Annotated in this window: 59 protein-coding genes, 2 tRNA genes, 1 other RNA gene and 1 pseudogene (2 of these 63 only partly in view); 34 read left to right on the top strand and 29 right to left on the bottom strand. The window is 60.1% G+C overall.

From position 1 onward, the window contains the following. A protein-coding gene (gene ggt, locus HNR55_RS09490) for a gamma-glutamyltransferase (protein ID WP_166114463.1) crosses the window boundary here: on the top strand, positions 1–645 show its end. Its footprint begins 1,155 nt before the window's first position; 645 of the gene's 1,800 nt are visible here — the last part of the coding sequence; the start codon falls outside the window, past its left edge; its stop codon occupies positions 643–645. Positions 646–665: 20 nt separating this feature from the next. Here the strand turns inward: ggt and HNR55_RS09485 are convergent, their stop codons facing one another. After that, positions 666–1,715, bottom strand: coding sequence for a lysine-2,3-aminomutase-like protein (locus tag HNR55_RS09485; RefSeq protein WP_166114466.1), 1,050 nt, complete (start codon positions 1,713–1,715; stop codon positions 666–668). 20 nt (positions 1,716–1,735) lie between these two features. Here HNR55_RS09485 and epmA point away from each other — a divergent pair, with 20 nt between their 5' ends. The 3 genes from epmA (at position 1,736) to HNR55_RS09470 (ending at position 4,120) form a co-directional block, all read left to right on the top strand. Further along, positions 1,736–2,761, top strand: coding sequence for an EF-P lysine aminoacylase EpmA (gene epmA, locus HNR55_RS09480; protein ID WP_166114469.1), 1,026 nt, complete (start codon positions 1,736–1,738; stop codon positions 2,759–2,761). A 94-nt stretch (positions 2,762–2,855) separates the two neighbouring features. Beyond that, the gene (locus tag HNR55_RS09475; RefSeq protein WP_166114472.1) at positions 2,856–3,269 is read left to right on the top strand and encodes a hypothetical protein; all 414 of its coding nucleotides are present in this window, start codon (positions 2,856–2,858) and stop codon (positions 3,267–3,269) included. After that, positions 3,242–4,120, top strand: coding sequence for a fasciclin domain-containing protein (locus HNR55_RS09470; protein WP_166114475.1), 879 nt, complete (start codon positions 3,242–3,244; stop codon positions 4,118–4,120). Before HNR55_RS09475 ends, HNR55_RS09470 begins: the two co-directional genes overlap by 28 nt. Positions 4,121–4,183: 63 nt before the next feature. Here the strand turns inward: HNR55_RS09470 and HNR55_RS09465 are convergent, their stop codons facing one another. From HNR55_RS09465 to HNR55_RS09455, 3 genes are read right to left on the bottom strand one after another with little or no spacing between them, the layout of a single operon-like run. Beyond that, entirely contained in the window at positions 4,184–4,768 is a 585-nt protein-coding gene (locus HNR55_RS09465; RefSeq protein ID WP_166114478.1) for a thiamine phosphate synthase, read from the bottom strand. Positions 4,769–4,806: 38 nt separating this feature from the next. Then, on the bottom strand, positions 4,807–5,721 hold the full coding sequence (locus HNR55_RS09460; protein WP_166114481.1) for a class I fructose-bisphosphate aldolase: 915 nt from the start codon (positions 5,719–5,721) through the stop codon (positions 4,807–4,809). Then, positions 5,718–6,233, bottom strand: coding sequence for a hypothetical protein (locus HNR55_RS09455; RefSeq protein ID WP_166114484.1), 516 nt, complete (start codon positions 6,231–6,233; stop codon positions 5,718–5,720). Before HNR55_RS09455 ends, HNR55_RS09460 begins: the two co-directional genes overlap by 4 nt. Before the next feature lie 55 nt (positions 6,234–6,288). Between HNR55_RS09455 and HNR55_RS09450 the strand changes: the two genes are divergently transcribed. The 5 genes and pseudogenes from HNR55_RS09450 to HNR55_RS09430 all read left to right on the top strand — a co-directional run bounded on the left by HNR55_RS09450 (position 6,289) and on the right by HNR55_RS09430 (position 8,513). Next, positions 6,289–6,585: a hypothetical protein gene (locus HNR55_RS09450; RefSeq protein WP_166114487.1), complete on the top strand. Its 297-nt coding sequence runs from the start codon at positions 6,289–6,291 to the stop codon at positions 6,583–6,585. Then, positions 6,569–6,736: pseudogene (locus HNR55_RS09445) on the top strand (cell division protein ZapA); the annotation flags it as partial. The gene HNR55_RS09450 and the pseudogene HNR55_RS09445, both read left to right, overlap by 17 nt. A 201-nt stretch (positions 6,737–6,937) precedes the next feature. Next, positions 6,938–7,093: non-coding RNA, 6S RNA (gene ssrS, locus HNR55_RS09440), on the top strand. After that, positions 7,080–7,664 (top strand): 5-formyltetrahydrofolate cyclo-ligase, encoded by a 585-nt coding sequence (locus HNR55_RS09435; RefSeq protein ID WP_166114490.1) that lies wholly within the window; start codon positions 7,080–7,082, stop codon positions 7,662–7,664. The genes ssrS and HNR55_RS09435 overlap by 14 nt, the downstream gene beginning before the upstream one ends. A gap of 33 nt (positions 7,665–7,697) precedes the next feature. Next, a complete protein-coding gene (locus HNR55_RS09430) occupies positions 7,698–8,513 on the top strand; it encodes a TIGR00282 family metallophosphoesterase (protein ID WP_166114493.1) in 816 nt (271 codons plus the stop codon). A gap of 62 nt (positions 8,514–8,575) precedes the next feature. Here the strand turns inward: HNR55_RS09430 and HNR55_RS09425 are convergent, their stop codons facing one another. The 3 genes from HNR55_RS09425 to HNR55_RS09415 are packed head-to-tail and all read right to left on the bottom strand — an operon-like array spanning position 8,576 to position 10,928. Continuing rightward, entirely contained in the window at positions 8,576–8,989 is a 414-nt protein-coding gene (locus HNR55_RS09425) for an NUDIX hydrolase (RefSeq protein ID WP_166114496.1), read from the bottom strand. Beyond that, positions 8,983–9,849, bottom strand: coding sequence for a TIGR01459 family HAD-type hydrolase (locus HNR55_RS09420; RefSeq protein ID WP_166114764.1), 867 nt, complete (start codon positions 9,847–9,849; stop codon positions 8,983–8,985). The genes HNR55_RS09425 and HNR55_RS09420 overlap by 7 nt, the downstream gene beginning before the upstream one ends. 5 nt (positions 9,850–9,854) lie before the next feature. Beyond that, on the bottom strand, positions 9,855–10,928 hold the full coding sequence (locus tag HNR55_RS09415; protein WP_166114499.1) for a quinone-dependent dihydroorotate dehydrogenase: 1,074 nt from the start codon (positions 10,926–10,928) through the stop codon (positions 9,855–9,857). A 164-nt stretch (positions 10,929–11,092) separates the two neighbouring features. Here HNR55_RS09415 and HNR55_RS09410 point away from each other — a divergent pair, with 164 nt between their 5' ends. The 3 genes from HNR55_RS09410 to HNR55_RS09400 all read left to right on the top strand — a co-directional run bounded on the left by HNR55_RS09410 (position 11,093) and on the right by HNR55_RS09400 (position 14,358). Next, complete coding sequence (locus tag HNR55_RS09410; protein ID WP_166114502.1) at positions 11,093–11,692, top strand: hypothetical protein; 600 nt, start codon at positions 11,093–11,095, stop codon at positions 11,690–11,692. Between the two features lie 105 nt (positions 11,693–11,797). After that, on the top strand, positions 11,798–12,877 hold the full coding sequence (dinB, locus tag HNR55_RS09405) for a DNA polymerase IV (protein ID WP_166114505.1): 1,080 nt from the start codon (positions 11,798–11,800) through the stop codon (positions 12,875–12,877). 521 nt (positions 12,878–13,398) lie between these two features. Continuing rightward, positions 13,399–14,358 (top strand): transporter, encoded by a 960-nt coding sequence (locus tag HNR55_RS09400; RefSeq protein WP_373318113.1) that lies wholly within the window; start codon positions 13,399–13,401, stop codon positions 14,356–14,358. 80 nt (positions 14,359–14,438) lie between these two features. Here HNR55_RS09400 and HNR55_RS09395 read toward each other — a convergent pair whose 3' ends face one another. The 4 genes from HNR55_RS09395 to HNR55_RS09380 all read right to left on the bottom strand — a co-directional run bounded on the left by HNR55_RS09395 (position 14,439) and on the right by HNR55_RS09380 (position 21,368). Then, on the bottom strand, positions 14,439–17,180 hold the full coding sequence (locus HNR55_RS09395) for a M16 family metallopeptidase (RefSeq protein WP_166114509.1): 2,742 nt from the start codon (positions 17,178–17,180) through the stop codon (positions 14,439–14,441). A 42-nt stretch (positions 17,181–17,222) separates the two neighbouring features. Next, positions 17,223–17,882: a 2OG-Fe(II) oxygenase family protein gene (locus tag HNR55_RS09390; protein WP_166114512.1), complete on the bottom strand. Its 660-nt coding sequence runs from the start codon at positions 17,880–17,882 to the stop codon at positions 17,223–17,225. 78 nt (positions 17,883–17,960) lie between these two features. Then, positions 17,961–20,219 (bottom strand): excinuclease ABC subunit UvrB, encoded by a 2,259-nt coding sequence (gene uvrB / locus HNR55_RS09385; protein ID WP_184382660.1) that lies wholly within the window; start codon positions 20,217–20,219, stop codon positions 17,961–17,963. A gap of 165 nt (positions 20,220–20,384) precedes the next feature. Continuing rightward, the gene (locus HNR55_RS09380; protein WP_166114515.1) at positions 20,385–21,368 is read right to left on the bottom strand and encodes an aldo/keto reductase; all 984 of its coding nucleotides are present in this window, start codon (positions 21,366–21,368) and stop codon (positions 20,385–20,387) included. 116 nt (positions 21,369–21,484) lie between these two features. On the opposite strand from HNR55_RS09380, the gene HNR55_RS09375 reads away from it, so the two are divergent. Further along, positions 21,485–21,973, top strand: a complete 489-nt coding sequence (locus HNR55_RS09375) for an NUDIX hydrolase (protein ID WP_373318112.1) — start codon at positions 21,485–21,487, stop codon at positions 21,971–21,973. Between the two features lie 114 nt (positions 21,974–22,087). Here HNR55_RS09375 and HNR55_RS09370 read toward each other — a convergent pair whose 3' ends face one another. The 7 genes from HNR55_RS09370 to HNR55_RS09340 all read right to left on the bottom strand — a co-directional run bounded on the left by HNR55_RS09370 (position 22,088) and on the right by HNR55_RS09340 (position 26,669). Beyond that, positions 22,088–22,594, bottom strand: coding sequence for a disulfide bond formation protein B (locus HNR55_RS09370; RefSeq protein ID WP_184382658.1), 507 nt, complete (start codon positions 22,592–22,594; stop codon positions 22,088–22,090). Then, a complete protein-coding gene (locus HNR55_RS09365; RefSeq protein WP_166114518.1) occupies positions 22,591–23,934 on the bottom strand; it encodes an alpha,alpha-trehalose-phosphate synthase (UDP-forming) in 1,344 nt (447 codons plus the stop codon). The genes HNR55_RS09370 and HNR55_RS09365 overlap by 4 nt, the downstream gene beginning before the upstream one ends. 3 nt (positions 23,935–23,937) lie before the next feature. After that, complete coding sequence (gene otsB / locus HNR55_RS09360) at positions 23,938–24,681, bottom strand: trehalose-phosphatase (RefSeq protein WP_166114521.1); 744 nt, start codon at positions 24,679–24,681, stop codon at positions 23,938–23,940. A 92-nt stretch (positions 24,682–24,773) separates the two neighbouring features. After that, complete coding sequence (locus tag HNR55_RS09355; protein WP_242005533.1) at positions 24,774–25,433, bottom strand: DUF2155 domain-containing protein; 660 nt, start codon at positions 25,431–25,433, stop codon at positions 24,774–24,776. Further along, entirely contained in the window at positions 25,430–25,663 is a 234-nt protein-coding gene (locus HNR55_RS09350; RefSeq protein WP_373318110.1) for a hypothetical protein, read from the bottom strand. Before HNR55_RS09350 ends, HNR55_RS09355 begins: the two co-directional genes overlap by 4 nt. A 32-nt stretch (positions 25,664–25,695) precedes the next feature. Further along, the gene (mlaD, locus tag HNR55_RS09345; RefSeq protein WP_166114524.1) at positions 25,696–26,232 is read right to left on the bottom strand and encodes an outer membrane lipid asymmetry maintenance protein MlaD; all 537 of its coding nucleotides are present in this window, start codon (positions 26,230–26,232) and stop codon (positions 25,696–25,698) included. 56 nt (positions 26,233–26,288) lie between these two features. Continuing rightward, positions 26,289–26,669 carry an NADH:ubiquinone oxidoreductase subunit NDUFA12 gene (locus tag HNR55_RS09340; protein ID WP_166114527.1) on the bottom strand — a complete coding sequence of 127 codons (381 nt, stop codon included), beginning with the start codon at positions 26,667–26,669 and terminating at the stop codon, positions 26,289–26,291. A 178-nt stretch (positions 26,670–26,847) separates the two neighbouring features. Between HNR55_RS09340 and HNR55_RS09335 the strand changes: the two genes are divergently transcribed. The 6 genes from HNR55_RS09335 to HNR55_RS09310 all read left to right on the top strand — a co-directional run bounded on the left by HNR55_RS09335 (position 26,848) and on the right by HNR55_RS09310 (position 34,084). Beyond that, positions 26,848–28,395, top strand: a complete 1,548-nt coding sequence (locus tag HNR55_RS09335; protein ID WP_166114781.1) for a TSCPD domain-containing protein — start codon at positions 26,848–26,850, stop codon at positions 28,393–28,395. Positions 28,396–28,431: 36 nt separating this feature from the next. Next, on the top strand, positions 28,432–28,893 hold the full coding sequence (locus tag HNR55_RS09330) for a RidA family protein (RefSeq protein ID WP_086646354.1): 462 nt from the start codon (positions 28,432–28,434) through the stop codon (positions 28,891–28,893). A gap of 18 nt (positions 28,894–28,911) precedes the next feature. Continuing rightward, positions 28,912–30,072: a GNAT family N-acetyltransferase gene (locus HNR55_RS09325; protein ID WP_166114530.1), complete on the top strand. Its 1,161-nt coding sequence runs from the start codon at positions 28,912–28,914 to the stop codon at positions 30,070–30,072. 133 nt (positions 30,073–30,205) lie between these two features. After that, positions 30,206–31,117: a bifunctional methylenetetrahydrofolate dehydrogenase/methenyltetrahydrofolate cyclohydrolase FolD gene (gene folD / locus HNR55_RS09320; RefSeq protein WP_166114534.1), complete on the top strand. Its 912-nt coding sequence runs from the start codon at positions 30,206–30,208 to the stop codon at positions 31,115–31,117. After that, positions 31,114–31,863: a methylenetetrahydrofolate reductase gene (locus tag HNR55_RS09315; RefSeq protein WP_166114537.1), complete on the top strand. Its 750-nt coding sequence runs from the start codon at positions 31,114–31,116 to the stop codon at positions 31,861–31,863. The genes folD and HNR55_RS09315 overlap by 4 nt, the downstream gene beginning before the upstream one ends. 73 nt (positions 31,864–31,936) lie before the next feature. Beyond that, positions 31,937–34,084 (top strand): hypothetical protein, encoded by a 2,148-nt coding sequence (locus tag HNR55_RS09310; protein WP_166114540.1) that lies wholly within the window; start codon positions 31,937–31,939, stop codon positions 34,082–34,084. Between the two features lie 41 nt (positions 34,085–34,125). Here the strand turns inward: HNR55_RS09310 and HNR55_RS09305 are convergent, their stop codons facing one another. Together HNR55_RS09305 and HNR55_RS09300 are read right to left on the bottom strand one after the other, a co-directional pair. Then, entirely contained in the window at positions 34,126–34,620 is a 495-nt protein-coding gene (locus HNR55_RS09305; RefSeq protein WP_166114543.1) for a kinase inhibitor, read from the bottom strand. Positions 34,621–34,634: 14 nt separating this feature from the next. After that, complete coding sequence (locus HNR55_RS09300) at positions 34,635–34,847, bottom strand: hypothetical protein (RefSeq protein WP_166114546.1); 213 nt, start codon at positions 34,845–34,847, stop codon at positions 34,635–34,637. 168 nt (positions 34,848–35,015) lie between these two features. Here HNR55_RS09300 and queA point away from each other — a divergent pair, with 168 nt between their 5' ends. From queA to HNR55_RS09280, 4 genes are read left to right on the top strand one after another with little or no spacing between them, the layout of a single operon-like run. Further along, positions 35,016–36,077, top strand: coding sequence for a tRNA preQ1(34) S-adenosylmethionine ribosyltransferase-isomerase QueA (gene queA, locus HNR55_RS09295; protein WP_166114549.1), 1,062 nt, complete (start codon positions 35,016–35,018; stop codon positions 36,075–36,077). Between the two features lie 36 nt (positions 36,078–36,113). Then, positions 36,114–37,274, top strand: coding sequence for a tRNA guanosine(34) transglycosylase Tgt (gene tgt / locus HNR55_RS09290; RefSeq protein WP_166114552.1), 1,161 nt, complete (start codon positions 36,114–36,116; stop codon positions 37,272–37,274). 45 nt (positions 37,275–37,319) lie between these two features. Continuing rightward, positions 37,320–38,432: a tRNA epoxyqueuosine(34) reductase QueG gene (gene queG / locus HNR55_RS09285; RefSeq protein WP_166114555.1), complete on the top strand. Its 1,113-nt coding sequence runs from the start codon at positions 37,320–37,322 to the stop codon at positions 38,430–38,432. Beyond that, positions 38,429–38,677 carry a ribbon-helix-helix domain-containing protein gene (locus HNR55_RS09280; RefSeq protein ID WP_166114558.1) on the top strand — a complete coding sequence of 83 codons (249 nt, stop codon included), beginning with the start codon at positions 38,429–38,431 and terminating at the stop codon, positions 38,675–38,677. Before queG ends, HNR55_RS09280 begins: the two co-directional genes overlap by 4 nt. 42 nt (positions 38,678–38,719) lie before the next feature. Here the strand turns inward: HNR55_RS09280 and HNR55_RS09275 are convergent, their stop codons facing one another. After that, positions 38,720–39,592, bottom strand: a complete 873-nt coding sequence (locus tag HNR55_RS09275; protein ID WP_166114561.1) for a PhzF family phenazine biosynthesis protein — start codon at positions 39,590–39,592, stop codon at positions 38,720–38,722. Between the two features lie 54 nt (positions 39,593–39,646). Beyond that, positions 39,647–40,576, bottom strand: coding sequence for a ketopantoate reductase family protein (locus HNR55_RS09270; RefSeq protein WP_166114564.1), 930 nt, complete (start codon positions 40,574–40,576; stop codon positions 39,647–39,649). 117 nt (positions 40,577–40,693) lie between these two features. Between HNR55_RS09270 and HNR55_RS09265 the strand changes: the two genes are divergently transcribed. From HNR55_RS09265 to HNR55_RS09255, 3 genes are all read left to right on the top strand, one after another. After that, positions 40,694–41,521, top strand: coding sequence for a TerB family tellurite resistance protein (locus HNR55_RS09265; RefSeq protein WP_166114568.1), 828 nt, complete (start codon positions 40,694–40,696; stop codon positions 41,519–41,521). Between the two features lie 241 nt (positions 41,522–41,762). Continuing rightward, positions 41,763–42,611 carry an MlaA family lipoprotein gene (locus HNR55_RS09260; protein ID WP_166114571.1) on the top strand — a complete coding sequence of 283 codons (849 nt, stop codon included), beginning with the start codon at positions 41,763–41,765 and terminating at the stop codon, positions 42,609–42,611. A 25-nt stretch (positions 42,612–42,636) separates the two neighbouring features. After that, positions 42,637–43,260: an MlaC/ttg2D family ABC transporter substrate-binding protein gene (locus HNR55_RS09255; protein ID WP_166114574.1), complete on the top strand. Its 624-nt coding sequence runs from the start codon at positions 42,637–42,639 to the stop codon at positions 43,258–43,260. A gap of 68 nt (positions 43,261–43,328) precedes the next feature. On the opposite strand, the gene HNR55_RS09250 is transcribed toward HNR55_RS09255, so the two are convergent. The 3 genes from HNR55_RS09250 to HNR55_RS09240 all read right to left on the bottom strand — a co-directional run bounded on the left by HNR55_RS09250 (position 43,329) and on the right by HNR55_RS09240 (position 45,714). Continuing rightward, a complete protein-coding gene (locus HNR55_RS09250) occupies positions 43,329–43,826 on the bottom strand; it encodes a GNAT family N-acetyltransferase (RefSeq protein WP_166114577.1) in 498 nt (165 codons plus the stop codon). 58 nt (positions 43,827–43,884) lie between these two features. Beyond that, on the bottom strand, positions 43,885–45,564 hold the full coding sequence (gene ettA / locus HNR55_RS09245) for an energy-dependent translational throttle protein EttA (RefSeq protein ID WP_166114580.1): 1,680 nt from the start codon (positions 45,562–45,564) through the stop codon (positions 43,885–43,887). Between the two features lie 76 nt (positions 45,565–45,640). Beyond that, positions 45,641–45,714, bottom strand: a tRNA-Ile gene (locus HNR55_RS09240). Between the two features lie 157 nt (positions 45,715–45,871). Here HNR55_RS09240 and ppa point away from each other — a divergent pair. From ppa to HNR55_RS09225, 3 genes are all read left to right on the top strand, one after another. Next, positions 45,872–46,399 carry an inorganic diphosphatase gene (gene ppa / locus HNR55_RS09235; protein ID WP_166114583.1) on the top strand — a complete coding sequence of 176 codons (528 nt, stop codon included), beginning with the start codon at positions 45,872–45,874 and terminating at the stop codon, positions 46,397–46,399. A 192-nt stretch (positions 46,400–46,591) separates the two neighbouring features. Then, the gene (locus tag HNR55_RS09230; protein ID WP_166114586.1) at positions 46,592–47,410 is read left to right on the top strand and encodes a DODA-type extradiol aromatic ring-opening family dioxygenase; all 819 of its coding nucleotides are present in this window, start codon (positions 46,592–46,594) and stop codon (positions 47,408–47,410) included. 158 nt (positions 47,411–47,568) lie between these two features. Continuing rightward, a tRNA-Asp gene (locus HNR55_RS09225) sits at positions 47,569–47,645 on the top strand. A 129-nt stretch (positions 47,646–47,774) separates the two neighbouring features. On the opposite strand, the gene HNR55_RS09220 is transcribed toward HNR55_RS09225, so the two are convergent. Both HNR55_RS09220 and HNR55_RS09215 read right to left on the bottom strand, forming a co-directional pair. Next, complete coding sequence (locus HNR55_RS09220; RefSeq protein ID WP_166114589.1) at positions 47,775–48,302, bottom strand: carboxymuconolactone decarboxylase family protein; 528 nt, start codon at positions 48,300–48,302, stop codon at positions 47,775–47,777. Positions 48,303–48,502: 200 nt separating this feature from the next. Then, positions 48,503–49,045, bottom strand: coding sequence for a peroxiredoxin (locus HNR55_RS09215; RefSeq protein ID WP_166114592.1), 543 nt, complete (start codon positions 49,043–49,045; stop codon positions 48,503–48,505). A 166-nt stretch (positions 49,046–49,211) separates the two neighbouring features. Here HNR55_RS09215 and HNR55_RS09210 point away from each other — a divergent pair, with 166 nt between their 5' ends. From HNR55_RS09210 to HNR55_RS09200, 3 genes are all read left to right on the top strand, one after another. Continuing rightward, complete coding sequence (locus HNR55_RS09210; RefSeq protein ID WP_166114595.1) at positions 49,212–50,141, top strand: hydrogen peroxide-inducible genes activator; 930 nt, start codon at positions 49,212–49,214, stop codon at positions 50,139–50,141. A gap of 154 nt (positions 50,142–50,295) precedes the next feature. Further along, positions 50,296–50,421 carry a type B 50S ribosomal protein L36 gene (gene ykgO / locus HNR55_RS09205; protein WP_003625637.1) on the top strand — a complete coding sequence of 42 codons (126 nt, stop codon included), beginning with the start codon at positions 50,296–50,298 and terminating at the stop codon, positions 50,419–50,421. Positions 50,422–50,424: 3 nt separating this feature from the next. Continuing rightward, positions 50,425–51,159 (top strand): tetratricopeptide repeat protein, encoded by a 735-nt coding sequence (locus HNR55_RS09200; protein ID WP_166114597.1) that lies wholly within the window; start codon positions 50,425–50,427, stop codon positions 51,157–51,159. A gap of 6 nt (positions 51,160–51,165) precedes the next feature. Here HNR55_RS09200 and HNR55_RS09195 read toward each other — a convergent pair whose 3' ends face one another. Next, complete coding sequence (locus tag HNR55_RS09195; RefSeq protein WP_166114600.1) at positions 51,166–52,065, bottom strand: prephenate dehydrogenase/arogenate dehydrogenase family protein; 900 nt, start codon at positions 52,063–52,065, stop codon at positions 51,166–51,168. Between the two features lie 3 nt (positions 52,066–52,068). Beyond that, a complete protein-coding gene (locus tag HNR55_RS09190) occupies positions 52,069–53,139 on the bottom strand; it encodes a lysylphosphatidylglycerol synthase domain-containing protein (protein WP_166114603.1) in 1,071 nt (356 codons plus the stop codon). Positions 53,140–53,356: 217 nt separating this feature from the next. Here HNR55_RS09190 and hpnA point away from each other — a divergent pair, with 217 nt between their 5' ends. Then, positions 53,357–54,352, top strand: a complete 996-nt coding sequence (gene hpnA, locus HNR55_RS09185; RefSeq protein WP_166114606.1) for a hopanoid-associated sugar epimerase — start codon at positions 53,357–53,359, stop codon at positions 54,350–54,352. 13 nt (positions 54,353–54,365) lie between these two features. Beyond that, positions 54,366–55,156, top strand: partial view of a glycosyltransferase gene (locus HNR55_RS09180; RefSeq protein ID WP_166114609.1) — the 5' portion only. Its footprint extends 427 nt past the window's final position; 791 of the gene's 1,218 nt are visible here — the first part of the coding sequence; its start codon is at positions 54,366–54,368; its stop codon lies off the right edge, out of view.

Here is a 55,156-nt window from a genome sequence, read left to right as displayed (position 1 = left end):
CCCTCGGCTGACCTGCGTGCAGGTGTGGCCTCGCCCGAAAAACCCGAAACCACCCAGTTTTCGGTGATCGACCAGAACGGGTTTGCCATTTCCACCACCTATACGCTGAACGGCTGGTTTGGCGCCAAGGTGATGGGAGGGGACACCGGGATCATTATGAATGATGAAATGGATGATTTTTCCATCAAACCCGGAGCGCTGAACATGTTTGGCATTCCCGGCAGTACGGCCAACGTCATTGCACCGGGCAAAACGCCCCTTTCCTCCATGGCGCCGACCATTATCTCGCGCGATGACAGGCCGGTCATGGTCATTGGCAGCCCCGGCGGGTCGCGCATTCCCACCATTATACTCTCTGTTATTCTGGGCGTTGTGGATTACGGGCTGAACATCCAGCAGGCCATAGACCTGCCCCGCCTGCACGAACAGTGGATGCCACAGAGTGTGGAGGTTGAGGCAAACGCCCTGACCCCGCAGGTAAAGCAAACGCTGGAACAGGAGGGCTACAGCTTTGTCCTGCATGCGCCGTGGGGTATTCCCGAAGGGATTCTGGTAGGTGGCCCCAGCCTGAACAGCCACGGGCCTGCCCGTTTTTATGGTGGGGCCGACCACCGCCACCCCGGCGGAGCGGCTATAGGGGAGTAAGCTCCCCTCCTCCACACTGCTTACAGGCGGTCCAGAGTATGGGTGCCGCCCTGTGGGTCACGCACCTGCCGCTCGCCCGTAATATACTCCGGCCCCAGAGGAACCTTGCCGTAGCCTCCGGGAATATCCAGCACGTAAATGGGCCAGGCAAGCCCCGTAACACGCCCCCGCAGACCTGCCAGCAGACGCTGGCCCTGTGCGACCGGCACATGAAAATGGGCCGTACCCGGCGCAGGGTCGAGCTGGTGCAGGTAGTATGGCCGCATACGGTTTTCCACCATGGTGCGGAACAGGTCTTCCAGCGCTTCCTCGCTGTCATTCACACCCCGCAACAGCACCGACTGCCCCAGCAGCGGTATGCCCCGCCGGGCAATACGGCGCAGGCTGCTCCGTGCGGGGGGAGCCATTTCCCGCGCATGGTTGATGTGTACGGCCATCCACATGGCTTTGTCCGTTTCCAGCGCATCCAGCAATGCGTCTGTCACACGCTCGGGTGCGGCTACTGGCACGCGCGTATGCACCCGGATGGTGGTTACATGCGCCATGCCGGAAAGGGCCTGCACAATCTCCCCCAGCCGCCGGGGCGAGAGCATGAGCGGGTCCCCCCCGGTCAGAATAACCTCGCGGATCTGCTCATGCGTGCGGAGCCAGTCCAGCGCGCGGCTCAGGGCTTCATCATCCAGCACGCCGCCATCTGGCCCCACATGCTCCCGCCGGAAGCAGAACCGGCAGTATAACGGGCATACCAGCAGGGGCTTAAGCAAGGCGCGGTCCGCGTAGCGGTGCACAATACCGGGCACGGGGGAGAGCGCATCATCTCCAATCGGGTCGGAGCGCTCCTCCGGCGTGACCACCAGTTCTTGCATGGTGGGCACAACCTGCACGCCAATCGGGTCGTCCAGACTGTGCATCAGCTCCGCAAAAGCGGGCGGTATGGCCGTAGCATACTGCCGGGCTATGGCTTGCAGGTCCGCTTTCTGCGCGGGCGTGGCCATACCGGCGGCAATCAGGTCATCTGGGGTGCGCAGCGTTCGGCTGGTCGCAAAAGGGGGCTTGACCGGGAAAGACATGTACCGGCTCTACTCTGCCCATGTCTGTGTCTGCAACATCTCATCTGTCCTTTGGTGGCCCGGACCCCGAGCGTATTCGCGACCGGCTGCCATTTTTAATCCGCCGCAACCTGACCATGCGGGGTGTGCGCGCGTTTTTGGAATCCCGCGGCTGCGTAGAGGTGGAAACCCCCTGCGCCGTGCCCGTGCCGGGGGAAGAGGTGCATCTGCTCCCCTTCCAGACCGAGCGGGAAACACCCGACGGCCAGCGCCAACCGCTGTTTTTGCACACCAGCCCCGAATTCGCCATGAAGCGGATTATCGCCGCCACCGGGCTGCCGCTGTTCCAGTTTGCCCGTGTCTGGCGCAATGGTGAGGCCAGCGGCACCCATGCCCCCGAGTTTACCATGCTGGAATGGTACCAGCCCGGCATGCCCCTGAGCGGCCTGATGGACGAGACAGAAGCCCTGCTCAAGGCCGTTCTGCCCCCTGTTGTGCACCGCAACACCTGCACGCTGGACCTGAGCCAGCCCTTTGAACGACTAAGCATGGAGGACGCATTCCGCCACCATGCTGGTGTTGACCTGCTTCCAACCCAAGGCAATGCGCAGGCACTGGCCCATGCGGCAGGCTGCACCCTGCGCGACGGTGAACACTGGGAAGACCTGTTTTTCCGCTTGTTGCTGGAACGAATCGAACCTGCCATTGGCCAGACCTGCCCCACATTTTTAACCCACTGGCCTGCAAGTCAGGCCGCACTGGCGCGCAGGGACCCCACAGACCCGCGCGTGGCCCTGCGGTTTGAACTTTATGCCGCAGGCATGGAACTGGCCAATGCGTTTGAAGAGCTGACAGACCCTGTAGAACAGCGCCAGCGTTTTACCCATGACAGGACCGAACGCCAGCAGCTTTACCCCACCCGCCCCACCTGGCCAATGGATGAAAAACTGCTCCACGCCCTGCCCCACATGCCTCCCTGTTCGGGCATTGCGCTGGGGTTTGACCGGCTGGTCATGCTGGCCAGTGGCGCACGCCAGATACAGGATGTCTTGTGGATACAGGATTAGTCTGCAACATTTGGCCCTGACAGGTGTTTTTGCTTATCTTCCACTCGTACGACGCATACCGCAGGCGTATTCCACCAAGGGGCAAGTCGGTGCCATGACATACGCAAACAGAGTTTTACTGATCGGGCTTCTAGCCCTTGCCGCCTGCCAGGTTCCCAGTGCGGAGCAGCGGCGCAAGCTCGATTCCATGATCGGGCGACCAACCGTGGATGTTATCCGCACCTTTGGTGTACCTACGCGCCAGTTCACCACGGGGGATCACACTTTTCTTGCCTACATCACGCAGGAGACCGACTACACCACCATGCCCATGGGCGGTGGCTGGGGGTATGGCCCCGGATGGGGAGACGGCTGGGGCGGTTATGGTGGCTGGGGCTACGGTGGCTGGGGTTATGGCGGCGGCTGGGGCGGCGGCATGGGCACCGCGTACACCTATAGCTGCCAGACCAATTTTGAACTGGTCAAGGGCCTTGTCATCAGTTGGACAATGCGGGGCGATGGCTGCTAGGGCGCATACATCGTGCCGTGCCTGCCGACCTGCCTGTACCATTTAACGCCATGACGGCCCAGAAAGCCCCTTTGCGTACCCACACTCCACGCCATGCACCATACGGCTGGCATGGGTGTCTGGCTGCCCCGGCACTTATGCTGACGGGCATGGTTCTGCTGGGCGGATGCGCGCAGAGCCCCGCCCGGCAGGATACATACACAACGCCAATTTCTACCTGTGCGTATATGATGCCAACAGTCTCTGGCACACGCACATATACACAGGGGCTCCGTGGCGCATCCGGCTCCCCGACGTCCGGACAGAGCAATCCGATTGATAGCGCCGTTGCCTACGGCAACCCGCAAACGCCTGCATTCTGCGACCGCCCCCTGTCGGACACCCTGCGCAGTTCCATCGAACTGGCCGACTATACGCATCTGCTGGACAGGACCGGCCTGTTCCCCACCTTGCAGCAGGCAGGGCCTTTTACCGTATTCGCCCTGCCCAATGCGGCGCTGGAAACCTATAACACACAAAATGGCGGCCAGCTTCTGGACCCGGCCAGCACCAGCAGGGTACGCAACCTGCTCGGCTACACGATTGTCACCGGAAAATGGCCCCACAAGGCCCTACGCGCAGCCCTTGCTGCCGCACCGGGCCATAGCCTGTCACTCCCCACCCTGAGCGGGCAGGCTCTACCTGTCTGGCTGGACACACAAACAGAGCAGGTCATGGTCGGCCCACCCCACGGGCAAAGCAGCCCGCTCTGGGTCATGGGGATTCCGCAATCCAACGGTGTGCTGTATTTTACGCGCGCGCTGGTTCTGCCACCAGCGGAACAGGCAGCTCCGGGCCCTAACACCCCTTAAGGGGTTTGGCCCATACCGCCCATATGGCGCAGGGCTACTGGCTGGCCGGGCGGCTGGCTGGGCTTAAAAAGTCCACGGGGCAGGGTCATCCCACCAACTGGTATCGGGCATGACAAAATCCGTATCACACCCGGCCAGCGCACGGGCGTCTTCGGGTGTTGCGGCACAGGCTACGGCGGGCAGTTCCATCATCATGCACCACCACTGAGCCAGAGCCAGAACAGCCTGTGTGTCCTCCGCATTCTGCACAGCATCCGGGGCAAAGCAGACGTAATCCGCTCCTTCCTCCCCCGCGCGCATGGCGCCGTCGCGGCTGCTGCCTACGGCCACACCAAGTTGCAGTTCGTCACCAATCCGGCGTCGTACGTCGCGCACACTGGCCGCCGTGTAGGACTGGGAGAGATGAACCCCGTCGCACCCGGTCTGAACAGCCAGTTCGGGTGCGTTTTCCAGCATAAGGGCAATACCCTTATGCTGCACAAGCGGGCGAATAGCCTCGATCAGGGCTATGGCTGCGGCAGGGTCCATGCCCTCCACCAGACGCAGCAGCAATGCTGCTGGCTGGTGGTTGACCAGACGCTGCTCCATCACGGGCAAAAACGCATCGGCATACAGGAGCGCAGGCGTCACAAGATAAAGGTCCGACACTGCGACTATCCTTTCCGCACGATGCGCATTTGCAGGGCTCAGTTCTTGAAGATGGTGATAATCTGGTCGAGCAGGGCCAGCGCTTCTGCCTTGGGGCGCTGGAACACGTTACGACCGATAATGGAGCCAAAGCCACCACCATCATGAATACCCTGAATGGTGGCCAGCAGGTTGTCCGTGCCCGTGTGTTCACCACCGGAGAAGATGACAATCCGACGGCCGGCAAAGCTGGACTGCACAACATGGTTGATACGTGCGGCAAGCGTTGCCACATCAACCTTGTTCTTTTCGTACACAGGCTTGCAGGCATCCAGTGCCACAACGTCGGTCGGGGGTTTGACCTTGATGATATGGGCACCACACAGGGCGGCCATGTGGGCGGCATAGGCGCATACGTCCACGGCTGTCTCGGCCTTCTTGTCCAGTGCCGGGCCACGCGGGTAGCTCCATACGATCACGGCCAGACCCACGGACTTGGCTTCAGCCGCCAGTTCACGCAGTTCTTCCATCTGGTCGAAGCAGTATTCGGAGCCGGGGTAAATGGTAAAGCCAATGCCCGCACAACCCAGACGCAGCGCATCCGCCACGGTGCCGGTAACGGCCTGATCTTTTTCAGTCGCAAGGCTGTTGGAACTGTTGCACTTGAGAATCAGCGGAATTTCACCCGCAAAGGTCGCAGCACCACATTCGAGCATGCCAAGGGGAGCGGCATAGCCATTCAGCCCCGCTTCGATCGCAAGCTGGAAATGGTAGTGCGGGTCATAGGCGGCCGGATTGGCTGCGAAAGAGCGGGCAGGACCATGCTCAAACCCCTGATCCACCGGCAGAATGACCATTTTGCCGGTTCCACCCAGCTTGCCAGCATTGAGCAGGCGGGCCAGATTCGTCTTTGTACCGGGGTTATCGCTCTCATACTGGTTGAGAATAGCCTTAACCTGCGGGGTAAGCGTCATGGGGAACAGTCCTTCTTTTGCCTTGTGTCCGGCGCATTATTTTCCGGATGCTGGTGTTGGCAATAACCGTGGGCGAAATACCCGACAAGAGACGATATGGCACTTAACGGCATGATAAGGTTAAATGATGGCGGGCGTTGTGGCAGAAGTGCCGCTTTTTCCTGTGCATACAAGGCCCGGATTGTCTCATATTGTGGGTTTTGCGGGCGCAGAATGGCAGTTTGCTGGCCACAACGCAACGCCATGAGCGCACCTGCAGGACTATTGTCGCAATCGAGCACATGCACAAAAGCCTGCCGGGCCGATTCTGCGACGTCGTTCATCAGGGCATGCCACCAGCCTACCCCCATGTATGCCACCGCACCGGGGGGGGAGAGCAGGCCAATGCAGCCGCCATACTCCGCCAGCCCCGCCGCACGCAAAGCCACATGCACACCAGCACGGTCATGGACGCACACATAGCGGATACCCGTGGAAGAAGATGAGAAAAGTGGCCTGTTTTCCGTGAGCATGCTTGACGCAATCGCTTTTGCAGGTGATTCCTTACCCCAAGAGAAGGGAAAAGGAATGCAGGATCAAGACGTGGAGCCGCACTCACCCCAGGGCAACAGCTATGCCAGCATGCACACCCGCGCAAGACCTGCGGAAGAGGCCATTACCCGGCTGGACCGTGCGTTGCAGCGTATTTCCTTTGCTCTTGATAAGCAGCAGCAGACAAAACGGAACCGTCCGGAAACCAACCGGGAGGAACTGCTGGCCAACATAGATGCGCTGATCATGCGCGTGCGCGACATTCTGGACCAGACAGGCCAGGCCACACCCGGCCACGACCCGCTCCTGCCCCGGCATGAGGAAGGGAACTGAACCCATGGCGCTTGTTTCAGTCAATATCAACGGTCACAGCTATACGGTCGGGTGCGAAAACGGGCAGGAACGCCACGTTCAGGCCATGGCGCATCAGGTTGAACGCCGTGTGCAGCAGGTCCGCAATCTGGGATTCAGCGGCGAAAGCCGCGTGCTGGTACTGGCCGCACTGCTGATGGCGGACGAAATTCAGGACCTGTCAGGCAGCCGCGTGCCAGAGAGCACGGTACTGGCGGCCCTGGACGCAGAACGCCTGCGGGCGGAACTGGCCCTGACCAATACCCGGCTGGCTGATCTGGCCGATACTGCGGAATCTCTTGCAGCGGAGATGGAGCGCGCCTACATAGAAGATGCGGGGCTGCCCGACGCGTGAGGCAAGTCATCCCCTGGGCCGATAAGCACTTCCTAGGGAGCTGGCTCTGTTGTGACCCTGGTCACATTACCCGGCGCCCACCTGCACTAGCAGGTCCTGGAGGTTGAAAGACCCACGGTCCATGGTGGCTCCGCACATTCCTTCCCCCTGTAATGACCCGCCGGATATTGCGCAGCGCAAAAAAAACCTGCGGGTTGAATGCCTTGCAGCCATGCGCACGCGGGATTATGCGCGGGATTGGGGAATTATCCACCGGCTGGAGCCTTTGCTGCGCGCAAGCACCGGCCCCATTGCCTGCGTGTGGCCACTCCCGCACGAGGTGGACCTGCGCCCGCTCTGCCACGCTCTGGCGCAAGCGGGTAAAACCGTTGTGCTCCCCCAGACACCAGCGCGGGGCTCCCCGCTGGTTTTTCGCCAGTGGCAGCCCGAATCCACCATGCTGGCGGGCCGCTTTGGCACACACCACCCCGATGGCCCGATTATGGAGCCTGCACTTGTGCTGGTCCCCCTGCTGGGGTTTGACCGCAGGGGCAACCGGCTTGGTTACGGCGGTGGTTATTACGACCGCACACTGGCGGCCCTGCCCCATGCCGCCAGCATAGGCTATGCTCCCTCCACACAGGAGGTGGCGCACCTCCCCCGTGGCCCCCATGACCAGCCCCTGAACTGTATTGTAACCGAAAAGGAGGTTATTCGTTTTGGCTAACCCACACCCCTGCACAGTGAGAAAGACCCACGCGTGAGAATTCTGTTTTTGGGCGATATTGTCGGCCGCACCGGGCGTGATGGCGTTCTTTCCCGCCTGAGTGGCCTGCGCACGCAACTTGGGCTGGACCTTGTGGTGGTCAATGCGGAAAACGCAAGCCACGGCTTTGGCCTGTCCCCCGCCATTGCCACAACCCTGCTGCAAAGCGGTGTGGATGTGATTACTCTTGGCAACCACGCATGGGACCGCCGCGACCTGATCGGCCATATTGATGGCGAACCCCGCATTATCCGCCCGCTCAACTATCCCCCGGCAACGCCGGGGCAGGGGAGTGTGGTGGTGGCGCTGGCCGATGGCCGCAAGGCGCTGGTGGTCAATGTGATGGGGCGGCTGTTCATGGACCCGCTGGACGACCCCTTCCGCTGCACCAACGAATTGCTGGGCAAGCACCGCATGGGGGTCACGGTGCATGCCATTGTGGTGGATATCCATGCCGAAGCCACCAGCGAAAAATGGGCTTTTGGCCATATGCTCGATGGCAGGGTCTCCCTTGTTGTAGGCACCCATACCCACACCCCCACCGCAGACCACCGTATTCTGGCCGCAGGCACTGCCTTCCAGACCGATGCTGGCATGTGCGGGGACTATAACAGCGTGATCGGCATGACCAAGGAACCCGCCGTTGCCCGCTTTGTGCGCAAAATGCCCGGCGAGCGGCTCCAACCCTCCGAGGGTGAGGCCACGATCTGCGGCATTATGGTGGAAACGGACGATGCAACCGGTCTGGCCCGCCGCCTCGCCCCCTTGCGACAGGGGGGATTGCTGGCCCAGACCCTGCCGGATTTCTGAACCGCCAAAGATATCCGCCACAGACACAGCCCACCGCGTCCTGCGGTGGCTGGTGGCAAGGTCTATTCCGCCTGCGTGTTAAATGCCTGCACGGCAACCTGTGTGGCTGTGGTTAACGGGTGTGGCAGGGCGTTCAGGGCAAACCACCCCAGACCATCATGTTTATGGGGCTCGCATAGCTGGGGTTCGCCCCGCACGGGGCCTGTCCTGTAAACCGGGGCCACCCAATGTGTGCCTGCGGCACGGTCAATCTGGTCCACCACGCACAGGAGGGGGCCGGGTTGCAGTTCCAGCCCCACTTCTTCACGCACTTCACGCATGGCGGCCTGTGCTGCAGTTTCGAACAGGTCCACCTTGCCACCGGGTAAACCCCAGCACCCGGCCTCTGGCGCCTTGACCCGCCGGATCAGCAGCAGACAGCCATCTCGCAGAATAAACGCGCCACACCCAACCGCTGGCTGCACGGGTGTTACCATACCAACCTGTGCACCGCAGCCGTTGGCCGCAGACCAGCCGCCTGAGCCTCGGCCGTGGCCAGAGCCATGTCATTGCCCACCATTTCCTGATGAATGCCGCCCAGAATCCACAGGCTGTCCACACCCACGGCGGCAGCCCCCCTGATGTCTGTCCCCAACGCATCCCCAATGGCCAGAATACGTGTGCGGGGCACGTCCAGCATATCAAACACGGGCTGGTACACACCGGGGTATGGCTTGCCAATCCAGCGGACATCCCCACCCTGCTCGGCATAAAACGCAGCCAGAGCACCAGCACAGATCTGCCGGTTCCCCCCTTTGACCACCACCTTGTCGGGGTTGGCGCAGATCATGGGCAGGTTTCGGGCAAGGCAGGCGCGCAGTTCGGGCAGGTAGGGGTCCAGCGTTGCAACGCCCCGCTCCAGATCCGGCCCTGTGTTCATCACAAAATCAGCCCGTTCCAACTCTGTTACGCGCCGGATGTTCAGCCCCTCGTACAGACCCAGATCATGCACACCGCCAATATGGAGCACCTTGTGGCCAAGGCTGGCAAACCACGGGTCTGCCTTCTCCTTCATCTGGCGATGGGTTTCCTGCCCACTGGTCATGACCCCGTTATAAAGGGCACGGTCCACGCCAAACCCTTCCAACTGGGTGGCAATCACCGCAGCAGGCCGGGGCGCGTTGGAAAGCATGACAACCCGTTTGCCCGCATTACGGAGTGCATGCAGGCATTCCAGAGCGCCGGGATAAGGGTTTACGCCATCATGCACGGTGCCCCACAGGTCTATGATGTAGCCATCATACCGATCAGACAGCGCTTCCAGCCCGGCAATCTGGGGAAGTGACCAGTCTGTGATGGTGCTCACAGGTCCACCCCACGCACATCATCAAGCGCTTCTATGCCTTGCGCGCGCATGATCTGAAGCATCTCCCGCTTGAGGCGGGCAATAAGGGCTGGCCCTTCATAAGCGAAGGCCGTGTAAACCTGCACCAGATCAGCCCCAAGGCGGATGCGGTCCAGAATATCCTGCCCGCTCTCGATCCCCCCGCAGGAAACAAGAGCCAGACGGCCTGCGGCAATATTGGCGACCAGCCGCAGCATCTGGGTCGAGCGGGCGGCCAGCGGACGGCCGGAAAGCCCACCGGATTCGCCCTTGTGCGGGCTACGCAGGCTATCGGGACGGGCCAGTGTGGTGTTGTTGATGATCAACCCCTGCACACCACCCTGAATTGCAGCTTCCACAATAGGGGCAATGGCATCGTCTTCCAGATCCGGGGCCAGCTTGACCAGCAGGGGCGGGCGTTCGGGGTGACGCGCTGCAATGGCGTCCAGAATCCCCTTGAGCTTTGCCGCATCCTGCAACCCGCGCAGACCCGGCGTATTGGGAGAAGAGACATTGAGCACAATGTAATTCACATACGGTTTGACCCGCGCCACAAGAGCCGGATAGTCCCGCTCGGGGTCCGCACCGGTTTTGTTGATGCCAATATTGGCCCCCACCGGCACACCGGCTCCCCCTGCCCTGCCAGATGGCAGCGGCCGGGTCAGGCGCGCAAGGCGCACGGCAAAGCGGTCTATCCCCTGATTATTGAACCCCATACGGTTGATAACCGCCCGGTCCTCCTCCAGCCGGAACAGGCGCGGCTTGGGGTTGCCCGGCTGCGGGCGGGGGGTCACGGTCCCGGCCTCGACAAACCCGAAGCCCAAACGGGCAAGCGGGCGCAGCACGCGGGCGTTCTTGTCAAACCCGGCGGCTATGCCAATGGGGTTGGAAAAACGCAGACCCAGCGCGCGCGTGGCAAGGGCCGGGTCGTCCTCGGGGCGCTTGAAGGGGACGGAAATGCCCAGCGTAAGGGCATCTATGGCAAGCTCATGCGCTTTTTCGGGGTCAAGTTTGCGCACAAACGGCAGGGAGAGGGATGCTAGCACTGACATGCCCTTTGTACTGCCCCAAGCCGCCCCCTAAGGAAAGAGAAAAAACCAGCCCCGTGAGCACACGATTATTGTTCAAAGTTTTACTTGCAACTAAGAGTGATTCTCATTTAATAATCCTCCATGACCGATAGCTAGGGAGGGAGGCGTTGCCTCCGGATCACGCCATGCAGCATACACCTGTGTATCTTACCGACCTTGCCGCAAGTGAACGGCTGACCCTGTGGACCATTCGCCGCCTTGCTGGAGCCCCTCCCCCCTGCGGGGCAGCGCCCGGTGCATCGGGCAGCCTGTTCCTGCCCTGCTTCCGGCAGGAGTTCATGGCTGTCTCCCAGGCTTTTCAGGATGCGCTAACCGACATGGCCGCGCATGAAATGCCCGCACTGGATATTTGCGCAGGCAGCACACTGGCCGTGACCGACACCGAGTATAATCTTCTCCTCGCCACCGAAGCCGCACAGAATGAGCGGGAAACGGACATGCAGGCCCTGCTGAGCCCCCTGCTCCCCTTTGCGCGCCTGCGCCAGCGCATGGTGGCGGCCCTGACCACTCTGGGCGCATGCCTTGCGGGAGCGGGCTACTGGCTCTCCCACCATGCGGCGCGCCCTTTGCAGCAGCCCGTAACCATGCCGCACATCAGCCGTGCCGCCTACCCAGCAACCGCAGCCCTTTCAGTCGCGCGCTGGCATGATCTGGATATGAGCATCGCCCATTCGTGGCGTTATGCGCCACCACGCCGCAATTTTGCACAACACACCCCAGGTTAAACCTGCCAGGCACACCATAGCCAGAGAACTGCGCGGGAATGAGCCCGTAAAAATTGTTCTCTTTCTGTTCCATATTGGTGCGGTTCATGCCATAGTGGCCGAGCCATGCCTACGCCCATACGCCGCATTATCCACATCGACATGGATGCATTTTATGCGTCGGTCGAACAACGCGACAACCCGGCCCTTAAAGGGCAACCGGTTGCCGTTGGCCATTGCCAGGAACGTGGCGTTGTAGCCGCCGCCAGTTACGAAGCCCGCAAATTTGGCGTGCGCTCTGCCATGCCCTCCCTGATTGCGCGGCGCAAATGCCCCGAACTGATTTTTGTTCCCCCAAGGTTTGAGGCCTACAGAGCTGTATCGGCCCAGATTCACGCCATTTTTTCGCGCTATACATCCCTTGTTCAGCCGCTCTCGCTGGATGAGGCTTATCTGGACATCACCCAGCCCTTGCTCCGCCGTGCCTCCGCCACCGCCATTGCGGAGGAAATCCGGGCCAGCATTTTTGAACAGACCGGGCTAACCGCCTCGGCCGGGATCTCCTACAACAAATTTCTGGCCAAACTGGCATCGGACTACCGCAAACCCAACGGTCTGTTTGTTATTCCACCAGGCAAGGGGGAGGCTTTTGTAGCACCTCTGCCAGTTGGCACCTTCCACGGCATAGGCCCGGCCACGGCCCGACGCATGAACAGTCTGGGCATTCATACCGGGGCAGACCTGCGCGCCTGTGCTCTGGATATTCTCAAACACCATTTTGGCAAGGCCGCCACGTTTTACCATGGCATTGCCCGCGGCGTGGACAACCGACCTGTTGAACCCAACAGACCAAGAAAATCCCTTGGAAAAGAAACAACCTTTTTACAGGACCTGCATGCCACCCCCGAGCTGGAACAGGCGATGGACAAACTTGTAACGCTGGTCTGGGCTGGCTGCCTTAAGCGCGAGATCAGCGGGCGCACGGTCACACTCAAACTCCGCCATTCGGATTTTACACAACTGACGCGCAGCCAGTCCTTCCCCCATCCCATCCAGAACGAAGCCGCCTTGCGAGACGCCGGGAACCGGCTGCTGGCCCCCCTGCTCCCCCTTGCCAAGCCTGTCCGGCTTTTGGGCATATCGCTTGCCGGGCTGAGTGTAGCGGGACAGCCTGCGGCAGACCGTCAGCTTTCCCTGCTGCCATAAGGCAACATGTGCAGCATAATCCGCTGCCAGATTGACCACATCCAGTACAGCACAGAAAATGTTTTGATTCCAAAATGTATTGAAAGTCAAAATTACCACAAAATAAGGAAAACACCTCCAAAATTGCGGATACACCAAGACTACAGCGCAAACAACAAAACCAGACACCCTGCCGATACACTCAATTTGACCCCGTAAGTATCTTTACACCCGCGACAATTCAGGGCAACCGACACAGTTCCATTACAAAACAGTGTTCCTATAAGGTTGGCTGAATGACTGCGCCCCCCTCCCCGTTTTCCACCATCGTGCCCACTGGCGCAGTCAAAGCCGCACACAAGCGCCCATGCGGGCACAAAGCCGGACCAGCACTGGCAGACTTGCCGGGCAGGGACAGGGCAACATACGCCCCCATGAGCGTATCCCTGATACAGCATGCAAAGCGGCTTTTTGCCCGCACCTGTCTGTACGGCTCCATGCACTGGCGTTTACCTGCAACCCTTGGCGTGCCAGTTCTTGCCATGGCCGCCACGCCGACCTGGGCGGCGGATGCAAACAGCACCACAGCCACACAGGGCCAGAGCATGCAGGCGGAAAAACCCCAGTGGTACACTGGTTCCCTTGTCTCCCCGTCGGGAGCCATGACCCAAAAGGGCATGATCGCGTGGGAACCTTACATGACCTACAGCCAGCCGGTGGGGCAGTTTAACAGCAATGGTGTCAGCCAACCGCTGCATCCAAGGCAAAAGACGGTCAGTAACTTCACCCTGTATAAATACGCGATCACGGATGCCATCAGTATCCAGTTGACACCCGTGATCGAGTACCGCTGGAAAAAGGGGAACAATACCAGCAGCGGTTTAAAGTTTGGTGACCTGCCCGTGGACCTGATGTGGCGTTATGTGGATGCAGACCCCAAACGCTACATACCCGCCCTGAGCGTTTTTGCGGGCATGGCGATGCCTACGGGGGATTATAACAGGCTGGGCCGCGCGCAGGATGGTGTGGGCGCTGGGACCTATACCTTTCGGCTGGCGTTAACAGAACAATCCACCTACACCCTGCCCGGCCAGCATGAGCTACGGTTGCGGGTATGGAGCACCTTCCGGCGTGCGGTCACAACCGCACACCTGCATGACGTAACCAGCTATGGCACATCAGCAGGTTTTAAAGGCAGGGCACAGCCGGGCATGTATGGCGAGAGTGGTTTTTCGCTCGAGTTCGGCATTAACCAGAAATGGGTTCTGGCCCTTGATCTTGCACGGGACTGGTCCAACGGCTCCCATTTACGGGGCACAACCGCCACGGGCAAAAAGGTTGACACCGTAGCCTCGCCCTCCGGTGACTGGCTGATTGCTCCTGCCATTGAGTATAGCTGGTCCCCCCGCTTTGGGATTATTGCGGGTGTATCCACTTATTTTGCTGGCCACAACACGGGTTTTAACGTCTCGCCCCAGATTGCGTTTAACAGTGTCTTCTAATACTTAATGCAATACAAAACAGAACGGCGGAAAGAAAACTTTCCGCCGCCTGCATAAAATACCTTTATATTCTACGTCCTTTACAAAGACGGAGCAGGCCCCTTGACAATGGATGCCAGATCATCCGGGCGGATCCACTGGCGGAATGCGGCCTGCACATCTGCACCGGTTGCATTGTAATAGGCCAGTGCCCCGCGGTCCGCGTTATCCAGCGGCAGACCCAGATCGGTCAGATGCAGGTACTGGGCTGCAATCCGGTCCAGACTGGCGCGGGCCAGAGGAATACTCCGCAGAAGTGACGCCTTGGCCAGAGCCAGTTCATCATCCGAAGGAGGGGCCGACTGCATGGCCTTGATGTCCCGCACCGCAGCGGCCTGTGCCTTGCCGACCTTATCGGGGTCTGCGCCGTAATTGACTGTGTACAGGCCACGCGTGCGCCCCCACTCAAACGCGCTCCCCACTGTGTAAACATACCCGGTTTTAACCCGCAGGTCGCGGTACAGGCGGGAGGAGAACAGACCACCCCCCAGCACCTCATTCCCCAACTGGAGCATGAAGTGGTCGGGCTGGGCCGCAGTCAGGCCCAGTGTTTCGGCCAGAACCACTTCATCCTGCACACTGCTCTTATCAGGCACCTGTGCGTGGGACGCCTTGCTTAGGGGCACTGCGGGCAGGTCAATATCGGGTGCGGGGCCATCGGCTTTCCAGCCCCCAAACGCCTGCTCCAGCACAGCCTGTGCTTTTTCCGGGGTTACGTCCCCGGTCACAACAATGGTTGTTCTGTCTGGCCGCCAGACTTTTTTATAATAGGTCTGCACGTCATCACGCGTCACGCTCATGATGGATTGCGGTGTGGCCTCGCGCAAAGTGGGGTCTTTGGGCGGCAGCACAGCCATTTTTATGGCCCGGCTGAACAGATGGTCTGGCGAGAGCAGTTCCCCTGCCTGTGCCTGTGCCGTCTGCTGGCGCACAACCTGAAAATCCTTGTCCGCAAAAGCCGGGTGCAGTTCGTTATCGGCCAGCAGGGCAACGCCTTTTGCAAAATCGGGTGTCAGAACCTGAAGGGAGAAGCTGCTCCCCGCACTTTCCCATGCAGGAATATCGTCCAGCGCTTTCTGGAAGGCCAGCCGGTCATACTGCGTGGTCCCGTAGGAGAACAGGGCTTCGGTGACATCATTCACCCCATCCTGCCCTGCGGGCTGCTGGAGGGAGGGTGTCTGCCGGACCTGCCCGCTTAACTGAATGGTATGGCTGACATGGGCAGGCCAGACAATCAGCCTGATCCCGTTGGACAGGGTGCTCACATAAGGCTGGGGTGTGGGTTCGGGCCTGTCCAGCGTAAGCAGGGCTTTTTCTGCCCAGTCCGGCAGTTTGACCGGTTTATCGGGGGAAGACGCAAAGGACTCAGCCCCGCCAAACCCTTTGCCCGACACAGGATTACCCGAACTTTCCGGCGTGAGTACGGCAGAAACCGCATGGGCCGGGTTAAGCAGGGTGGCAGCCAGTTTGTTCACCGCCTCTGGCGTTACAGCCTGATACGCAGCGACCAGATCCCCCGGTGCGTCCAGCCCCTGAAAAGCCAGCGCCGTGGACCAGGTAGAAGCCAGACCGCTGACCGAATTGGCAGCAAACTGCATTTGGGCAATCTCGCGCCGTTTGGCCGCTTCCACCAGATCAGCCGGAACGCCATTCTTGCGAATAGCTTCCAGCACACCCCTTATATCCGCCATGGCCTTTGCCGCATCCCCCCCTTTGGGGAACGCCGCCAGAGCCAGCCCAAACCCTGCTTCCTTTTTGGGAGCGTATTCAAACCCGGCAAACAGCGCCTTGCCCTGTGGCACAAGGTCGTACAATGCCCCACGCTGGCTGGCCAGCACATCGGACAGAATATCCGCCGTGGCGTAATCCGCAGCGGAAGAACCGGGCATGGGAAAGGCAAGTGTTGCAAACCCTACGGGGTAGTCCGTTGCCAGCCCAAGCGTTTTGGCTGGTGGCGGCACCGGGGCAACCTTGTGCCGTGCAGGCAATGTTTTACGTGGAACATCGTCAAAAGCGTCTTCCACCTGTTGCAGGGCGGTAACCGGGTTTACATCCCCTACAATCACCAGAATGGCGTTGTTGGGCGCGTACCATTTTTCGTAAAATGCACGCAGGTCAGCCGCTTTTGTCTTATCAAACGACGGGCGCGTGCCCAGCGCATCATGCTCGTACGGTGTGCCTGCGAACAAAATGGCCTGCAACTGCTCAAGATAACGGTAGGCGGGGCTGGACAGATCGCGTGAGACTTCCTGCTCAATGGCACCCCGCTCCTTGCTCCAGTCTGCCTCGGACAGGGTCAGCCCGTTCATGCGCAGGGCTTCAATCCTGAGCAGCACCGGCAGATCACGCGCCTGAGCGGTGTAAAAATACTGGGTAACATCCTCGGTCGTGTCCGCATTATAGCTACCGCCAAGGCGTGTGCCCACGGCAGCGAGCTGGTCCTTGTCCAGCCCCTTGCTGCCACGGAACATCATATGTTCCAGCGCATGCGCCGTGCCGGGAAAACCCTTTGGCACCTCAGCTGACCCAACCAGATAGTTGATTTCCGTCGTAACCACCGGTGCGAGCTTGTTGGGCACGATCACAACCCGCAAGCCATTGGGCAGGGTCGCCCGCACGACCTGAGCACTACTGAGCGATGGCGGCACCAGTTCCGATGGCATGGAAGGTGGTGCCGCCTGTGCAAACGCACCAACGGGCGAGAGCGCACTGCCACACAGAGCCAGCCCGGCAACCAAAGCGACACCACGCGCACGGGAGATGGTCATTTTACGGAAAATCATGAAAAATCCTGTGTCCTGTGGAAAACGGCAAAGGAAAAATGCCTAGTACCCCATGGCAGGCAAGTGCAGCTTTTTGGCAAAGGCCGACAGCTTGTGCCGCCGCAGTTCGGAACGGGCCTTGGCGTCCTCGGTCATGTAATTGAGCTGAATGGTATAACGTTCCCCCACAAACTGCTTGTGCCCGTGCCATGTGGTCGGCCCGTTGGGGAAGATGAGCAGTGTGCCATCCACAGGCTGCACTTCCTTTGCGTAGTCCTCAATATCATGCGGGCCACGCAGCAGGCGCAGGCAGCCTTCCTGCTTTTCCCAATGGGGGCCTGCGGGATTCAGGTAGAGCAGAATGGTCACACGCTTGGCCAGAGAGTCCGTATGGATGCGGCCATCCTTCTCCCGCGTGCGGCCACGAATGGTCAGCATGGAAGGGGCTGTATCCAGATCAAGGTTCAGCTTTTGGGCAATGATCTGCCGCATCTCCGGGCCTTCCATCTCCCGCACCAGTGCCTGCATCAGCGGGCTAAGCCCGAGCGATTGCGGAGGAAAAGACCCGCCCGAATGAATGGCAGGCAGACTGGCGAACAGTCTGGGCAAGTCATCCTGACGAATAAAGTGCGGCACCATAATATGCGTAAACGGCTCTGCGCAGACAGGCGCCTGCGTTAATGCCGCATAATCGGGCCGGATGGTGGATTCTGACGTGGTCATACCCTGTTGTCCGCAAAAGTGAACCTGTTAACCGCCGAAACGGTAGAAGGGTTGCGCGGTATAAACAAGAGCCAGCCATTACGAGCGCCGTTTACTGCGGCCCTTTCCGGGTTTTGGCTCATACCCCCCGCCACCCGGCCCCAAGGGACGCGGGACCGGCTCTTTACCTGCCCCCCTACGCCCCATCCCGGCTTTGGTCGCCGGAGAGGCAGGAGGCACGTCCAGCCCGAGTTGCAGGGCTTCCAGCCTTTTGATTTCATCACGCAGGCGGCCTGCCGTTTCAAACTCCAGTTCGGCTGCGGCATCACGCATCCGCTTTTCCAGCCCGGCAATGGTAGCACTCAGGTCCTGCCCCACAAACTCGGTCACTCCGGTTTCTTTATCAGGGGCGATGGTCACGTAATCCTGCTCGAACACGGAGCCTACAATATCACCAATATGCTTGCGCACACTCTGGGGCGTAATGCCGTGCTCTGTGTTCCAGGCCATCTGCTTTTCCCTGCGGCGCGCAGTTTCCTCCACGGCATACGTCAGGGAGTCGGTCATTTTATCGGCATACAGCAGCACGCGCCCATCCACATTACGCGCAGCGCGGCCTATGGTCTGGATGAGCGATGTACGCGAGCGCAAAAAGCCTTCCTTATCCGCATCCAGAATGGCCACGAGCGCACATTCGGGAATATCCAGCCCTTCGCGCAGCAGGTTAATGCCGATCAGCACATCAAACGCGCCCATACGCAGGTCACGGATAATTTCAATCCGCTCCAGCGTATCCACATCGGAATGGAGGTAACGGACCCGAATACCGGCTTCGTTCATGTAGTCGGTCAGGTCTTCGGCCATGCGTTTGGTCAGGGTGGTTACCAGCACGCGGCTGCCCTTGGCTATGGTCTCGCGGCATTCGGCCAGCAGGTCGTCCACCTGATGTTCCACAGGACGGATAACCGTTACAGGGTCGATCAGGCCCGTGGGGCGAATAACCTGCTCTGCAAACACACCGCCCGTACGCTCCATTTCCCACGGGCCGGGGGTGGCGCTGACAAAAATGGTCTGGGGGCGGAACTTGTCCCACTCCGCAAAATTAAGCGGCCGGTTATCCAGACAGGACGGAAGCCGAAACCCGAACTCCGACAGAATGGATTTACGGGCAAAGTCCCCCCGCTCCATGCCGCCGATCTGGGGCACGGTCACGTGGCTTTCATCCACAATCAGCAACGCATCTTCTGGCAGGTATTCAAACAGGGTTGGCGGGGGATCACCCGGTTTGCGCCCGGAGAGGTAGCGTGAGTAATTCTCAATCCCCTTGCACACACCTGTTGTTTCCAGCATTTCCAGATCAAACGTGGTGCGCTGGTCCAGCCTTTCGGCCTCCAGCAGTTTGCCTGCATGGGTAAACTCATCCAGCCGGGTGCGCAGCTCGTGCTTTATGCCTTTTATGGCCTGATTAAGCGTGGGCCGGGGCGTAACGTAATGACTGTTGGCGTAAATGGTGATTTCCTGCAAATCAGCCGTTTTATCACCTGTCAGCGGGTCAAACTCTATAATGCCGTCCACCTCATCGCCAAAAAGGGAGACGCGCCAGGCCCTGTCTTCGTTCTGGACAGGGAAAATATCCACACTTTCCCCCCGCACACGGAACGCCCCGCGTGCAAAGGCTGCATCGTTCCGGCGGTATTGCAGTTCCACCAGACTTTTAATCAGCTTGTCGCGGTCAATTTCGCCCCCCAGTTCCAGCTTGACCACCATGCGGGAGTAAGTCTCGACCGAGCCAATACCGTAAATGCACGAGACAGAGGCAACAATAATCACATCATTACGTTCAAGCAGCGCCTGTGTGGCAGCATGCCGCATGCGGTCGATCTGCTCGTTAATCTGGCTGTCTTTTTCAATATACGTATCAGAACGCGGCACGTAAGCCTCGGGCTGATAGTAGTCGTAATAGCTGACAAAATACTCCACGGCATTATTGGGGAAGAACTGCTTCATCTCCCCATAAAGCTGCGCGGCCAGTGTTTTATTGGGTGCAAGAATAAGGGTGGGCTTCTGGGTGGCCTCGATCACCTTGGCCATACTGAAGGTTTTGCCCGAACCGGTAACCCCGAGCAGAACCTGATCGCGCTCCTGCCCTTCCACCCCCGCGACCAGTTCCTTGATCGCCTGCGGCTGGTCCCCTGCCGGTTCATATTCGGAGACAACCTCCATCCGGCGCAAACGCGGGCGGGCGGGCTGCTGCTCCGGCACAAACGTAACAGGCGGCAGGCTTGCTGCCCGCTCGCTCAGAGAAGCCCGTTTTTTGCCCCGCGCGAGCGGCGTGGCGGAAGAAGATGAAGCACCCATGCCCACAAGATGGGCAACTCTGCTCCCCTATGCAAGAGAGCAGCGGTAACGACCCCGCACAATTCCACAATACTCCATGCAGGAAAGGGGAAGATGCCCCCTCCCCTGCATTTGCACCAGAGCAGCACCTGTGCCCCCACCTTAGGCAAGGACACAGGTCTGGTTTTATGCGCGGGCTGGTGGCGCCATAAATTCCGGCCCCACAGGGTCGGTAATGGCTTTGTCCAGAATGGCATCAATGGCGGCCATATCGTCCTTGCTGAGTGTCCAGCCAAAAGCATCCTGCACGCCGGTAATCTGCTCGGGTTTTCTGGCACCCCACAGGGCAATGGTTGGGCCCCGGTCCAGCACCCAGCGAATAGCCAGAGCGAGCAGACTTTTGCCGTGCTGCTCGGCAATGGTTTTAAGCCCTTCCACCGCGTTCAGATACTGGGCAAAGCGGGGCTGCTGGAACTTGGGGTCCACCTTGCGCAGATCATCCCCTGTAAACACGTGGTCTGCTGTCATTTTACCAGACAAAAGTCCCCGGCAGAGCGGACCATAGGCCAGAACAACCAGATTATTGCTTACGGCATAAGGAAGAACGTCTTTTTCAATCTCCCTTTCAAACAGATTATAGGGGGGCTGAATGGCCGCAACCGGTGCGAACTTCCGAAATTCATCCATCTGTTCGGGGGAGAAATTACTTAACCCGAGGGCGCGAACCTTGCCGCTCTGTACACTTTTTTCCAGTGCGCGCGCGGTTTCCTCAAACGGGGTTTTGGGGTCTGGCCAATGCACCTGATAAAGGTCGATATGGTCCGTGCGTAACCGCTTGAGCGATGCGTCCAGTTCCGCTTCAATCCGTGCTTTTCTGCTATCGCGGAACACGTGGCCATCCTGCCAGTCCAAACCTACCTTGGTTGCCAGCACCACCCGGTCACGCCGCCCTTCCAGCGCCTTGCCCAGAATTTCCTCCGAATGGCCAAACCCGTAGACCGGTGCCGTATCAATCAGGTTTATGCCAACATCGAGTGCCTTATCTATTGTTTTTGCGGCATTGGCATCATCAGGGCCGCCCCACATGAAGCCACCCATGGCCCATGTGCCCAAGGCAATACGCGAGGCCGGTTTGGGAATACCTTCAATTTTTATAAATTCCGCCGTCACGTTTACTCTCCTTGACTATGTTCTGCACCAACAGGCCAGTTACGGCACCATTGCCACACCTTACCCATTAAACACCCTATCGGAATAGAGATGCAGTGTTTTACAGCAAAGATGGGTTGACCTGCATGCACACCCTCATAGACTACAGGGCCATGAATGCTGCCTCCCTTCCTGCTTTTCCCCGTGCTGGTGTGCTGGCCATTGTGCGCCGTGGCTGCGATTTTCTGCTTGTCCGGCGTGCCAATGCCCCCGATGCGGGCTTATGGGGCTTTCCCGGTGGCAAGGTGGAGGGGGGAGAAACCTTTTTCCACGCTGCGGAACGGGAACTTCTGGAAGAAACGTCCTTACAGGCCCACGCAACATCTTTGGTGGATGTGTTTGATAGCATGCATTACGCGCCCGATGGCGCACTTGTCTTTCACTATCTTATTCTTGCCGTGCTCTGCACCGAGCCACAACCAGCGTTGACCACCCCCATTGCAGGGGATGATGCGCGGGAAGTGCGGTGGTTCAGTTATGAGGAAATCGCCCAGCTTGGCCCAAAAGCCAGCGCGCGCCTGCACACACTTGCGCAAACCATCATGCAGGCACAGACACCTTCCTGAAAAACCAGTATCCAGAACAACGCGCGCTGCATACACCAGAACCAGACATCTGCTTTTGAACACAGGGCTTTTCAACACCGCATGGAATATGCGGAAAATATTCGAAAAAAAACCTTAAATCCAGTTGCTTTTTTTAATCCGCCCCATGCCCACACACAACCCGGCGAGCACAAGCAGTGCAAACACAGCCCCCATGACCGCCATGGAAACAGGCAGGCCGGGGATCAGATATGTAGGGGCATCGCACGGTTTGGATGGCACCAGTGGCATGGAAGCCCAGCGCTCAGCCAGTGTATGCCCCACAACATGAGCTGCATGGCAGGCGGGGAATGGACTTGGCCACCACTTCCACTCAACTCCCGCATGGCAGATTGCAAGACCTTCCGCCACAAGCAGGACTGGCACACATAACCACAAGGTACCACGCCCCATGCGGGTTGGCAGCAACGGGGCCACAACCCCCAGCACAATCAGCACCCGCCAGGGCCAGCGTTCCCACAGACATAGCTCACACGGCATGATTCCAAGCCTGTGCTGCGTCCACCAGGCAACGCCAAGTGCGGCAAAACCAGCCAGAATCACAAAAAACGCAACCGTGCTCAGCCGCATGTTTTTTTTCATGTCGTTCTTACCTCTGACATCGCCGCAATAAACGACCGCGCCCAGCCTGCCGCCGTCACCCGCCATACTTCCGCCCGCAGACGCTCCCAGCGCACCCGCCGCTCGGAACCGGATAGACTTAACGCCTTGTGCAGGGCAGCCGCAATTTCATCCGAATCATGCGGGTTGACCAGCAGGGCATCCTCCATATCCGCCGCGGCCCCGGCAAAACGGGACAAAATGAGCGTGCCGGGATTTTCCGGGACTTGGGCAGCCACATATTCCTTGGCTACAAGGTTCATCCCGTCGCGCAGGGGGGTGACAAGTGCGGCACTGGAAAGCTGGAAAAAAGCCGCCAGCAGTTCCCGCGGGAGCGGGTGGGTCAGGTAGCGCACGGGGGTCCAGTCGAACGCGCCATAGGTGCCGTTAATATGCCCCACAATCTGGTCCAGTTCGGCTCGCAGGCTCTGGTATTCAGGCACGCTCCCGCGTGAAACCGGTGTGATCTGCAGATACGTGACTTTGCCCCTGTATTCAGGATAGCGCTTGAGGAACGTATCATACCCGCGCAGCCGCTCCAGCAGGCCTTTGGAGTAATCCATGCGGTCCACGCCAATAATCAGCGGCAGGCCGCGCAGGTCCTGACGCAGGCGCTGCACCTGTGGCAGATTCTGTCCTTCGCACGCACAGGCGAAAAAACTGTCCGGATCAATACCTATGGGAAAAACGCGGGCTCTGGCGGGAATCCCCAGAACCGCGAAAGCCTCATTCATATTCCGTGCATCATCCTCGGTCTGCACGCCAATCACATCATAAGCCCGTAAGTCGCGCATCAGGGCCGGGGCTTCCGGCAGGGCACGCATCAGGCTCCACGGCGGGAAAGGAATATGCAGAAAAAAACCGATCCGCGCTTTGACTTTTAAATCACGCAGGGCCTTGCCGAGCGGGAACAGGTGGTAATCATGCACCCAGACCATATCGTCGGGTTTAAGCATGGGGGCCAGTCTGGTGGCGAACAGGGTGTTCACGCTGGCATAAACCTGCTGGTCATGCCGGTTATAGTTCATAAACCCGGCCCGGTAATGGCACAAAGGCCACAGGACAGCGTTGGAATATCCCTGATAAAACCCGTTATATTCCTTATGGGTCAACCCTATGGTGGCATAGGTTACGTGACCCACCGTATCCACACCGAGTGCCCTGTCCGCACCATCTCCGCCTATCTGCTGGCCGGACCACCCAAACCACAGGCAGGGATGGTCCTGAACAGCAGCCCTGAGTGCCACAGCCAGACCACCTGCTGGCTGTTTGCGGTCACGTACTGCTGGTACCCTGTTGGAAACAATGACCAGCCTCTGCATGCCTCACCCCCGTCCCGCGACAAGGGACGCCAGCCAGGCCCTGAGCACCGCCGGTGTTGGAAAATCCGCAGGAATACGGAAGAAGGTCCCGCCCATACGGTGAACTGCGGCCATACCGTCCTCATCCGTTACGTCGTCCCCCACAAAAACAGGTTTACGCCCGGCAAAGGGTGCAGTTTCCATCAGCAGCGAGACAGCATAGCCTTTATCCACCCCGGTCGGGCGGATTTCCCATGCCATTTTTGCGGGTTGAAGCGTAAAGGCTCCATCAGATTCCCTGACCCAGCGCTCGGCTGTCTGGCGCAATACTTCGGCTTTTTCGGGCGCTGCGCGGTAATGCAGCACAAAGCCACCCTGCTTATGCTCCAGCCGTGTGCCCGGCAGGGTCGCCAGCAGGTCAGAGGCCTGCACAAGCCAGCGCTGCGGCATGCTTGGCAGTACAGCGCGTTCAACAGGACCACCGGGGCGGTGGCGGATGGTCACACCATGCTCACCCGCAACCGCAAACGGAACATCGCCCAGAAACTGGTCGATCTGATCAATCGGGCGGCCAGAAATAACTGCCAGCGCATCCCCACAGGCCGCACGCAGGCGGCTTAAGGTTTCCAGCAGATCGGGGGGGACCACCACGGCTTCGGGCGTTGGGGCTATGTCCACCAGTGTGCCATCAAAATCCAGCAAAAAAGCGGTCTGGCTCAATGGGGGAATTTTAAAACGGCTATCCTGCGCAAAGGAGGAACCAAACACAACGCACCTCTTTATTGTCTGTTCGCAGCGCTGGGCAAAACCCGCATGCCGTGTGTTGCGCTACGCAATGAAAATGGTTTTTGTCCGCCGCCTTAATATGCTCCATCACTATCCGGCTGGAACGGATTGGCGTTATTCGGCGTGGCCGGACGCGGAGCGACAGGGGGTGCTACAGGAGGTGCTACGAGACCCGGCGGAACTGGCTGGGCAGGCAGGGTCTGCGTATTCTGGCCCGTGCCTGCGCCGCCATCAACCGGAGCCGCCTCTGGCAAAGGTGAAGGGACGACGGGCTTGGGCAGGGCGGGAAGGAACGGCGCCATGTCATCCCCTGCACATTTGACCATCCGCACATCATACACCGAACTTTCCAGCACCCCGATCCCCGGTTCGGCCGCCAGCATCCAGCCTTTAAAAGAGGCCCCTCCGGGATGTGTGTCCTGTATTTCCAGCCATGCGGCGGCATCGGGCGCCCGGGTTGGCGGGCGCTGAAGGCAGCGGCGGGCCAGAATATCCAGATTTTTGTAATGTATCGCCTCGCTCCCAACCGGCACGGACAGGACCTCTACATGGGCGTCCAGCCGATCCAGAACGCGCACAACGGCTGTACCCTTACCCTGCCATGTACCAGCCGGGTAAACGGCTGGGGGAGCAAGTGGCGTACCTGTGGCACAGGCCACACCGCCATAACCAGCCAGCCCAGACAGACCTGCTGCCAGCATATGGGCACACCGCCCCCGGAGGAGCAACATCATGCTCCCACCACCTTGGGAGAGGAAAGAGAGGTAACAAGCTCTGCCAGACGTTCACGCATAACCCGCTCACTGACCCCCATGAGCACCGCATCCTCAAACGCGTCGGCCAGAACCTGCTGTACTTCCTGCCAGTTTTCTTCCAGCATGCGCAGTTTTTCCTGGCACGTAACGGGTTGCCCGTCTTCTTGCGGCCATATGCGCAGCGCCGTCATTGTGTCCGCCTCAATCATGTTCGTCTTGCTAAACCGTTTTTATGTCTGTTTCAGGGCAGATTTGCGCCATTGCCCTCATTCTGCCCGGCTACGGCACTCTTGTTGGCGCGGGTCAGCGTATCCGTCACAGAGAAAATGAATTTGCTCAGGAGCTGTTCCAGACTGATCGAACCCTGTGTCTGGCTGATGGTGCCACCTGCGGGCAGGGTTTTGTCATCCCCACCGGGGGAAAGGGCAATATATTTGCCACCAAGCAGGCTGTCGCTGGTAATGATCGCCGCCGTATCAGCCGAGAGATGAATATCCGGGCGGACAGTAAAAACCACATGCGCCCTGAAGGTCTGCGGGTTTACGCTCTCGCTCTGCACGGTGCCAATCGTTACCCCGGCCAGCCGCACATCCGAACCAACACTCAACCCGTCCACATGCGAGAAGTCGGCCCCAAGCTGGTAGCCCACCGTATCTGTCTTGCGGCCTTCGCCGACCACCGCTGCGGCCAGCATCCCTGCCAGAGCCACCAGCACGGCTGCGCCAGTCAGAAGCTCCGCCAGACTGCGCCGTGATCTTTCCGCCATTGCCGATGCCATGAACTACGTACACTCCCTGATAAGACAAACCACTCTAGCAGGGAATGTGCCGTAAATCACGCCTTGGGAACACCCTCGGGTGTCCACGCCTCATAATCACCGGTTGCGGGCGGGTGCTGGCCCGTTGCGTACAGGCTGCCCTGCGGGTGATAGGCCTGTGCGGTACCCGTCATGTTGGCCTGATGGGGCAGTTGCCAGGGCTTGCGCTCCGCCTCGGCAATCGGGGCGTCAAGCGTATGGTGCAGCCAGCCCCACCATTCCGGCGGCACGGCGGAGGCATCCTCCCCTTTCAGGTAGATGACCCAGCGCTCAGGGCGCTCCGTGCCCCCACCCTTGCGGGCCGGGCCGGTGGATTCGTAATAACAGCGGCCATCGGCATCCTTGCCAAACAGCCGACCCTTCCGGCGCGTATGCAGCCATGTTCCGAAATTTGCCATGGAAGTGATGATAGGACTCCGCGCCCCCCGCGGTCCATGTTTTATCGCAAAGTCTCCGATCAACCGCGCGCGAGCGGGAAGAGACAAAAGTTATCCCCCATATCCTCACTTTGCAGGGTGATAACGGCGTGCCAGACGTGTTTTGTCGGGTTACGCGGCGTGTATGCGCAGCAGTAACATGCCACTCATGACAACAGCCAGACGCCATTGGAACGGTGTGCTGATGAGCACACTGGACGCCGCAGCAGACCCGGACGCACCGCTCCGCTCCGTAACGCTGCCCGCAGAGTGGGATGTGGATGCCGCGTCCGCACTCGCCCAGCTTATGCCGGGCGACGGCCCGCTTGACCTGCCTACTCTTGCGTCACGCTGGATTACGGCCCTTGCGCTGGACGAGGCCTCTGCCCGCTCGCTGGTATGGCTGCTGCTAACGCGCCAGGCCGCCCCGGTGGAAGCCGTGTGGCACTGCGCGTTCGACCGCCCTGCGGGCTTTGTGGTCAATCTGGCGGCCTTTGTCTCCCCCGGGGAAGGGTTTGCCGCACGCACCTTTGTTGCCGCACTCAAGCTGATCTGCGCGGTACTGCGCCAGACGGCACGCAACATGGCCGACCAGCGCAATGGCGACCTGCTGCTGCCCGACCTGTTTGTGCCTACCCCCTCCGCTGGCACAGATGCCCCCCCCATGCAGGCCGCAACAGCGGGGGACATCCTGCTGACCAACATGGATGCCTGCCTTGCCGGTGTTGGTCTGGATTATGACAGCGAAGATGGCCGCGCCGCCGCCTGTGCCATTACCGCACTGGCCACGCTGACCGCCCATGCGGGCCGTGGCCCGGAGTCCCTGCCCCTGCCGCCCGTACGCACCGTGCTGCCCGGACTGGGCGAGACCCTGCGCGCGGTCTGGAACGAAGCTGCGGTGGAAACCGATGCCCCTCTGGCCCCGATCGAAACAGGGTTTTCCACCCCCAACCCCATAGATGGGCTGCTTGGGGTGGAAGCGTGCGGTCTGGCCCCTGTTTTTTCCATGCTCCGGCCTGATGGACGGCTGGCCAACAGCACCCGGCAACGGCTGGATGCACGTGGCTTTACAGTGGAAACCGCGCTGGCCGCAGCCCTTGCGGGCGAGACTGTGCTGCCCCAGCCCGGCCCCAAGGCGCATCTGGCCATGTACCGCGCGCTTACCGGCTTTGCGGACCGCATGCCCGCCCGCCCCGAAACCCTGCCCACCCCTGTCAAACTCCGGCTCGAACGGGGCATGCGGCGGATTCTGCCCGCACGGCATGGCGGTTTTACACAAAAAACCACCATTGGCGGGCACCGCCTGTTCATGCGCACAGGGGAGTATGAAGACGGCACACTGGGTGAGTTGTCCCTGACCCCCACGCGGGAAAGTGGTATGGTGCGCGGGCTGATGGAAAGCTTTGGGGATGCCGTAAGCATTGGCCTGCAATACGGCGCGCCGCTGGAAGCCTATGTGGAAAACTTTGCCTATTCCTGCTTTGGTCCGGCTGGCACGGTAGAGGGCGACCCGGTTGCCTCCTACGCCACTTCCATGCTGGACTATGCCTTCAGAGCCCTGTCCGACACCTATCTGGACAGACGCCTGCCCGACGGCCCCCATCAGGACAGCACGTCCGAACCGGACCCGCTGCTCCCGCTGGACCTGCCGGATGGAGATGATACGCAACCCACACGCCCACGGCGCAACCTGCGTCTGGTCTGCTAGGTCCCGGTTTTTTTACAAGGAACGGAACACAACGCCATGAGCACCCCCCAATCCCGTCTGGCCGAACTGGGTATTGACCTGCCCACACCCGCAGCCCCCGTGGCCAATTACGTCGCCTGTGTGCAGACAGGCTCGCTCCTTGTGGTTTCAGGCCAGTTGCCGTTGCACAATGGCAAGCTGTTCGCCACCGGCAAGCTGGGGGACGCCGTGAGTGTGGAAACAGCGGTGGAAGCCGCGCGTTACAGCATGATCAACGTGATCGCGCAGGTTAAAGCGGCAGTGGGTGACCTCTCCCGCGTCAAGCGCGTGGTACGTCTGGGCGGCTTTATTGCCTGCACGCCAGATTTTACGGCCCATGCTTCCGTCATGAACGGGGCGTCTGATCTGGCTGTAGCCGTCTTTGGGGATGCCGGACGCCACGCCCGCTCCACCGTTGGCGTACCCTCCCTGCCGCTGGATGCCCCGGTGGAAGTGGAAGGCCTGTTCGAGATCGCCTGACCAAGCGGAAAAAAACTCATGGCTGACTGGTCCGTTACCCTGCACAACAGCATTCACGACATTCCCGCTGCGGAATGGGCGCAATGCGCAGGGCCGGATAACCCTTTTGTCAGTCATGCGTTTTTAAGCGCACTGGAAGACAGCGGCTCCACCGGCCAACAAAGCGGGTGGGTGCCACGGCATGTGCGCCTGCATAGCCCCGATGGGCAACTGGCCGCTGTCTGCCCCGCCTACCTTAAAGGCCATTCATGGGGCGAATACGTCTTTGATCAGGGCTGGGCCCGTGCGTTTGAAGCCGCGGGGGGCCGCTACTACCCCAAGCTCCAGATTGCCATCCCCTTTACCCCCGTACCCGGCCCCCGCGTGCTCCTCCACCCCAATGCCCCACCGCAGACCACCGCCGTTATGGCTGATGCCCTGCGCCAGATCTGTACGGATACGGGCCTGTCCTCCGCCCATGTGACCTTCTGCACCGAAGCAGAAAGTACGGCCCTGCACCAGCAGGGCTGGCTGCCCCGCCTTGGCCTGCAATACCACTGGCACAACAGGGGCTATGCAACGTTTGACGATTTTCTGGCCACTCTCTCCGCCCGCAAGCGCAAGAGCATCAAACGCGAACGACGGGATGCCAACGCCGCAGGACTAACGTTTGAAACCCTGCAAGGAGCCAGCATAACGCAGGCGGACTGGCAGGCGTTTTACCAGTTCTACCGCAATACGATCGACCGCAAATGGGGCAGCGCTTACCTGAGTGCCGAGTTCTTCCCGCTTATGGCGCAACGGCTGGGCGAGCGGGTCGTGCTTATGCTGGCGCGCAACGGCTCAACCCCCGTGGCCGCGGCCCTGAACCTGATGGGTACCCATACGCTCTATGGCCGCAACTGGGGGTGCGAAGGCAACTGGCCCTTCCTGCATTTTGAACTCTGCTATTACCGCGCCATAGATTTTGCCATTACCCACGGCCTGCAACGGGTGGAGGCAGGCGCGCAGGGAGAGCACAAAATCCAGCGTGGCTACGAGCCAACCCTCACCCACTCCGCCCACTGGCTGCAAAGCCCCGGCCTGCGCAATGCGGTGGACCGTTTTTTGCAGGCCGAACGCCCCGCCATACTGGCCGAAGCACAGGCCCTGAGCACGTTAACCCCCTACAGGCAGGACCTCCCGCCTCAGAACCCCTAGTACTCAGGCCCTTCCCGGCCCCTTGGCAAAGCGGGCGGGCAAGGGTTGCAAACATTGTCGGCAGGTGTTTTTTTGCGTATGCCCGCCTGACCCTTTTCCCACCTGTTTACGCGACCGGACCGGCACAGAACTGATGAGCAGCACATCCCACACCCTCCCCCCCGAACATCAGGCCAGCCTGATTGATGGCAAGGCGTTTGCCGCAACCGTGCGCCAGCAGATCCGTGAGGATGTTCTGGCCTTCCATGACCAGCACGGCGTAACCCCCGGACTGGCTGTTATTCTGGTTGGCAACGACCCGGCGAGCGAGGTGTACGTTAAAAACAAGGCGATCCAGACACATCATGCCGGCATGCGCTCCTTTATGCACATGTTGCCCGAAACCACGTCCGAGACCGAACTGCTGACCCTGATCGGGCGGCTGAACAACGACCCGGAAATTCATGGCATTCTGGTGCAGCTCCCCCTGCCCAACGGGCTGGATGCACGCCGCATTACCAACGCCATTCTGCCTGAAAAGGATGTGGATGGTCTGGGCGAGGTCAATGCTGGCCGTCTGGCCGTAAACCTGCCCGGCATTGTGCCCTGCACCCCGCTGGGCTGCCTGATGCTGCTGCGCGACCAGCTGGGGGACATGAAGGGCCAGCACGCCGTGGTTATTGGCGCATCCAACCTTGTGGGCAAACCCATGGCGCTGCTGCTGCTGGCAGAAGGCTGCACGGTCACCATCGCCCATATTCACACGCGCGATACCGCAGCCCTTGCCCGCGAGGCGGATATTCTGGTTGTGGCAACCGGCTGCCGCGAGCTGGTGCGGGGCGACTGGATCAAACCCGGTGCCACGGTGATTGACGTGGGCATTACCCGCACCCAGACTGCAAGTGGTAAAAGCCGCCTTGTGGGGGACGTGGCATTTGACGAGGCCGTAAAGATTGCCGGGCGCATTACACCCGTGCCGGGGGGCGTTGGCCCCATGACCATTGCCTGCCTGCTCAAAAACACACTCACCGCGGCCCAGATGCAGATCGAGGGAAAAACCGAATGAGCCTGAACCGCCTGTGCGTTGAACTGATCCCCCGCTCCGCAGACTCTCTGGAGCAGGACGTAAAAACTGTTCAGACGGTTTTTCCCGCGGCGGATACGCTCAATGTGCCCGACCTCATGCGCTTTCCCCTGCGCAGCTGGGATGCCGCAGCCCTTCTGCGCCCGGTCTTCCCCCGTGTTATTCCGCATATCCGCGCCATAGACATTGCCCCCCACGCCCCCCTGCCCGGAGCCGGGCAGGACGGGCTGGAGGAAATTCTGGTCGTGCACGGGGACCCTCCGGCCGACCTGTCCATGCGCACATACCCCAACAGCACGGAAAGCATTATCCGCCGCTACCGTAAGGAAGCGCCGCACCTGAATGTTTATGCCGCGTTCGACCCCTACCGCCGCGCGCCGTGGAAGGAGCTGGAGGACGTAGCCCGCAAAAAGGAAGCTGGAGCCTGCGGTTTTTTCACCCAGCCGGTCTTTGACTACAAACTGTTCGACCTGTGCCGCGAATGGTTGCAGGGCGAAAACGTGTTCTGGGGTCTGTCCCCCGTTATTGGCCCGCGTTCACGCTCATACTGGGAAACCACAAACCACATTGTGTTCCCGAAGGATTTTTCCACAACGCTTGAATCCAACATAGCCTTTGCCCAGACTGTCCTACGCGAACTTGGGCAGGACAAGGGATCGGCCTACCTTATGCCCGTACGCGTTAAACTCGAACACTACCTGCCCGCCCTGCTTGATGCGGTGGCCTGAACAGGCGCACTGTTCCCGACAAGCGTTTAACATGTGTGGTGCCGGGCAGGCCACTAGGAGCAACGGGGTAGGCATGGCGTTTTATCTTCTCTCCTTTCATGGCGCTCTGGTTGGCTTTACCGGCCAGCGCCTGCACCCGCTCTGCCCCACAATGGGCACAAGCCGCACAACCGCCCCTGTTGCGCTGGACATGCAGCACAACACGCTTACCCCCGGCGGAGCCTTTGTGCGCGCCCAGCCACTGGGTACGGCGGCCCACACGCGCCCTCTGGTCGCACTCAGAGCTGGCAATGCGTATCTTTCCAGCCGAAGCCCTACCCAGTTTGATGTTGTTCCCCTGTGCGCCACATGGGAGCATTTTCTGCTCATCTCCCCCGAAAGTGCTGACCTGCTCCGCACCCTGCTGCGCAGCACCTGGCATGATGGCCAGACCTTTGTGGGGCAACCCACCTGCACCGGCCATGAACTGCGGCTTGGCCCGCACACATGGCCCGTGGAGCAGCTACAGGCCGAAATCCGGGCCGACACACTCACCCTGTGGACCCATGCGGCCCCCCGGCGGGTTGCGCTGCGGGTATGCCCGTCCCGCGCTTTGGAAAACCTGATCGAAAACGTGACCGACCTGCTGGAGATCGGGGCCTTCCGCCACGCACTCAGCCCCTGGGCCACGGTGGATGACGTGCACGAACAGGTGCTTAAACTCAGCATTACCCCTTCGGCCATTGCTCCATGTATTGGTCTGGCCCAGCTCTGCTGCCAGTTCGGGCAGGGGGAACTGGGCGCGCAATTTGCAGCCTATGCGCAGTCTTTTGCCCAGATCGCCGATCTGGTGTGGTTGCAGGCCCTTATAGCCCTGCGCCTGCACGACCATGAGCGCGCGGCAGACCTGCTGGCCCTTGCGCTGCGTGAGCGCTACCCCAGACATGATTTTTCGGACACACTCCCCGCACTCCTGACACGCCTGCGACAAGGCGAGGATGCGCTGCTCCTGATCCCCGACATGCTGTACGAGCACGACCTGCCCGGTTTTGACGAGCGGTTTGACACCCTGCTGGTGCCCATGCGGCTGGCCGCCAGCAATGGCCCGGACATCCGCCAGATCTACGCCATGCTGTTCGAAAACGCCTACCAGCGGCTCAACACCACCAAGGACCTGCGCCTGCTGGAAACAGAAGCCCGCCTGAACGGCCTGAGCTGGTGGACAGAAACCGCCATGGGCCACACAAGCTGGCTGGCCGGGCTTATGGCCGAGGCCGATGCCCACTATGCCATTGCCCGCCGTCTGGCCTTGCAGGAAGGAGCCATGCCAGCGCCGGACAATACTGGGATTTTTTCCTGGCTGGGGGCGCAGGAATGCCGCCAGCTTGCCAGCCGTGCCGTACCCGACCGCACGGGTGTTTCCCGCTGGGAGTGGCAGTTTGGCAGGGCGGAAGTACCCCCTGCCCTGTGTCTGGTCTTTGCGTGCGACAGTGCACACTTCCACCATTTGCCCGGTCTTATCCTGTCCCTGCTTCAGGCATACCGGCAGGATCGTTCCTGCGGGCCTGTGCAGCTTTGCATTGGCATTGCCAACCCCAATGCCGAGCAGCTGGCTTTTTTACGCACCATTGCCGACTGGCTGGAACTCTACGCCACCAGCCTGCGCCTGAGCTTTGGCCATGGCCCCGCAGCCGAGCAGGACACAGCCCTTGAACCCGCATTGCGTTACTTAATTCTGCCCGACATTGTGGCCCGCTTCCGCTGCCCTGTGCTTACGGGGGATTGTGCCGGGTATTTTCCCGCCAATACGGCCACATTGCTGCGCACGCTCAAAAACACGGCCTCTTACGGGTTTGATCTGCCCCTGTTCGACCAGAATGGCCGCCAGCACAGCGGCACACCATGGAGCATTGGCACGGACACCGCCTATTTTGGCGAACCCGAACGCCTGCCAGCCATTGCGGCGTTCATGAGTGATTACCTGAACACCGTTTATACACCCCGCAGCATGGCCCATACCGCCATGGACCGCTGCGCGCTGGCGCAAATGCTGCGCCACTTCATTCTGCCCCGGTGGAACGAGCTATCCATCCGGTTCCTGAACGAAGGACCAGATATTCTGGTCATGCCAGCAGGGAGCATTGCCTCCAGCGCGATGCTGGTTTCGCAGGCGGATGTCCTGCATGATCTGGCGGTACACACGCCCCGCAGACCCGCAAAACTCCCCCCACCAAACGCCTGACTGGCCAGCCCGCAACATGCGGGCCAGCCATACACAGGGGGTTAATGTTTGCTGCTACCGTACAGGGCAGTCAGGCTGGCCGAAGCCAACTGGTGGTGGTGCACCATAAACCCGACCAGAGCAGGGCTTGCATCTGCTGTTACGTCCAGCGTGGGCACGTCCAGCGCATAAACTGTAAACACATAACGGTGCACCCGCCCTGCTGGCGGTGCGGCCCCGCCATAACCGGGTACGCCAAAGTCCGTGCGGACCTGCACGGCTCCATCGGGCAGGCCAGCTTTGCCCGAACCCGCTCCCTGAGGCAGAGATGTTACGGTTGGGGGCACATTCACCACAACCCAGTGCCACCAGCCAGAACCGGTTGGGGCATCGGGGTCATAAACCGTAATCACAAAGCTTTTGGTCCCCTGCGGCGCGCCATGCCACTGCAAGGCGGGGGAGAGGTTCTGCCCGCTCTGGCCCATACCATTGTAAACCTGAGCCTGAGGGAGGACATCCCCATTGGCAAAAGCCGGACTTGTCAGAACAAATGCCATGCCCAAAGCCCCTCTTACCAGTTCTTGCTGATCAGCCAGAACTCTTCGGATGTCAGGGTCACGCGCTCGCCAGAGTCGGCGGCCGCACTGGCCAGCGCTTCAATCCGTTCAATCATGATCACCTTGCGGACATGTGCTTCGGATGTTTCAGCACTGGTTTTAAGAACACCAAGCGAAACACCGGAAGCCTTGGCCACGCGGGCGGCATCGAGCAGAGCATAGGACATGCTGGAACGTCTCCTTAAATCATACCTGTGCGCCAGAGTGGAAGTGCTCTGGCGGTGTGGAGTAGAATCTGGCCCTGTGCAGCCATCAGCGCAAGCCCCTGCCGGGTGGAGGCTGCCCTCCCTTTCCCTCTGGCATTGCGCTGCCCTATTGCGTAAACCCGGCACACCATGAGCAACCGCACCGAAGATTTTGACTTCCACCTCCCCGAATCCCTGATCGCGCAGGAGCCTGCCCGCCCGCGTGAATCCGCACGCCTGCTGGATGCAACAACCCCGCACACGCTGGTTGACCGCCATGTGCGCGACCTGCCCACCCTGCTGCGCAGGGGTGATCTGCTGGTGGCCAACAATACCGCGGTTATCCGGGCACAACTGCACGCCCTGCGGGGGGAGGCCAGAATTGGCATTACCCTCGACCAGATCCGTCCCGATGGCACATGGCATGTTCTGGTGCGTAACGCCCGCAGGCTCAGGGTGGGGGATACGCTTACCTTCGCCCACTCGGACCAGACAGCGCAGGTTGTGGCTCTGGAACCCGGCGGGGGGGCCAACCTGCGCTTTTCATGCGAGGGCGATGCGTTTGATACGTTTTTGCAAACTGCAGGAGCGCTGGCACTCCCGCCCTACATCCACCGCCCCAATGGCCCCACGGCGCAGGACAGCAAGGACTACGCCACCATTTTCGAGCGTTACAAAGGGGCCGTGGCAGCACCCACCGCCGGGCTGCACTTTACGCCAGACCTGCTGGACGCAGTGGACGCCACAGGGGCCGAGCGCTGCACCTTAACGCTGCACGTAGGGGCAGGCACATTCCTGCCCGTGCGCGCGGATGATATTGCCCACCACCACATGCATTCCGAACACGGGGTCATCACCCCCCAGACTGCCGAGCGCATTAACGCAACACGGGCTACGGGGGGGCGCATTATTGCCATAGGCACCACCACCCTGCGCGTTTTGGAAAGTGCGGCCGACGAGCACGGCATTGTGCACCCCTTTGCGGGGGAGACGGCCATTTTCATCCGTCCCGGCTACCGCTTCCGGGCGGTGGATGTGCTGATGACCAACTTCCATCTGCCACGCTCCACCCTGTTCATGCTGGTCTGCGCCTTTGCGGGGCAGGAGCGTGCAAAGGCGGTTTATGCCCATGCGCTGAACACCGGCTACCGTTTTTATTCCTACGGCGATGCCTGCCTGCTTGAATGCGCAAGCAGCATCCATGCCCGCTAACCCCCTACCTCCGTTCCACCCAGCAAGGACCACCCGATGAGCCGTTTCCACTGGACGTGTGAAAGCACCGATGGCGCAGCCCGCGCAGGCATGCTGCATACAGCCCACGGCCCCGTGGCTACCCCCACCTTTATGCCCGTAGGCACGGTGGGCACGGTCAAGGCCATGACCATGGATGCCGTGCGCTCCACCGGTGCGGGCATTGTGCTGGGCAATACCTACCACCTTATGCTCCGCCCCGGCGCGGCACGGGTGCGGGCACTGGGGGGGCTGCACCGCTTTATGGACTGGTCCGGCCCGATCCTGACCGATTCGGGGGGCTTTCAGGTCATGTCGCTCGGAGCACTGCGGCGGCTGGACCAGGATGGCGTCACCTTCCGCTCGCATATTGATGGTTCCGAACACCGACTGACACCAGAAAGTTCGACCGGCATCCAGCATGATCTGGATGCCACCATCACCATGTGTTTTGATGAATGCCCGGCCCTGCCAGCCCCACCCGAGGCTATTGCCGCATCCATGCGCCTGTCCATGCGCTGGGCCGCCCGCTCGCGCGAGGCCTATGTGCAGCGTACGGGCTATGGCCAGTTTGGCATTGTGCAAGGCGGCACGGAAGGCGACCTGCGCGCTGAAAGCGTAAAAGCCCTGACCGATATCGGGTTTGAAGGCTACGCCATTGGTGGCCTTGCCGTGGGCGAGGGGCAGGAGCTCATGTTTGCAACACTGGACACCACAACCCCGCTTATGCCGCAGGACAAGCCACGCTACCTTATGGGGGTTGGCACGCCAGACGACCTGCTCGGCAGCGTGCAGCGCGGCGTGGACATGTTTGACTGCGTTATGCCCACCCGAGCAGGCCGCACCGCGCGCGCTTACACCGAGCGGGGCACACTCAACCTGCGCAATGCCCGCCACGCCACGGATGCCCGCCCCATTTCCCCCCATTGTGACTGTCTGGCCTGTACGCGCCACAGCCGCGCCTATCTGCACCACCTGTTCCGTGCGAACGAAATTTTAGGCCCCATGCTGCTGACATGGCATAATATTGCCTATTACCAGCGGCTCATGCGCCAGATCCGTGAGGCGATCATGGACAAAAATCTGGAAGCCACAGCCGCGCGCATACGCAGCGAATGGGCAGCACAGGACTGGACGGAAGATGACATGCCACAACCCTACATTCCGCCCATTCCCTAAAGCACGCATCCCCCTGACCTTCCTCTCCGAACCAGCCCTTTACGCATGACAGAGGCCACACCTTCCGCCCCAGCCCCCCAGACCAGCACTCTGCATCCGGGCAGCCGCCTGAGTGCGCGCATCCGGGACAAGGCGCTGGAACTGGGGTTTGACGCCATTGGCTTCTGCCCGGCCACACTGGGACCGGAGGCGCGTGTGCGCCTGCAGGATTTTCTGGCAAACGGATACCACGGCGAAATGGACTGGCTGGCCGACCGTACGGAGCAGCGCAGCCAGCCTACGGCCCTATGGCCCGAAGCCCGCACGGTTATTGCCCTTGGCCTGTCCTACGCCCCGGAGGGCGATGCGCTGGCCACCTTGCAAAACCCCGACTGTGGCAATATTTCCGTCTATGCCCGCCACCGGGATTACCATGATGTGCTCAAGGGCATGCTCAAACATCTGGCCCAGTTTGTCGTGCGCGAGGGCAGGCAGGCCCATCCGGCCGCTCCGGAGGTCAAGGTCTTTGTGGATACCGCCCCCGTGGCCGAAAAACCTCTGGCGCACAAGGCCGGGCTGGGGTGGCAGGGCAAGCATACCAACCTTGTCTCCCGCCAGCACGGGAGCTGGCTGTTTCTGGGCGAAATCTACACAACGCTCGACCTGCCAGCCTCCCCACCCTCCGGCGGGGGATGTGGCAGTTGCACCCGCTGCCTGAACGCCTGCCCCACACAGGCTTTTCCCGCCCCGTACCAGATGGATGCACGGCGGTGCATTTCCTACCTGACCATAGAACACGCAGGCCCCATACCCCTGCCCCTGCGCCCCCTGATGGGCACCCATATTTACGGATGTGATGACTGCCTGGCCGTGTGCCCGTGGAACAGGTTTGCCAAAATGGCCAGCACCATCAAACTCCAGCCCAGAGCAGACCTGATAGCCCCGGACCTTGCCACCCTCAGCCAGCTTGACGATGCAGCGTTCAGAGCCCTGTTTTCAGGCTCCCCCATCAAGCGGATCGGGCGCAACCGCTTTATCCGCAATGTGCTGGTTGCCATGGGTAATTCCGGCAGGGCACACCTGTTACCCCACGTCCGTGCCCTGACCACAGACCCAGACCCGGTTGTGCGCGATGCCGCAGACTGGGCCATGACACAGCTTGAAAGCCCCACAGCATGAGCAGACATTTGCGCAAACGCAGCCTGATACTGGCCGGGCATGACACAAGTGTAGCGCTGGAGCCCGCCTTCTGGACCGTGCTGGAACGCATGATTGCCCACCAGAATGTCACGCTGGTCCAACTGGTAACACAGGTGGATGCAACCCGTGTGCCCGACCAGTCCCTTGCCTCCGCCCTGCGGGTCCATGCTGTGGAATGGCTGCAACAGCACATACAGAGCCAGAGCCTAAAAGAGCCGCTCTAACCCACGCATTGCCCGCACACAGGCGCGAAGCCCCCTGCACGGCTAACCAGCCAGACGGCCTTCCACGGTGGTCACGCACTGCCCGCCCACGTCCACCGCACCATCTGCGCCAACGCGCACAGAAATACGGCCCGCGCGCCCAACGCAGCCCCCCTGCGTAGCCAGATACTGCCCTTGCCCAGACGGCAGAAGACCCTGCACATGGCGGAACACGGCCACGCTGCCATTGCCGCTACCACAAACCGGGTCCTCGTTCACACCCTGCGATGGAGCAAAGGAGCGCACCTCAATATCCACACCGTCAGGGTCATGGGCTGCAAAAACACTGATCCCGGTTGCGCCAAGACGCTGCTCAAAAACCTGCGAACGCCCAAAATCCGGCCGAAGCGCCAGAAGCTGTTCCACACGGCTCACGCGCGCTACAATCCAGACCGGCCCGACATCCACCATCATCGGTGGGGCCGTGTGATCCACGGGCACACCCAGAATAGCTTCCAGTTCCGCTCTATCGGCTTCATCCAGCGTAACGTGCCGGGCGGGCGGCAAAGCAAAAGACAGAAAGCGATCTTCCCCACTGCCATTAACGTGCAGCGTCACAAGGCCAACCCCGCATTCCTGCACCAGTTGCCCCTGCCTTGGCACGACGCGCCCTGCCTCCAGTGCAGCGTGCGCACTGCCCAGTGTGGGGTGGCCTGCAAACGGCAGCTCGTTCCGGGGGGTAAAAATACGCAGCTGATAATCTGCCTTATCGCTTTGTGCGGGAAGCAGAAACGTGGTTTCCGACAGGTTTGTCCAACTGGCAATGGCCTGCATGGCCTGTGTATCCAGCCCCTGCGCGTCCAGCACGACGGCAACCGGATTGCCCGCAAACGGCACTTTTGTAAAAACATCCACAACTTTGTAAGTACGTTGCATGAGAGTTCTCGCCTGAATTCGAAGTTGGCAATGCTCCGCCGGTAGAGGCCATGCTTATGAAGGCTGCATGGGTTTTATGGCCGATAGCAGGCCCAGAACAAAGCGATTAAGCGGTACATCCAGACCATGCCGGTCTGCTGCGCGGACAATAGCCCCGGTTATGGCATCATACTCCAGAGGGCGACCTGCCTGCCGGTCCTGCAACATGGATGTAGCACTCTCTGGCGGCACGCTCTGGAGCCATGTCATGGCCTCCTCTACATGTTGCGCCGTAAGGGCGGCCCCTTCGGCCTGCCCGACCCGCACCACTTCGGCCATGACCTGCCGGGCATTGGCCGCACAGGCTGGCTCACGCATAACCCCCGTACGCCTGCCGCACAGGGCAGTCAGCGGGTTGGCGGCACTGTTCGCCAGCAGTTTGATCCAGACCGCACTCACCATATCCGCGGCAAGCACAACCCGTAACCCGCCTGCCTGCAAAGCCGCTGCCACGTCCTGAACAGGAGCATCCGCGGGAAGGCACATATCCACCGGGCCGATTCGGCGCAGGACCGAACACCCCGGAGCCGACCGCTGTGCATTAAAATAGGCAATGACAGGCAATGCCACGGCCACAGGCGCATAGGCAGCAATCCGCTCACGGTGTTCCAGACCATTCTGCACAGCCAGAATACGCGCATCCGGCCGGTTGAATGCCGCAATCCACTCCGCCACATCACCTGTCTGATACGCCTTGACCGCCACCACGGCCACTGTGCACGGGCCAAGCTCGGCCGGGCTGCGGGCATGCCGGACCGGGTATTCCGCCTCCTGCCCGGCCTCCTGCACATGAAGGTGTGCAAACGGGCTGCGCGCACCACAGATCCATACCCCCCACCCAGCGCGGGCAAAGGCTGCGGCCACAACAAGCCCGACCGCCCCTGCGCCAATCAGGGCAACGGCGAGCGGCGCAGGCGCCTGCTCAGAGGGTGTGTTTGTGCGCATGCCTTGTCCTTTCTGGTACTGTTTGCAGCCAATGCGATATTGGCACATTGCTGCCAAGCTCTGGCACCCACCCGGCACAGGCTAGGGTTCCGCTCCAGAACATGATAAAAGACCCTTATGGCGATATGGGGCAAAATATTTGGTGGCGTAACCGGCTTTGCCGTTGGCGGTCCACTAGGTGCGGCGTTGGGCACGGCTTTGGGCCATGCCGCGGACAGCGGCACATTGCTGCAACCACCCGCTGTTGGCTGGAGCGACCGATGGGCTGCCCGCGCGCGCCCCGACCCCAACGGCGCGGCAGCCTTTGTCGCTGCCAAACTGGCTGCCACACTGGGCAAAAAAGACCAGCTTTACGGGCTGACCTGCGTTATTCTGTGCGCCAAACTGGCCAAGTGCGATGCCCCGGTTAACCGGCGGGAGATCAACGCCTTCAAAACCCGCTTCCGTGTGCCCGACGAGAACATGCGCGACATTGGCCGCCTGTTTGACATGGCCCGCCAGAGAACAGACGATTACGAAGCCTTTGCCCGTGAACTCGGGCAGGCTTACGGCACGGACAAGCCCCCGCTGGAAGATCTGATGGGGATTCTGTTCGCCATTGCCCGCGCCGATCTGGCGGCGGATGAACCCCTTGCCCCGGAGGAGCTGCGTTTTCTCAAACGTGTGCATGCCCTGTTCGGGCTGGGGCGCGGAGCGTGGGAACGGGCCGAACAGGGCCGGGCCCGCGCGGCCATGGGGGAAGATGACGCCTATACCGCTATGGGGGTGAGCGCCTCCCTCTCCAACGAGGAACTGCGTGCGCACTGGAAAAAACTCGTCCGGCAGTACCATCCGGATGTCATGGCCGCGCGCAACGCCAGCCCCGAGGAGGTGCAGGTTGCCTCGGTCCGCATATCCAGAATCAATGCCGCATGGGACATCATCAAACGCGAGCGCGGACTGTAACACCGGATTCCCTGTGCCCATCACATCCCGGGCAGGATGTGCGACTTTATGGCAACAGAGATTGCAAAAATCTATTCTTCCCGGCAAAAAGGTAACATGCAAAGGGCAATTTTTGTCCCCTGCCCTCTACGCAGAGAAGCCCTGCCATTGCACCCTGCGTTTCTCATGGTAGAGAAGGCAGCAATAAACAGGTCTGCCCGGCAGGCCATGCGGACGTCACAAGGTAAAGGTAAAGGCGGCAATGATTTCAGGACGGAACGGCTCATGGCTCCGCCCTCGCGCACAGGATCAGCACGATCAGGCGCGGGAAGGTTCCTCGGTACATCGCCGTTTCCGTCTGGGAACACTCTGCCTTGGTCTGGTGCTGCTCGGCGCCACCGGATGTAGTTCCATGAAAGCCCCTGTGCCTACGGACCCCGACGCTCTGGCCGAATACAAGGCCGCGAACGATCCGTATGAACCGTTGAACCGTAAAATGTTCAACATGACCATGAAGTTCGATAAATGGGCTCTCCGCCCGGTTGCCAAAGCCTATGTGTGGGCCGTGCCCCGGCCCGTACGCAACTCTCTTGGCAACATGATTACGACCATGAACGAACCCTCCGTCTTCTTTAACGACGTCGGGGCTGGCAAGCCGCGCCGCGCGGGGGACTCGTTCGTACGCTGGTGCATTAACATGACCGCAGGCGTTGGCGGGCTGATTGACGTTGCCAAAATGGCGGGCTTTCCCCACCACGATAACGATGCGGGCCTGACCATGGCCAACTGGGGCATTTCCTCCGGGCCTTATCTATTCCTGCCCATGGGGCCATCTTCCTTCCGTGACGGGATTGGTTACGGCATTGATCAGGGGCTTTCCCCCTGGGATTACGTGCCACGTGGTTACGGGCTTGTCAGTTTCAACTGGGCCTATAACATGATGGGGGTCGTGCATGGCCGCTCCGAGCATCTGGAAGATCTGGATGCCCTCCAGCGCGATGCTCTGGACCCATACGCCACCATTCGCAGCGCTTACCAGCAGCAGCGGAAAGCACAGGCCGAGGCCATCAGGAATGACCGCCGCGCCACCGTGCCTGACTGGTATCAATAACTAACAACAAGAAGGTAGCGCAAACATGAGACTCCTTTCTGGTCGCCGTATTGTTCTTGCCACTCTGGCCCTGACATGCGCCAGCGGACTGTTTGCCCTGCCTGCCCGTGCGGCGGATAACGCCAAGCAGTTCATTCAGAGCTTTGGCACCCAGCTTGTTGCCATTGTTAACAGCCCCGTCCCCCTGTCTGAAAAAAAGATCAAGGTTCTTCCTCTGGTTCAGAAGAACGTGGATATTGATGGTATCGGCCGCTACTGCCTTGGTCGCTACTGGAAAATTGCCACACCTGAACAGAAGCAGCGTTATCAGGCCCTTTTCCATGAAGTGCTGGTCAATGCCATTACCGACAAGCTGGGTGAATACCGCGGTGTCAGCTTTACCATTGGTGATGTCACCAGATCCGGCAATGAAGATTCCGTAAACGCCATTCTGACGCGCCCGCAGCAGCCACCAGCCTCCATGCAGTGGATTGTCGGTTACGAAAACGGGCAGCCGCAGGTTGTGGACGTTATCGGGGAAGGTGCCAGCCTGCGCCTGACGCAGCGTAACGACTACTCCTCCTTTATCGCCCGGAATGGTGATAGCGTGGCGGCACTGCTTTCCGCCCTGCAAAAGCAGCTGGACCGCCACAACCAGTCCACCAACTGAACCGCTAAAGCCCGATCTAGCGGGGCAACCCCCGGTCTGGCGGAAAGGCACCCATCGGGGTGCCTTTTTTATGCCCGCTTGCTTTCATACACCATCATTGTCTGCCCATTTCTGGCAAATGTCTCGCAGACATGCATCCCGATACTGCCCAGAATGGTACGCGATGCCACATTGCTTTCCGATGCCACGGCAATAACCCGGTGCAAACCGGCATCATGCGCAAAGTTAAGGGCCGCGTTGGCAGCCTCACGCGCAATACCACGCCCTCTTGCGCTGGCAAACAGGGCAAAGCGTAACCCGAACCCGCGACCATCTGGCCGATCGTGGATACCGGTCATGCCGACAAACTTGTTATTTTCATGAATGGTAAAAATACCGACGCGATGACAGGCCCAGAAAGCAATGTCATCCGCCATCTCACGCTCGGCCTGCTGGCGGGTACAAACACCCCCCAGCATCTGGCCAAAAGCGCCGCCATCGGCCTTCAGGCGTGCCATATCTTCCATATCCCGCCATGTCACGGGCTGAAGAAGCAGGCGGGGTGTGCGGACCGAGCGTAAATCCACCGCTCAGCCCCCGTAACAGTGGAAGGCTCCACAGGGAAGCCTTCGCACAGGCATGCCGTTAACGGGCAAGCGGTTTGTAATGGATGCGGCCCGGCTCGGTCGCATCCGGGCCAAGGCGGCGGCGCTTGTCTTCTTCATAAGCCTGAAAGTTACCTTCAAACCACTCAACGTGGGAATCACCTTCAAACGCCAGAATATGGGTGGCCAGACGGTCAAGGAACCAGCGGTCATGGGAGATAACCACGGCGCAACCGGCAAACTCGGCCAGTGCCTCTTCAAGCGCACGCAGGGTATCCACGTCCAGATCGTTGGTCGGTTCGTCGAGCAGAATCACGTTGCTTTCCTGCCGGAGCATCTTGGCCAGATGCACGCGGTTACGCTCACCCCCCGAAAGGACGCCAACCTTTTTCTGCTGGTCGGACCCTTTGAAGTTGAAGGCTCCCACATAGGCACGCGACGGCACGGCCCGCTTGCCCAGATAGATGACATCCGTCCCGCCTGAAATTTCTTCCCACACGGTTTTATCGGGGGACAGGTCATCACGCGACTGGTCAACGTAGCCGAGCTTTACGGTTTCCCCGATTTTCAGCTCGCCTGAATCTGGCTTGTCCTGCCCGATGATCATTTTGAACAGGGTGGACTTACCAGCACCGTTTGGCCCGATAACCCCCACAATACCGCCCGGTGGCAGTTTGAAGCTGAGGTTATCAATCAACAGCCGGTCCCCAAACCCTTTGGTCAGGTTGTCGGCCTCGATAACCGTGCCGCCAAGGCGGGGACCGGGGGGAATGACAATATCAGCCACACCACCCACTTTTTCCGCACTGGCGGCCAGCATTTCCTCATATTTGGCAATACGGGCCTTGCTTTTGCTCTGGCGGGCCTTGGGGCTGGCGTTAATCCACTCCTGCTCGGCGGCAAGAGCACGCTGACGGGAGCTTTCTTCCTTTTCTTCCTGCGACAGGCGCTTGCGCTTCTGTTCCAGCCAGGAGGAGTAATTGCCTTCAAACGGAATACCGCGACCGCGCTCGATTTCCAAAATCCAGTTGGTCACGTTATCCAGGAAGTAACGGTCATGGGTGATGACCATAACCGTGCCGTCGTAATCCCGCAGGGTTGTTTCCAGCCATGCAACGCTTTCCGCGTCCAGATGGTTGGTGGGTTCGTCAAGCAGCAGCAGGTCGGGTTTTTCCAGCAGCAGGCGGCACAGGGCCACGCGGCGGCATTCCCCCCCGGAGAGTTTTTCTACCGAGCTGTCAGCAGGCGGGCAGCGCAGGGCGTCCAGCGCGATTTCCAGCTTGCGATCCAGCTCCCAGCCGTCGCCTGCGTCAATTTTTTCCTGCAGTTCAGCCTGTTCGGCCAGCAGGGCGTTCATTTCATCGTCTTCCATGGGCTCGGCAAAACGGGCAGAAATCTCGTTAAAACGATCAACTGCCTTTTTCAGGTCGCCAAAGCCCAGAGCAACGTTTTCGCCCACGGTCAGTTTGGGGTCGAGCTGGGGTTCCTGCTCCAGATAGCCAACCCGCACGCCTTCAGCCGCCCAGGCCTCGCCGCCGTATTCCTTATCAATCCCCGCCATGATCTTGAGCAGGGTGGACTTACCAGCGCCGTTAACGCCCAGAATCCCAATTTTGGCACCCGGCATGAAGGACAGGGTGATGCCCTTGAACACTTCGCGCCCACCGGGATAGGATTTTGTAAGATCCTTCATCACATAGACGTATTGATAGGATGCCATGATGATGAACTCCCGTTATGCGGAATAAACTGAAAAAATGAAGCGGCTACAGGGTGCGCTGCCGGCTGGGACAGCCTGCGCCCGGCAGGACTTGAACCCGCAACCAAGCCGTTATGAGCGGCCCGCTCTAACCAATTGAGCTACGGGCGCGCAGGCGAGTATCTGATTACGCAACCAGAGCCATTTGGCAAGGGTCTGGGGCAGGAAAATCCATATATCGCCCGTTTAAAATCCGGCTCTTGGCAAGCCGCAGGTGGGCGGATAGGGTCTGCTGCATTCCCTTTGTTTATCGGTTGGAGCAGTGTTCATGGACGTTTCCAAACTTTCCCCCGGCAAGGACGTGCCGTTCGACATTAACGTTGTTATTGAAATCCCGCAGGGTTCCTCAGTCAAATACGAAATTGACAAGGAAAGCGGCGCTCTGTTCGTGGACCGCTTCCTGTTCACGCCCATGGCCTACCCCACGGCTTACGGTTTTATCCCCAACACGCTCGCAGCCGATGGTGACCCCACGGATGCTCTGGTCCTGACCCCCACAAACGTGGTGCCGGGCAGCGTGATCCGGGCCCGCCCCATTGGCGTGCTGAAGATGGAAGACGAATCCGGTCAGGACGAAAAAATCATCTGCGTCCCGCACGACAAGGTGCATCCTGAATTCTCCAAGGTTGAAACCACGGACGACCTGCCCGAAATCACGATCAAGGCCATTGAGCACTTTTTCACCCGCTACAAGGACCTTGAAAAAGGCAAGTGGGTTAAAGTGACCGGCTGGGGCACGAAGGAAGAGGCCGGGGACTTTATTCTCAAGGCTCTGGAAGCCGCAAAAGCCAAATAAGGCGCGCTTTCTCCTGACCTGCAACAGGCATGGCCGCTACGGTGCGCCATGCCTGTTGCAGCGTACCTGCACACCCGGCATCACACCCTGAGTGTGAAATATATTCCGTATAGCGCGGATTATCAGCCCACCAGTTTTGCTCCATGCTGTGAACAACACCTCCGACCCTTTCATTCTGTCATGGTGATGTTCATGCCTGCCCCTGCTGCCGCAACGCCCCCCAAACAGCCAACCCTGTTCATCCCCCATGGGGGTGGTCCGTGCTTTTTTATGGACTGGCCACAGACATGGGACCACATGGCCGCCTTTTTGCGCGGACTAAGCGCCACGCTCCCACAAAAACCAGATGCCATTGTGGTGGTTTCCGGCCATTGGGAGGAGCAGGTGCCCACGCTCATGTCCGGTGCAAAACCGGGCCTGATCTACGATTATTACGGTTTTCCCGCCCATACCTACACGCTGCAATACCCTGCCCCCGGCAGCCCCGCACTGGCAGCCCACATGCGTACCCTGCTGGAGCAGGCAGGCTTTGCCAGTGCCGAAAATGCCGAACGGGGGTTTGACCACGGTGTGTTCATCCCATTCATGCTGGCTTTTCCTCAGGCTGATATTCCCGTTGTAGAGTTCTCGTTGCAAAAGGCGCTGGACCCGGCCGAGCATCTGGCCATTGGCGCAGCATTGGCCCCCCTGCGGGCAGACAACGTGCTGATCGTGGGCACGGGCCTGAGCTACCATAACCTGTCCCATTTCATGAGCGGTTCACCCGTAACCGACGCGCCTGCAAAGGCATTTGATGCGTGGCTGACCCGTAGCGTCTGCGCGCCACCGCCAGAGCGCACCGCGCAGTTGACCCACTGGGCACAGGCCCCCGGTGCGCGCCTATGCCACCCCCGCGAGGAGCATCTGCTCCCGCTGATGGTGGCCGCCGGTGCAGCCGGGCAGGATTACGGCCAGCAGATTTACAGCGATACAGTGCTGGGCAAGGCGCTCTCGGGCTACCGTTTTGGTTGAAGCGGCTCTTGTGCGGCCAATTTTATACGGCCGTACAAGACGGCTCGGGCAAAAATGCACTTCTCTGCATTTTTTTATGAAATGCCTGTTGCCAAAGCAAAAAACATCGTTATAAAGCCCCACATACCGACGCACATGACTGATGAGCGTTGGAAAATGCGGGTGTAGCTCAGTTGGTTAGAGCGCCGGCCTGTCACGCCGGAGGTCGCGGGTTCGAGCCCCGTCACTCGCGCCACTTTCCTTTACATATTTATCGTATCAGAAAGTGGCGTCGAGCGCCCCTTTGCGCCCCCCCACAAAACCCCCTGTAACCGGCCGCCAGAACGACCGGTTTTTTATACACTGCCCTTACGCTGGGTCGTGCTTACTGCTGCAAGGCATCCGCACCCTGCAAGGTTACAGCAACTGCATGCACTGTTGCGGCAATCCGTGCCGCAGTCTGCACCGCAGCCGCGCCAAGCGCATCTCGCACGATTTTTTCGTGGCTGGTCACGCACATGTCACATCCGTTGATGATCGACACGGCCAGACACCACAGCTCAAAATCCGCTTTATCCACGCCGGGGTTGCCAATCACGCTCATGCGTAGCTGTGCTGGCATCTTGGTGTATTCGCCACCCGCCATATGCACAAAGCGGTAGTAAATATTGTTCATGCCCATAATGGCGTTGGCAGACTGCGCGGCAGCCAATGCCTGCTCGGACAGCGTATCGCGGAACTGGGCCACAATTTCACGCGTCACATCATCATTCCGCGCGGCAAGGGCGGAGGCAATGAACGTGCCGCCAAGCTGCTGCGGGGTCAGGGTAATATCGCTCGCCAGTGACCCCAGATTCAGGCGCAGATCCTTGGCGTAATCGGGAATACGGTCTTTGAGTGCATCTATAGACATGGCTTTTTCCGTCATGATTTATTTTGGAAAAATCTGTGCCAGACCAATACATGGAACCTGGAGCACAAGGCACAGCCTGAAAACGGCTGGAAGCGGGCCAGAAAGCCCCGACAGAAGAGTGAGCGGGTGCGGCAGAATACGCAGGTATGCCACCGCAACCACTCCCGGCCCGCAAACGCGAACCGGGTCGTGCGTCAGACTCAGACTTTGATAAAGTCTTCGCCCTTTTTCCAGTTGCACGGACACAGCTCATCGCTCTGCAGACCGTCAAGGATACGCAGGATTTCCTGCGGGTTACGACCAACGGACAGGTCGTTGACGGACACATGACGGATCACGCCGTGCGGGTCGACAATGAAGGTGGCACGCAGGGCAACGCCAGCGTCCTTTGCCATCACGCCCGTGCCTTCGGTCAGTTCGCGCTTGATGTCAGCCAGCATCGGGATCGGCAGATCCTTCAGGTCAGCGTGGTGCAGGCGCCAGTTGAGATGCACGAACTCGCTGTCGATGGACACGCCATACACAACCGCATCACGGTCTGCGAAGTCCTTGGACATCTTGCCAAAAGCCACGATTTCGGTCGGGCAGACAAAGGTGAAGTCCTTCGGCCAGAAGAACACCACTTTCCACTTACCGGCATCGGATTTGTCGGAAATCTGAACGAATTCGCCCTTCAGGCCTTCCGGCCCACCCGGAACGGCGGTCAGATCAAAGCTGGGAAACTTATCGCCAACGGTCAGCATATGTTTGCTCCTTGTTTCTGGCACAGTGCCTGACCCTGCTTCAGGCTGGGTCAGGCGGTGCAGGTATGTATGACCCGCCTTTTTCATTTAATCCAATGAATATTTTATATAAGAACAATTGAAGGTATCGATTAACCATTCTCTGGTTTTCAGGTAGGACTTGGCCATGCTTCCCCTCCCCTCCGCACAGCAGCTCCGCTACCTGATCGCCCTTTCCGAACTGCGCCACTTTGGCCGGGCCGCGGCGGCCTGTGCCGTAACCCAGTCCACCCTGTCTGCCGGGATTATGACACTGGAGCGCCAGCTGGATACCCCGTTGCTGGACCGCACCGTGGGCAAAAAAGTGGTTTTTACCCCTCTGGGGCACGAGATCGCACTCAAAGCCCGGCAGGCACTGGCCGCGCTGGAGGCCGTGCCCCAACTGGCCGCAGCCGCCCGCACCCCTTTGACTGGCCCATTACGACTCGGGGTTATTCCCACCATTGGCCCGTTCCTTATCCCCCGCACGGTGCATATCCTGCGCGAGCACTTCCCCCGCCTGCTTTTGTCCCTGACAGAAGACACCACAGAACATCTGCTGGAAAAGCTCTCCCTTGGGCAGCTGGACATGCTGGTGCTGGCCATGCCCTGCCTGTGTGATGGCACGGAAACCCACCCCCTGTGGCAGGACCCCTTTTATGTGATCATGCCCTCCAATCACCCCTTTGCGGCACTGGAGAGCGTGCCCGTGGAGCGGTTGTCCGAATACAATATGGTCATGATGGAAGATGGGCACTGCCTGCGCGAGCAGACACTGGCCATCTGCCGCCAAAGCCCCAGCCGCAGTGGCGCGGAAGGGGAGAGCGAACCCACCTTTACCGCCATGTCCCTCCACAGCATGGCGGAAATGGTGGAACTGGGTCTAGGAATCGCCATCATGCCAGCTCTGGCCATTAACGGGGGCATTCTTAAAAACCGTAAAATTGCCGCCCGCCCCCTTGCCGATGGCGCAGCGTGGCGCACCATTGGCCTAGCCTGGCGACCCCGCTCCCCCCGGACTACTGATTTTTCCACTCTGGCCAGCACGCTGCTCACACTTGCACTGGACCCTGCTTAAGCGCTCAATCTGCCCGCCTCCATGCGATAAAACGCGCTCTAGGCGGCAAAATCCGCAAGAAAAATGCGCGGAATATTGACTCAGGCGCACGGGGCCGGTATGTGCCGAGCCAACTTATTTATGCATTGAGCGGCATCGACGGAGAATACGGGCCATGAAAATCAGAAATAGCCTGAAGTCAGCCAAGGTGCGCGACAAAGACTGCCGTGTGGTTCGTCGTCGTGGCCGGGTTTACGTCATCAACAAAAAGAACCCCCGCATGAAGGCCCGTCAGGGCTAATTCATGGTTGGTCTGGCCCTTACGGGCAAGCTTATCATGATGATCATGCATAAAGCCCGTTCCCTCGGTCCCCGAAGGAACGGGTTTTTGTTTTTCGGCCTGTCCACAGCCCTCAGCATTACGGCTGTCCCTGCTGCATGGGCGGATACAGCGCCCAAAACCCAGCCAGCCCCTTTGGCAGCCCCAGTTCCAGCAACTGGCACTGGCACTGGCACTGGCACTGGCACTGGCACTGGCACTGGCACTGGCACTGGCACTGCAAAACAGATTGCCCTGCTGGTCAAGCAGCTTGCCCAAGCCCCAACACCTGAAGATGCCCATACCCTGCAAGAAAGGCTTGAAACCTTACGCGCAGCGCACCTTTCCCCCACCACGCAACTTCTGGTCCGCCGTGCGGAAAAAGACCTGACATCCGAAAAGCCGGATGATGCCGTGGACGATATGGGGGACGCACTGGCGCTTCAGCCCGATCAGGCCATTCTGTGGCGCACCCGTGCCCAGATGCGCCTTGTCGCAGGCAACCTGAAAGGCGCTGTATCAGATTTGGGGGAGGCCCTGATGCGTGACGCGGAGGACGCACAGAGCTGGAGCCTGCTGGCCAGTGTGGAAGAACACCTGAACGATGGTCAGGCCGCACTTAAAGCATGGCAAAAGGCAACCGCCCTCAACCCCATGCTGGACAGGAGCCACAAACGCTCCGATTCCCTACGCATCAAGGCTTTTGGCCAGCCAACCTGAGCAGGCTCAGGCCTGCCGGTTTTCAATCAGGCTTTTGCGGATCTCGCGGCCACGCTCGATCTTGTTCACAATATAATCCGCATCTCCCCAGCGGATCGCGCGGGCCATGGCCTGAGCATCTTCCATAAAGCGCCCCAGCATTTCCAGCAGAGCCTCACGGTTGGCCAGAAAAATATCGCGCCACATAATAGGATCGGAAGCTGCAATCCGGGTAAAATCCCTGAAGCCCGAGGCCGCCAAGTCCAGCACTTCCGAGCGGGTTTCTTCTGCCAGATCATCAGCCGTGCCGCAGATGGTAAAGGCCAGCAGATGCGGCAGGTGGCTCACAATGGCGCATACACGGTCATGGTGGGCGGGGGTCATTTCCCGCAGGCGGGCACCACAGCGCGTCCATAATTCGCGGATCTGTTGCAGGGCTTCTGGCGTTGTGGCTTCCAGCGGGGTTAGCAAGCACCAGCGGTTTTCAAACAGGTCTGCCAGCCCCGCATCCGGGCCGGAGAACTCCGTACCAGCCATGGGGTGTGCAGGCACATAGGGCACATCAGCCCGCAGGCTGGGTAAAATGGCCTCAGTGACCGACACCTTGGTGGACCCCACATCGGTCAACACGGCACCCGGCTTCATGGCAGGAATAACCTGTGCGGCAACGGGCCCCATGGCCCCGACCGGCACGCACAGCATAACGCAATCCGCCTGTGCAGCAGCGGCGACGGCGTCTGTTGTTGCCTCATCCGCCAGCCCCAGTTCCATCACCCGCGCGCAGACATCCGCACTGTTATCCACCGCGATCAGTCTGCGGGCCAGATGACCATGCACTTTGGCACGCCGCAGCACGGACGAACCGATAAGCCCCGGCCCAACCACAACAAGCGTGTCAAACACGACCTGAAGATGCTCTTCCGCCACGGTTCAGCTGTCCTTGATTGTGTTGGAGGGGGCAGAATATCCCATAGTCTCGCTCTTGACCGACGCTGGCTGCTGGGGCGCATTCTGGCGCAGACCACGCATTTCCATAAACTGCCACAACAGCAGAACGGGAATGCCAATGGTAATTTCCCGCCCACGGCGAAGCAGGGAAATACCAAGGGACAGGGACGGGTCTATGCCAAACGCATGACCGAGCGCCATATAGGCTCCTTCCTGCACGCCCAGACTGCCGGGAACCAGAAACCCGACGGACATAATGGCGCAGGTTACACCCTCCACCGCCACAGCACCGGGAAAAGTCAGGTGCGCGCCCAAAAAGCGCGCCGTCAGCCACAGCATGCCAGCACCGCCCAGCCAGCCAAGCAGGTGATAGCTGGCCGAACGGCAGATATGCCACGGGCGGCTCCAGGCGGCTTCCATACGTTCCTGCAGGTTATCCGCACCGGCCAGAATATTGTCCCGCCACTGGGAGGCCAGACTGCGGGTAAACATTCCCCCGAACTTGCGGAACAGGTTACCACCATGCGTCTGGGTCCAGATAAAACCTGCGGTTCCCGCGATCAGGAACACGGTCCCTCCGACCACCGGCACCACAAACGGGCTGGAACGCTGGTGCGCAACAAGGCAGGCCACAGCCAGCAGTACAAACGCCACCTGCCCCATGACCTCGGTTGTAATATCCACAAGGTTAGCGCAGGCGGCCTCGGGCAGTTCCACTTCCCGGTCGGTGGCGCGGTGCACGCCATGGCCCGAACAGGTCGCGCGAATACCAATGACAATGCCCCCAACCTGCGAAAACGGCAGACAGGTTGCAGCCGCATCACGCACCATGCGGGCCAGCAGAAGACGGACATACCCAATTTCTGGAAACGCGGCATGCCAGGCCATGCCCAGCAGGCCATCCACGGCCAGCTGGCAGCATACCATAAGCAGAAAGCCGCCAAGACCAATACGCATAACAGCACGTAAAACGGAATCGAAACCGCTCCACGCCATTGCTGCCGTAACGACCACGAGTCCAAGAAAAGTGAGAAAAACCGTAAGCTTCTTCAAGGCCTCAGCTCTGTCCGCCTGTTACGCCCGCGGCTCCGTCACGCCCATGGGCACGCCCGAAGCCCAACCGGGCGCATGTGTGAATGTTCCGCCCCCTTACACTACCACGGGGTCTGGCGCCACCTCGGGTGTCAGGATAAAGAGACAGACCAGTTGTTCGGGTTTAATGCCCAACACCTGTTTTTTCTTTCAGCCCTCTACCGGGAGCGCATCCTTCATGACTGCTCATACGCTCGTAACCGGCGCAACTGGTTTTGTCGGTTCCGCCGTGGCGCGCACACTGCTGGAACGTGGCCATTCCCTGCGCCTTATGGTGCGAGAAGGAAGCGACCGTAGCAACATTGCCGACATTCCGGCCGAGCTGGTGGAAGGCGACCTGTCACAGCCGGACACATTTGCGCGTGCAGTCAAAGGCTGCCGGTATGTTTTTCATGTCGCGGCCGACTACCGCCTGTGGGTGCCCGACCCCGCCCCCATGATGACCGCCAACGTGGAAGGCACCCGCCTACTTATGCTGGCAGCCCAGCAGGCCGGTGTGGAACGTATTGTGTACTGTTCCTCCGTGGCGGCCCTTGGCCTGATTGGCGATGGTACCATTGCGGATGAGAACACGCCGGTAGAAGAACATGCCGTTATCGGCATTTACAAACGCTCCAAATACCGCGCCGAGCAGGAAGTGCTGCGCCTTGTGCGCGACCAGAATCTGCCAGCGGTTATTGTGAACCCCTCCACCCCCGTTGGCCCGCGCGACATCAAACCCACCCCCACAGGCCAGATGATTCTGGACTGCGCGGCAGGCCGCATGCCCGCTTACGTGGATACGGGCGTGAACATTGTGCATGTGGATGACGTGGCGGAAGGCCATGCCCTCGCCCTTGAACGGGGCAGAATTGGCGAAAAATACATTCTGGGTGGCGAGAACTATCTACTGCGTGACCTGTTTGCCATGGTGTCCGAAATCGCGCATGTGCCCCCGCCCAGGATCCGCCTGCCGCAGGAAGTCATCTGGCCGGTGGCTGTTGTGTCCGAATGGCTGTCCCGCGCTTTTGGCTTTTCGCCCCGTGTCACGCGGGAGATGCTCGCCATGTCCCGCAAGAAAATGTTCTTCTCCTCCGCAAAAGCCATGAACGAACTGGGTTACGCCCCGCGTCCGGCCCGCAAGGCGGTGGAAGACGCCATTACATGGTTCCGCAATAACGGCATGCTGAAATAAGGAACGGTCCATCATGTTTCTGGTGGCTCTGGCTGTTCTATGCGCCATAATCTGGATGGGCCTTCTTTTCTGCCACGGACACTTCTGGCAGTCTGGCCCCATACTCCAGCCCGCCAGCGTGGCGGGAGCGCAGGCCGATATTGCCCCCGATGTTACGGTGGTTGTACCCGCCCGTGACGAAGAGGCGTCCATTGAGGCTGCACTTGGCTCCCTGCTGCAACAGGACTACCCCGGCGCGCTCTCGGTCATTTTAGTCAATGACCGCAGTACCGATGGGACGGGTGCTCTGGCCAGAGCCCTGCCTGACACCCATAACCGGCTGAGTGTACTGGAGGGCGCAAACCCCGAAGCAGGCTGGAGCGGTAAATTATGGGCCGTAGCACAGGGCGTACACGAGGCGGAGCGTCAGAGCCCGCATGGCAGTGGCTATCTGTTCCTGACCGATGCCGACATTATTCACGACCCTGCCCATATTTCCACTCTTGTCGCCAAAGCGCAGACCGACCGGTTGCACATGGTTTCCGAAATGGTGGAGCTTCAGTGCGTCACACTGGCCGAACGGGCGCTGGTGCCTGCGTTTGTCTTCTTTTTTACGCTGCTTTACCCCTTTGCCAAGGTCAACAACCCCAAGGACAAAACAGCCGGGGCCGCGGGAGGAACCATCCTGCTCCGGCGCGACATGCTCCGCCAGATCGGGGGCATTGAGGCCTTGAAAGGGGCTCTGATTGATGATTGCACGCTGGCCGCATGCGTCAAGCAGGCGGGGGGGCGGCTCTATCTTGGTCATTCCTGCCTTGCCCGTTC

Origin of the sequence: Acetobacter lovaniensis, assembly GCF_014207635.1 — a bacterium.
GTDB classification, from domain to species: Bacteria; Pseudomonadota; Alphaproteobacteria; order Acetobacterales; family Acetobacteraceae; genus Acetobacter; species Acetobacter lovaniensis.
This window is presented reverse-complemented; position numbering and strand designations above follow the sequence as displayed.

Bases quoted from the DNA above. Each gene is read 5' to 3' on its own strand.
- queG (WP_166114555.1), top strand. From the start codon at position 37,320: ATGACAGAGGCCACACCTTCCGCCCCAGCCCCCCAGACCAGCACTCTG.
- HNR55_RS09270 (WP_166114564.1), bottom strand. From the start codon at position 40,576: ATGCGCACAAACACACCCTCTGAGCAGGCGCCTGCGCCGCTCGCCGTT.
- HNR55_RS09390 (WP_166114512.1), bottom strand. From the start codon at position 17,882: ATGACCACGTCAGAATCCACCATCCGGCCCGATTATGCGGCATTAACG.
- hpnA (WP_166114606.1), top strand. From the start codon at position 53,357: ATGACTGCTCATACGCTCGTAACCGGCGCAACTGGTTTTGTCGGTTCC.
- HNR55_RS09260 (WP_166114571.1), top strand. From the start codon at position 41,763: ATGATTTCAGGACGGAACGGCTCATGGCTCCGCCCTCGCGCACAGGAT.
- HNR55_RS09230 (WP_166114586.1), top strand. From the start codon at position 46,592: ATGCCTGCCCCTGCTGCCGCAACGCCCCCCAAACAGCCAACCCTGTTC.
- ettA (WP_166114580.1), bottom strand. From the start codon at position 45,564: ATGGCATCCTATCAATACGTCTATGTGATGAAGGATCTTACAAAATCC.
- HNR55_RS09325 (WP_166114530.1), top strand. From the start codon at position 28,912: ATGGCTGACTGGTCCGTTACCCTGCACAACAGCATTCACGACATTCCC.
- queA (WP_166114549.1), top strand. From the start codon at position 35,016: ATGAGCAACCGCACCGAAGATTTTGACTTCCACCTCCCCGAATCCCTG.
- HNR55_RS09215 (WP_166114592.1), bottom strand. From the start codon at position 49,045: ATGCTGACCGTTGGCGATAAGTTTCCCAGCTTTGATCTGACCGCCGTT.
- HNR55_RS09460 (WP_166114481.1), bottom strand. From the start codon at position 5,721: ATGACGCTTACCCCGCAGGTTAAGGCTATTCTCAACCAGTATGAGAGC.
- HNR55_RS09210 (WP_166114595.1), top strand. From the start codon at position 49,212: ATGCTTCCCCTCCCCTCCGCACAGCAGCTCCGCTACCTGATCGCCCTT.
- HNR55_RS09330 (WP_086646354.1), top strand. From the start codon at position 28,432: ATGAGCACCCCCCAATCCCGTCTGGCCGAACTGGGTATTGACCTGCCC.
- HNR55_RS09425 (WP_166114496.1), bottom strand. From the start codon at position 8,989: ATGGTAACACCCGTGCAGCCAGCGGTTGGGTGTGGCGCGTTTATTCTG.
- HNR55_RS09350 (WP_373318110.1), bottom strand. From the start codon at position 25,663: ATGATTGAGGCGGACACAATGACGGCGCTGCGCATATGGCCGCAAGAA.
- HNR55_RS09355 (WP_242005533.1), bottom strand. From the start codon at position 25,433: ATGATGTTGCTCCTCCGGGGGCGGTGTGCCCATATGCTGGCAGCAGGT.
- HNR55_RS09475 (WP_166114472.1), top strand. From the start codon at position 2,856: ATGACATACGCAAACAGAGTTTTACTGATCGGGCTTCTAGCCCTTGCC.
- HNR55_RS09340 (WP_166114527.1), bottom strand. From the start codon at position 26,669: ATGGCAAATTTCGGAACATGGCTGCATACGCGCCGGAAGGGTCGGCTG.
- mlaD (WP_166114524.1), bottom strand. From the start codon at position 26,232: ATGGCATCGGCAATGGCGGAAAGATCACGGCGCAGTCTGGCGGAGCTT.
- epmA (WP_166114469.1), top strand. From the start codon at position 1,736: ATGTCTGTGTCTGCAACATCTCATCTGTCCTTTGGTGGCCCGGACCCC.
- HNR55_RS09315 (WP_166114537.1), top strand. From the start codon at position 31,114: ATGAGCCTGAACCGCCTGTGCGTTGAACTGATCCCCCGCTCCGCAGAC.
- ppa (WP_166114583.1), top strand. From the start codon at position 45,872: ATGGACGTTTCCAAACTTTCCCCCGGCAAGGACGTGCCGTTCGACATT.
- HNR55_RS09455 (WP_166114484.1), bottom strand. From the start codon at position 6,233: ATGCTCACGGAAAACAGGCCACTTTTCTCATCTTCTTCCACGGGTATC.
- folD (WP_166114534.1), top strand. From the start codon at position 30,206: ATGAGCAGCACATCCCACACCCTCCCCCCCGAACATCAGGCCAGCCTG.
- ykgO (WP_003625637.1), top strand. From the start codon at position 50,296: ATGAAAATCAGAAATAGCCTGAAGTCAGCCAAGGTGCGCGACAAAGAC.
- HNR55_RS09280 (WP_166114558.1), top strand. From the start codon at position 38,429: ATGAGCAGACATTTGCGCAAACGCAGCCTGATACTGGCCGGGCATGAC.
- HNR55_RS09365 (WP_166114518.1), bottom strand. From the start codon at position 23,934: ATGCAGAGGCTGGTCATTGTTTCCAACAGGGTACCAGCAGTACGTGAC.
- tgt (WP_166114552.1), top strand. From the start codon at position 36,114: ATGAGCCGTTTCCACTGGACGTGTGAAAGCACCGATGGCGCAGCCCGC.
- HNR55_RS09305 (WP_166114543.1), bottom strand. From the start codon at position 34,620: ATGGCATTTGTTCTGACAAGTCCGGCTTTTGCCAATGGGGATGTCCTC.
- HNR55_RS09410 (WP_166114502.1), top strand. From the start codon at position 11,093: ATGCAGCATACACCTGTGTATCTTACCGACCTTGCCGCAAGTGAACGG.
- HNR55_RS09370 (WP_184382658.1), bottom strand. From the start codon at position 22,594: ATGAAAAAAAACATGCGGCTGAGCACGGTTGCGTTTTTTGTGATTCTG.
- HNR55_RS09335 (WP_166114781.1), top strand. From the start codon at position 26,848: ATGCCACTCATGACAACAGCCAGACGCCATTGGAACGGTGTGCTGATG.
- uvrB (WP_184382660.1), bottom strand. From the start codon at position 20,219: ATGGGTGCTTCATCTTCTTCCGCCACGCCGCTCGCGCGGGGCAAAAAA.
- dinB (WP_166114505.1), top strand. From the start codon at position 11,798: ATGCCTACGCCCATACGCCGCATTATCCACATCGACATGGATGCATTT.
- HNR55_RS09400 (WP_373318113.1), top strand. From the start codon at position 13,399: ATGGCCGCCACGCCGACCTGGGCGGCGGATGCAAACAGCACCACAGCC.
- HNR55_RS09450 (WP_166114487.1), top strand. From the start codon at position 6,289: ATGCAGGATCAAGACGTGGAGCCGCACTCACCCCAGGGCAACAGCTAT.
- HNR55_RS09265 (WP_166114568.1), top strand. From the start codon at position 40,694: ATGGCGATATGGGGCAAAATATTTGGTGGCGTAACCGGCTTTGCCGTT.
- HNR55_RS09200 (WP_166114597.1), top strand. From the start codon at position 50,425: ATGGTTGGTCTGGCCCTTACGGGCAAGCTTATCATGATGATCATGCAT.
- HNR55_RS09415 (WP_166114499.1), bottom strand. From the start codon at position 10,928: ATGTCAGTGCTAGCATCCCTCTCCCTGCCGTTTGTGCGCAAACTTGAC.
- HNR55_RS09310 (WP_166114540.1), top strand. From the start codon at position 31,937: ATGGCGTTTTATCTTCTCTCCTTTCATGGCGCTCTGGTTGGCTTTACC.
- HNR55_RS09275 (WP_166114561.1), bottom strand. From the start codon at position 39,592: ATGCAACGTACTTACAAAGTTGTGGATGTTTTTACAAAAGTGCCGTTT.
- HNR55_RS09300 (WP_166114546.1), bottom strand. From the start codon at position 34,847: ATGTCCTATGCTCTGCTCGATGCCGCCCGCGTGGCCAAGGCTTCCGGT.
- HNR55_RS09395 (WP_166114509.1), bottom strand. From the start codon at position 17,180: ATGATTTTCCGTAAAATGACCATCTCCCGTGCGCGTGGTGTCGCTTTG.
- HNR55_RS09220 (WP_166114589.1), bottom strand. From the start codon at position 48,302: ATGTCTATAGATGCACTCAAAGACCGTATTCCCGATTACGCCAAGGAT.
- HNR55_RS09255 (WP_166114574.1), top strand. From the start codon at position 42,637: ATGAGACTCCTTTCTGGTCGCCGTATTGTTCTTGCCACTCTGGCCCTG.
- HNR55_RS09435 (WP_166114490.1), top strand. From the start codon at position 7,080: ATGGTGGCTCCGCACATTCCTTCCCCCTGTAATGACCCGCCGGATATT.
- HNR55_RS09485 (WP_166114466.1), bottom strand. From the start codon at position 1,715: ATGTCTTTCCCGGTCAAGCCCCCTTTTGCGACCAGCCGAACGCTGCGC.